Consider the following 57,671-nt stretch of genomic DNA (forward strand, 5'->3'; position numbering starts at 1 on the left):
CCGACAGTACCCGCCCCCTGAGCGGCAAGGGCGCGGTAGACCTGGCCGTCCGCTGGGGAGCGCCGCCCTTCGCCGAGGCCTACGCCCTGCCCCTGCTGCCCGGCATGGCGGTGCCGGTGTGTGCGCCGGGGTTGCGCGGCGCGCACCCTTGGCGGCAAGCCGCGGAGCTTGCGCAGCACCCGCTGATCTCCGACAGCCACAACAACTGGAAGCGCTGGTTCGACCATTACGCGTTGCCCGGCACACGCTTCAACGGTCCGGTGTTCTCGCAGACCATCCTCGCCATCGAGGCCGCCGAGCAAGGCATGGGCATCGCCCTGGTGCCCCGTCTGCTGGTAGAGAATGCGCTCAAGGCCGGGACCTTGGTGCTGGCGCTGGAAGGCCATGAATTGCACAGCGACGCCGGCTTCCATTTGCTGGCCAGCCATGCACCGCTGGCAGGCTCGGCCGCCGAGCAGGTGGTGCAGTGGTTGCAGATGCAAGCGAACAAGCAAGACTGAGCCTGTATCGCCCCACTCGACGGCACTTGGCCTGAGGGCGGCGCGGTCTATGGGAGCAGCTGTCTTGAGTTGCTTGTAATGGCCTCATCGCTGGCAAGCCAGCTCCCACAGGGATGGCGCTTGGGCTGAGGGCGGCGCGGTCGGTGTGGGAGCCGGCTTGCCGGCGATGGGCCGCAACGCGGCCCCGGCTTTGTAGCTTTCTGTGTATCAAGCACCCGCCGATACACACGAACGCCTACTGCCCCCATATCCGACACACCCCGGACACAGCCATCTCCTTAACTACACGCCATCCAGCCCACACCGATGGCTCGCCAAGGAGATGCACCATGTTCGCCACCGCCAACCGCCTCAACCGCCCAGCCCTGCTTGCCTGCGCCCTGCTGCCGCTGGCCCTGCTGGCCGCCGCTCCAGGCCAGGCCGAGGAAACCAGCACGCCTGCGGCATCCCGCCAGGCCTCCACCTTCGGCCCGCTCAAGCATGTCCAGGCTGGCGATCTGGACGTCGCCTACGTCGAACAGGGCCCTGCCAATGGGCCAGTGGTGATCCTCCTGCACGGCTGGCCTTACGACATTCACAGCTACGAGCAGGTGGCGCCGAAACTCGCCGCCCAGGGCTATCGCGTACTGGTGCCCTACGCCCGCGGCTACGGCGACACTCGCTTCCTCTCCGGGACAACCCCGCGCAACGGCCAGCCCGCCGCCCTGGCCAGCGACGTGATCGCCTTCATGGACGCGTTGCAGATCAAGCGCGCCGTGCTCGGCGGTTTCGACTGGGGCGCGCGTACCGCCGATATCGTCTCGGCGCTGTGGCCCGAGCGGGTCAAGGCGCTGGTGACGGTCAGCGGCTACCTGATCAGCAGCCAGGAAGCCGCCAAGGCCCCGCTGCCGCCCAGCGCCGAGTTGCAGTGGTGGTACCAGTACTATTTCGCCACCGAACGCGGCCGCGCCGGCTACGACAGCAACCGCCACGCCTTCGCCCGCCTGATCTGGCAGACCGCCTCACCGCAGTGGGCGTTCGACGACGCCACTTTCGAACGCAGCGCCAAGGCGCTGGACAACCCCGATCAGGTCGCCATCACCGTGCACAACTACCGTTGGCGGCTTGGTCTGGCTCAAGGCGAGACCCGCTACGACCCGCTGGAGGCCAGGCTGGCCAAGTTCCCCAGCATAGGCGTGCCGACCATTGCCCTCGAAGGCGATGCCAACGGTGCGCCGCATCCTCCGGCCGAGGCCTATGCCAAGCGCTTCACCGGCAAGTATGCCTATCGCCTGGTGAGCGGCGGGATCGGCCACAACCTGCCGCAGGAAGCGCCCGAGGCGTTCGTCAAGGCGGTGGTGGATGCGGACCATCTGTAACGGCAATTGCAACATATCGTTTCAGTGGCGCGTGTCGGGTGCCGGGATGCACGGATTACCGCTACGACCGGCCTTTTGCGCGGCAGGCCTTATACTTCGGGGCCTGCCGCAAAATGAGCGGAAGCATCCGGAAACAGTCACCCAAGCCACCCTGTAAGACGCCTCTTTTGTCGCTGTAGGACGTTTCTACGGGATTGTGAGCCGGTGTATGAATAATCAGTATTGGCGGGAGAATTGACCTGATACCGTCGAGCCTTTCTTACAACGGCACGGATGCCCACGACCAACGAGTACAGCATGGACAACTACGACAGCTCGGCACTTGGACTGCAAAAATGCCTGTTGAACCTGCGCAAGGATCATGCCCGGATGAAGGCGTCAGGAGAGCTGGAAAGAGCGGCGATACTGGCGCAGGTGATCGGGCGGATGGAACAGGGATTGAAGGAGGCTTCCCAGGGGAGGAAGCCCGAGACATTGCAGTGAAGTGATGCCCGGCAAATGGCGATGGGTATGCGGTGCTCCGCGCACCCCATCGCTCAGCCCCGAAGCAGGGTCAACAACCAGGCGGCATTGCCGAAGGCGCTCGCAGACCAACGTTCCAGTTCCAGGGCACGCCGCCCTCCTTGAAGCGACGGCACACCACCTCATCGTTCAACTCGAACATGCCCTGCGCCAGATGTCGGCCTGCTCGCGGAACGTCTTCAAAAGCAAGGTAGTTGCGGTCTTGCCCATAGGGCAGCCAGTGCGCCTGCCCCTCGGCCCGCGGCTGGCCCGTGCGGATGAACGAACCCCAGTATTGGCTCATGGCTTCGCTGAAGCGCGCTTCGCCAAGGGTCAGCGGAGGGCGCGGCCAAGCGGCCGGCGTGCGATCGAAGGTAGCGAAAATGTAGGGAATTTCTGCCGCATGGAACGCGTGAAGCTTGGCTTCGTTGGTCGCGCGGTAAGCGTGATCGAAGTAATAGAAGTAGGCAGGCTGGCCGAGTTCGGTCTGTTTGCGCACCAGCTTCTCGGCCGTCCAGCCGTACATGGCGTCTCGAACGGCGGTCTGGACACTTTCTGTCATCGCGGATGACGGATGCTGACGCAGGAACGCATCGGCAAGATCTCCATACCGTGCTCGGATGGTGGCTTCATACGCCTGCGCAGTGGCCGGAGCCGGCGGCGCCAGGAACGGCAACGAGCGGATTTCGCCGTCATTGAAACCCGCCAGCAGCGGTACCGGTGCCTGCTCGCCGCGGTTGAAGGTATCGACCAGTTGGCGCGGCAGAATCTTGCCATCGACAGTCCCCGATGGCATGAAGCGGATAGCCTCGGCAGCCCTGACCAGCGCCATTGCCTCCATCTTGCGCAGGCCCGCGATATCCAGCTTCAGGCGCTGCGCCAATCGCCGGCCGCTCTCCTGCGCCGGTACATCGCCATGGCTGGAGCGTTGCAACTCAGGCGTGGAGATCATGTAGGCGCTCTGCGCCACGGCCTTGTGAAACAGCCCTCGCGCCTGGGGCGAAGCCATCAGGTAGAGCACGCTGAGACCACCTGCGGACTCCCCCGCGATGCTTACATTGGATGGATCGCCGCCAAACGCCGCGATATTTTCACGCACCCATTTCAGCGCCTGGACCTGATCCAGCAAGCCATAGTTGCCCGAAATACCCTCAAGGTTCTCGGCGCTCAGTTCAGGGTGGGCCAGGTAGCCCAACACGCCGAGACGGTAGTTGATCGTCACCACAACCACGCCCTGGGCAGCCAGCGCCGCACCATCAAAGCGGCCGTCGCTGCCGGCACCCGTCATCAGGCTGCCGCCATGGATCCAGACCATGACCGGCGCCTTCTCGACCTTCGCCGGCGTCCAGATGTTGAGGTACAGGCAGTCCTCGGACATCTCGGGCAGCTCTGAGCTGTAGATGCTCGGGGAGGCCTGCCTTGGCTGGGGGCAAGCGGCGGCGAAATCGTCCGCGACACGCGTCTGCGTCCAGGCCGACAGCGCCACCGGCGCCCGCCAGCGCAGCGGACCGACCGGCGCCTGGGCGTAGGGCAAGCCCTTGTAGGCGGTCACGTTGTCGATGACGACACCCTGGACCGGTCCTGCCGGTGCCTGGACAACCGTCTGCGCGACGGACTCTGCCGAGCCCGCCAATAGAACACTCAGTGCCCCCAGGTGCAGCCTCTTGGTCATGGTCGATCTCATCCTGCGTTCTCCTTGCGAGACTCAAATGGTGCAACACACCAGCGGCCCGACCAGGGCTCGGACAGTTCGGGAAACTGCCCCACAGTCGAAACCGTGGGGCATCCCTGTCATGGATACCTCCCTGGCGGCAAGCGAGGCCCAGCGCGGCCTCGGCCTACTCGTTTCGTCCTTGGGCACACATGCCTTCCATGGGCGGCGGCCATCCTAGAACCCATTTTTTGCTGGATTATTTCAATCGAACGGATTGTTGCGACGCCGGGAGATCAGGCCCCTCCATTCGCTCATGCGCACGCGCCATGCCCGATTTCAGGGCGTTTTTCTAACCCAATGATCAGCTCAAACGCAGAATCGGCTTTTATTTCAACGACCTCGGGTGATTTGGTACAGACTATGCAAACGTTTGCTCAGAGCCATTGAGCGAACAATCGCTGCATCTCTCGACACATCGCCCCACCAGGGGCTTACCACCGCATGAACAAGGATTTTCAATGCACCGACCGTCTTTACCCGCAACGGCCCGCTTCTCCCTGCCTGCCAAACTGCTACTGGGCGCTGTTACGGGACTACTCAGCGTCACCACTCAGGCCCAGGACAATCCCCCCAGTGAGTCGGCCCAGGGCGAGACCTTGAGCCCGGCCGCAGCGCCGGCCAAATCGGGCCCCTACCTGTCGGACTGGTACAACCAGAACTTCACCCTGATCGGCACCAAGGACATCAGTTTCGGCCCCCGCCCGGTCGACGATATCTACCTCGAATACGAGTACTTCGGCCGCAAGGGGCCGTTCGAGCTGTACGGCTACATCGACATCCCGAAGATCCTCGACATCGGCAATAGCCATGACAAAGGCGCGTGGGACCACGGCTCACCGCTATTCATGGAACATGAGCCGCGGATCTCCATCGACTACCTGGCCGGACGCAGCCTGGCCGTCGGCCCGTTCAAGGAGTGGTACGTAGCCTTCGACTGGATCTACGACCACGGCAGCAACAGCGCCAACCGTGCCAATACCCTCTTCAGCGGCCTGGGCACCGACATCGACACCCATTCGCGGGTCAACCTGTCGGCCAACTTCTACGGTCGCTACCAGTGGGAAAACTATGGCGCCAGCAACGAGTATTCGTGGGACGGTTACCGGGCCCAGCTCAAGTACATCGTGCCCCTCGGCAAGTTCGACAACGGCGCCTCGCTGACCTATATCGGTTTCACCAACTTCGATTTCGGCTCTGACCTGCACAAGGACAACCCCAACCGCACAGCCAATGCCACGGTATCCACCAACGTGTTGCTGTACGCCTTCACCCACCTGCGCTTCACCCTGGTGGGCCGCCATTTCCACAATGGCGGCAACTGGCAGGACGGCAGCCAGCTGAATTTCGGCGACGGCGATTTCCGCGGTCGGTCCGATGGTTGGGGGTATTACGCTGGCGTTGGCTACCAGTTCTGATTATTTGGGCCATGGAGGCCGATGCCCTGCTACACGGAGCGATGCCGAGCAGGTTGGGTTTGCGCGGGCGTTGGAGAATTTTTGACTAGATGAGGTGAGCCATGTTGGATTTACCCTACGCATCGAGCATCGAAGGCAACACCGTCAGATGGGGAAAAATAGGCACAGGCGCGCCTCTGATCGCCATCCATGGCACCCCTTTCTCTTCGCAGGTCTGGAGGCGCGTCATACCGCACCTCGTTGATCGCAGAACCGTGTATTACTTCGACCTGGTTGGCTATGGCCTGTCTGAAATGCGGGAGGGCCAGGACGTTTCACTGGCGATTCAGAACAACGTCATGGCTGCGCTTTTCGAAGAGTGGGGCATCGAGCGCCCCGACGTCCTGGCCCATGATTTTGGCGGCGCTACAGCGCTGCGCGCGTGCTACCTGAACGGTCTGCGCTATGCGTCCCTCACCATTTTTGATGCCGTAGCCCTGGCACCGTGGGGCTCTCCTTTTGTTCAGCATGTCCGTCAACATGAGGCTGCCTTTTCCGGGATGCCCGACTACATGCACCGCGCGCTACTGGCCGCCTATCTGCAAACCTCTGCGGCCAATCCCCTCAGTGACGAAGCCCTGCAGGTTTACAGCGCACCATGGCTGGGGCCGATTGGCCAGGCGGCCTTTTACCGACAGATCGCACAGATGGATCAAGTCTATACCGAGGAAATTGAACCGCTTTACGGGAAGCTGGATTGCCCCGTGTCGGTACTCTGGGGCGCGGAGGACGCCTGGATTCCCTATTCCCAAGGGGAACGGCTTGCTGGGCTTATTTCCCAAGAGCCCTGCACCCGAGTGGAGAACTCGGGCCACCTGATGCAGGAAGACAGGCCGGAAGCGATTGTGGCGGCAGTCTTGAAACAGCTTGGCACCTGAGACCGGTTCGCTGGACTGTCTGTATGTCCAAATTCCCAGCGGTCTGTGCCTATCGGCAGAGCGATTTCATCGGTACGGTTCAGGCCTCACTGTTTCTACGAGGTTGTCATGGAACTGACAGCAATCCCGTTTGGCACCACGGACTGGTCAAAAATCGATCCCGTCGCTTATCCGGGCGAGGCCGGTACCGCGTACTGGCGTACCTGTCTGTTTGGGGAAGTTCGGGTTCGATGGGTTGAGTACACACCAGGATATGTGGCCGATCATTGGTGCCGGAAGGGACATATTCTGTTTTGCCTGGAAGGTCGGCTGGACACTGAACTGGAGGATGGTCGGACTTTCACCCTGCAGCCGGGCATGAGCTATCAAGTGGGGGACAATGCGGAGGCGCACCGGTCATCGACGTCTACCGGAGCCAAGCTCTTTATTGTGGACTGAACAAATGTCTCTGATCACACAACGTGTGGAACTGGCGAGTAACGGCGCTAACGACAAAGTAATCTGCAGAATGCAATCAGGCTGGGCGGTGATGGGCGATGTGCAGTTTCTTGAAGGCTATTGCCTCTTGCTGCCTGACCCTGTGGTACCCAGCCTGAACGATCTGGACTCAGAATCCAGGGCGGCTTACCTCCTCGACATGGCACGACTTGGAGATGCGCTGCTGCAGGTCACTGGAGCCCTGCGGATCAACTATGAAATCCTTGGAAACTCCGAGCCCGAGCTGCACTGCCACCTATTTCCTCGCTATGCGAACGAGCCGGATGAAAAACGCAGAATGCCCGCATGGTTTTACGACTGGGAATCAGCCCCACTCTATGCAGAGGAAAAGCATGGAAAAATCCGACACGAACTGGCTCTGGCGCTTCAAGGAAAGTGACTGGCTAGCAGATTAGGCACTAAACGAAAAGCAATGTCCTAGTGTGGTGTTTCAGAAATACCACTGAAAATCATTTGCCCAGCGCTCGCGCCGCGCGAGCGACTGAGGCAAGGATGTCCTCGGCCTTCTTGTGCCACCGAAATGGTTTCGGGTTTTGGTTGTAGGTTTCCAGGTAGTGCTCAATCGACGCCTCCAGATTCTTAACGCTGATATGTGCCTGCCGCTTGATCCACTTCTCGCTCAACGTTGAGAAAAATCGCTCAACCAGATTCAGCCAGGATGCCGAGGTAGGCGTGAAGTGGATGTGGTAGCGCGGTCGCACCGCAAGCCACGCCCTGACCTTGTCCGTCTTGTGAGTCGCATAGTTGTCCATGATCAGATGAATCGGCATATCGGTAGGCACTGACGCATCGATTTCTCTCAGAAAAGCCAGGAACTCAGTGCTGCGATGTTGGCGTTTGAGTCGGCCGATTACCTCACCGGTAGCCACATCCAGGGCAGCAAACAGCGAGGTCGTTCCATGCCGTTTGTAGTCATGTGTGCGGGTTGCAGGATTACCTGGGGAAAGCGGTAAGCCGGGCTGTGTGCGATTTAACGCTTGGATCTGACTCTTCTCATCAACGCACAGCACCAGGGCTCGTTCGGGTGGGTTCAAGTAGAGCCCAACGATGTCGTGCACCTTGTCGACAAACAATGGATCAGTGGAAAGCTTGAAGGTCTTTTCCAGGTGCGGCTTGATCCCGAATGCGTGCCAAATACGCATCACGCTCGCAGGAGATAGGCCCGTCTCACGACTCATCCGCCGCGTGCTCCAGTGACTGGAATCGTCAGGCTTACTTTGCAGCACTTGGTTTACCACTTGCTGAACTTGCTCATCGGAAATAGTGCGTGGCCGGCCAGAGCGCGACTCATCGTTCAGTCCCAGCAGCCCCAACTTAGAGAAGCGCTGACGCCACCGTGACACCACATTCTTACTGGTGCCCAAGCGCTGAGCAATGTCATTACCTGACTCGCCTGCTGCACAGGCAAGAATTATCTCCGCTCGCAGACGAGCATCCTGAGCGCCTTTGCGAAGCTTGATCCGGCGTAGCAGTTCCGCCTTTTCGGTTTCGGAAAGGGTAATGACGGTTGCTGGTCGACCCATGTCGATGCCCTTGGATAGTGAGCTTCTACAGAGCCTAGTTCAGATTTTCAGTGGTACTTCTGAAACACCACACTAGAGCGCCCACTTCTTCTTAATATATTTCGAGGCAGACTCAATCTCTGGAAACATCGACCTAGAATTGATGTTCAGAGAATCCAGATCACCTAAAATACTGGCCTTCCTGCTTGCAGGAATTCTGATTCTTTTAACTGTGAATCCAGCCGAACCTTCTGGATACTTATAATCTAAAAGCCCAGCGACAACGAATGCGCCAGACTGCGCGATGATCCTTCGATTACTTTTGGCAGGATACACAAAGAAATATTTAAAGAGATCCATCGGCTTTATCACATTCAAGAAATGCGGCTTCTCAGCCCGCACAAAATGAATTAGCCTTTCAACCTCATCGACTTTTCTAAAATCCTTGACCAAGTCCTCATCCCACTCAGAGCTTCTCTTGCGCTGAAGCTTAATAAGCTCTTGTTGAACATCTTTCAATCTGGCTAGATTACATATAATGCTCACAGCGTCGCTATCTGCATACTTAACTCGTGTTTTACGAAAATTAAATACCTTAACCTCACCATCCTCGCCCATGAAGGACTCATCCGAGCAAGCAAAAAAAAGCCCAACAAGAGGGTTCAGCGACACATCTAAAAGTCTGGTCGGCAGCCCGTAGTGCTGAGCCCTAACCAGCTTTTCGAACATTGTATTATCTGCACTGAAATCAGCAGGCGTTTCAAGCATTAACTCTCTGAAAATATTAGATTCTGCGTCAACCCTGAGGTCTCTCATCACAGAGGGCTTCAAAGACCACGCACAGTCAGCATGCCCCCTGTAGCAGCGGATGTTCCCGCGACCTTTCGGGGAATCTTTAAATATATGATCAAGAAAACCTTACACAGAACTTATAGTATTTAAATCTACAGACATGGCTCATCCTTTAACTCGACATAAAACTGGCAGACTTCCTTTACACCGACAACCAAAACCACACCCCGACACACGCAAAATATGTGCTCGACTATTTTCGACGCTTCTTTTCCTTCATCGCATTATCCAGCGCCACTGAAAGTTCGTTGATGCTTTTGAAATGTGGCGAAGTTGTTGGCTCCGGGACCCAAGGCTTGACCTCAAGAATATTGAGATTCTGGTAAGCAATGTGTTTTGCCATATTTCTTTGAAGACTAATTAGGATCTTATAAAAGGCAGCCAAAGATCTATCCAGATCGTCGATTGCCATCTCAGTATATTCATACAGGCGCAACAACCTAGTATGTCCATGTACTCTCACCAGATCGCCAAGACTAGGTGTGTAACGCGTTCTACGCATTCGGAAAAACTCATCCAGCTCCATGCGATACTTCGCAATCATTCTGTTTCGCTGCCATAAATTACTTATAGTTGCTACATACTTTCTCTCCGCCGTCATCAAAGCCGATATTTCTGACCCCATGCCAAACCGGATTAACAATTCATTTAAATAGTCTGATGCCATCAAGCTGTTTATCGGCATTTCGGGAAAGTCAGGCATTTTTAAAAAACGAAGCTCGTGCTTTTGAAATTTTTCTATCACCTGCCTTTTATAAACCCACAAATCTCGGTTTTTGGCTGACAAAATTTCCACCCCTCGATTGTAATTACTTACATCAGTGACTTTAGACTTATTATCCTCTACCAATGACTGCAATCGATAAGTAGCAAAGGCACCTGCGATGGCACCCCCGAAGCCCGCAGCAACTGGCCCTAAAATGTCCTTAAAAATATTATATGCGCCACTGACAAAAATACTACTTTGATCGCTAACAAATGCGAGAAGAGCAAAAAATCCAAACACGGAAAAGACCAGACCAACAATAAATCCAGCAATTACCTGAGGGTTAATCATGATCGACTATCCTTATTGCAACCCACCTACAAAAGCCGCAGCCAATGCTAGGATTCTCTCACTTCCTAGCCTACTCCTTATAAGCTTCAAGAATATGCAAAATGCTGCGTCGCTGCTTGCTGTTCAGATACCGCAACAAACTCATCACTTTGAGCCAGCCCCTAATGCATGAAATTCTTTTTTAAGCATATGCACTCCATTGCCGAACGCTCGGTGCCTTCATGGCGCCGGACTAAACTCTCGGGGGGCGCCCGGTCTGCGCACGACTTTTGTGTTGCCACCAAAGTGACGCGACTGATCACAGGCTGTTTTCCTTTTCCCACTCACGTGGAGACATGATTTCACCAGTGCCACAATCCGTAAGATCACCAACTATTCGATCAACCCTAAACGTACGCTGGGCTTGTCGAGTATGACACTTCCCTTTGATGTGCGTGTTTGTGATGGAGTGCACGGTTACCGTACGGTAGGAAACCTCCCCGATGGAGCCTTCATAGGTGAACGCAATTTCTCCCATGCTCCACCCGGTGCGAATGGCTCTGGTAAAAGGCATAGCGGCTCGTTGAGGCTTAGGGTCAGGCGCTAAATACTGTTGCTTCGCGGGAGCATTTGAGGGTGCCCGCTCCCTCAGCTTCAGGGCCTTGCGTTGAGCCTTGGTGAGCAATGTGGGCTTCTCATAGGGTTGTGGCACTGTGGTCCGGTCTTTCAGTTCACGTCCTTTAGCATTCGCGCGCCTGACCATCACAACAAAAACCGCAACAACTCCCGCAATCAGCAGTATGCCTACAAGCGTGTCCATGCCTATCCCTTTGGTTTGAATGTCGCCAATGCCTCGCTGACGCTCTCCAGTGTCACCCTCGCTTCAGCGGGCATATTTCGGTAGCGGTCTACAGTTGAGCTTCTTCAGCCGTGAAGCCTTCTCCCAACGCTGGAGGTCGTTGACCAGTCACCACATACAACACGTCAATGCCCTTTTCAGCCACTGCCGCCAAGTAGTCAGCATCGGGGCTGCGGTCCCCCTTTTCGTAATTGAACTGCGAAGTCTTCGCCACCCCACCGATGGCAGCCAGGTCCGCCTGATTGAGCCCCAAGCCCGCACGCTCTTCTTCTCTCAACCTTTCGCTGAATTTCAACAAAACGGAACTCCAGCCGTTGGCGAGTCAACATTCGCTGAATAATCTGATTCAGCAATCACGCAAAATTACACGAATTTGAACTATGCACGGCACCTACGCACCCGAGCAAGCTTGCCTTGCCGCCAAGCAACGCCGGAGTGGATCGCAGATCAGATGGGGCACACCTCGACGGCCATGATCTTCAGGCACTACGCGAAGTGGATCAGCCAGGACGGGCCGGATGTGGTGGGGTTGTTGAACCAGGCGCTCAAGTTGAGCTGAAACGCATAAAAAAAGGGGCCATGACGGCCCCTTCTTTTTGCCTTCGATTCCCAAAATGTTCCCAAAACGTTCCCTTTTGAGGGGTCGCCTAAGGCAAACACCAATGAAATCAGGCACTTAGATGGCGGAAGCGTAGTCATTCGAAGTGTGCATCCACTCCCGACCACTGGCATCCAAGACCAGACGCCCGGTCGCTCTAGAACGGCATATTTGAGGTAGTTTGAATGTAGCCGCAGTCTTCTAGTTTCCACCCAGTTCCGTCTGTTTCCAGGCTACGAGTGGGGGACCAAATGGGGGACCGGATTCAAAGATCGGAGGCCACTACCATGCCCAAGCTCACCGCGAAATTGATAGAAAACCTCAAGGACTATGGCAAATACGATGATGGCGATGGCCTGCGTCTTGTCATTCGAAAGTCTGGAAAAGCGTGGGTGCTGCGCTACCAGCTTGCAGGCAAGCGCAAGGAGATTGGCTTGGGACCCTACCCTCACTATGGGTTGAAGGAGGCGCGCTCCCGCGCCGACACTCACAGAGCATTGATTCGTGAGGGTATCGACCCTTTGACACATAAGGCTGATGCACTCCAGCAGGCTGAAGCTGTGCGGATTGCTCGGGAGAAGAACCTTGAAAACACCTTCCGCGCTTGTGCAGTGGACTACATCGAAGCCCATAGAGCTGGCTGGAAAAACGCAAAACACGCGCAACAATGGGTCAACACTCTCACTACATATGCATTCCCCTTTATCGGAGAGAAGCCAGTCGAGGAAGTTGAAACAGATGATATCCTGAAGATTCTGAATCCAATATGGACCGCTAAGCCTGAGACAGCGGCCAGGGTCAGAAACCGGTTGGAGCTCGTTCTCGATGCCGCCAAAGCACGCCGGCTTCGCACAGGTGAAAACTCTGCTCGCTGGCGTGGTCACCTAGACAAGCTGCTGCCTAGAAGAAAGCTGGCAGACCGCGGCAATCATTCCGCCCTACCTTGGCCGCAAATACCCGAATTCATGGCAGCACTTGAGCATTCCACAGACCTCAGTTCAGCTGCAGTGAAGCTAACCGTGTTGTGCGCTCTGCGCACAAACGAAGTGATAGGTGGGTACTGGGAAGAAATTGATCTGGACGAGGAAATTTGGACTATTCCGGCTACCAGAATGAAAGCAGGGCGCCAGCATCGAGTACCGTTATCTGAAGCTGCCCTTCATACGCTCAGGTGTCTTAAGGCGGAAAGCAAAAGCGGATTGCTTTTCCCGGGTCGGAGCATTGGCCGACCACTCTCAAACATGGCAATGCTACAAAAAATACGCGGCATGGATGAGAAGTCCTTAGCCAACGACGGACCAGGCTGGCGCAACGAAGCTGGCGAAGTCATCACCATGCATGGTTTCCGATCAAGCTTCAGAGACTGGGCCGCCGAGACAACTAACTTCGCCAACATCGTCCCTGAAATGGCCTTGGCGCATAAAATAAGTAATGCGACTGAAGCAGCGTACCGACGAGGCGATCTGCTGGAAAAACGCAAACAGCTTATGGAAGAGTGGGCTAACTATGCACTGTCAATTTGCAAAATAACCTGACGAAACCAAAGCCCTGGCTGAAATGAGCGACCTTGAGCAACCAGAAAAATCACACGTGTTCGACGGCCATCACGCCGGCTGATGGTGGCAGACAGAATTCGCCGGTTCAGCTCAACTTGCTCATCGTCACTGAGTACGATGTCTTGAGAATTCACCGCCACTCCGCACCTTTGTCTGAACAAAGATGCGCAGCTCAAACTGGATGCTTATTTATGAGACAAAACACTAGAACTACGTTCAAATGTTCTCCGGTCGTTTTTTGACATCAAAGCCGGCGCTGCACAGGCCTTCGACATCGAGCTCCATCATACGCAGGATAACGAATTGGATCATTAGCTTGAGCAGATCAGCATCTGCCCCTTTTTTCAAGCAGCTCGGCCAATGCGATAGTGGACTTGGTCACTGTGGTTTCTCTGGTGAAGGTTAAGTCCGCACACTCAACGTTAGCCAAGAACCACGATGACCATCCTCTTTAGCCCACTGGGCGCCTTCGATTGGCTCAGTCACTCCATTTCCTGGGACGCAATCCCACTGACATGCGAATAAATATTCAACTCATGGCCCTTCATAGCGACTCCAGAGGCTCCGGTTGCCCAGAGTTCCTATTACGACCTTCCCATTGCTGTAAGAGCATCAGAGCACTGGGCAAAACAGTCAATGTGATAATCGTTGCAACAGCGAGCCCCCCGATTACCGCATAAGCCATAGGCCCCCAGAAGATCTGCGGGGCAATCGGTATCATACCGAGGATTGCCGCACAAGCAGTCAATACGATTGGACGAGCCCTGTGAATGGCGGCATGCGTGATCGCTTCGCGTGGCGACTGGCCGTTATTTACATTAATGTCTACCTCTTCAATTAAGATAACCGCATTACGCACGATCATGCCAACAAGTGCAATAACACCAAGCTGTGCCACAAACCCCATGGGCGTCCCTGTCGGCAACATTGCCAAGACAACACCAATCAGACCAAAGGGAGCCATTGCAAGCGCCAAAAACATACGCGAGAAACTCCGTAACTGTACCATTAAGAGCACACACATCACTAACGCCGTAATAGGCAGAACGGCAACAAGTGACGCACTGCCCTTCGCCGCCTCCTCAACAGCCCCCCCTGTCGCAATCGTGTATCCTTTGGGCAACTGCGCAGCAAAATCTGCCACGGCTGGCGCAAGCGCCTGCACAACTGTTGCAGCCTCGAGACCTTCGCGAACATCACCTTGAACAGTCACAAGAGGAAGACGCTGCCGCCTCCAGATGATGGGCTCTTCGACGCCATAGCTGAGGGACGCAATTTGACTCAATGGAATAGCATGGTCTTGAGATGTGCGAATTTGTAGGTTTGCCAGGGTCGCAAGGTCAGTCCTCTCCCCCCTTTGCGCACGAACGATTACGTCCACAAGTCGATCTTTATCACGTACGCTGGTCACTGCCGCGCCAGAGAAAATCGTTGCCAAGGCACTGGCGACGTCCTCTGAGGATAGACCTAGGGTTCGCGCCTGAGTCTGATCGATTTTAACCAGCACGCTCCTTTGAGGTTCACCCGAAAGAAGATGAACCTCACGAGTATCGGAATTGGCGGATAAAATATTAGCAAGCCGCGACGCCACATCACGTACCTTGGCCTGATCAGGACCTGTAACACGGTACTTCAGTGGCCAGCCCACCGGTGGCCCCAGTTCCAGCGGTGTTGCACGGGCAATGAGACCAGCAAACTCTGTCTTAAACGTCTCGGCAAGTCGCGTTTGCAGCGCGTCTCGTTCTTTCACCCCTTTTGCGATGACCACAGTCTGGGTGATGTTTTCATTTTGCAGAAGCACTTCCATCGGCAGATAGAAACGGATCGCACCGGAGCCAATATAGGTTGAGAAGCGCTCGACATCAGGGTCCGCCTTGAGCAGTTTTTCAAGCTTTGTCGCTTCACGCTCCGTCGCATCTAGGGACGCATTTTGAGGCAGCGTTAAACTGACCAAAAGCTCTGGCCTGTCTGAGGGAGGGAAGAACTGCTGCTCAAGATAAGACGCAGCACCGAGCGAGACGATAAAAGCCATGATCGCAACGCAGAGCGTTATTACGCGATGCTCCAAGACCCAACCTAAAATTCGCTCATAAGCGCTCATCAGTTTGCCGTTGCCATGATCATGATGCGGTAAGGCGTTAGGGAGAATCAGCGTGCCTAGCAGAGGTGAGAACAAAACCGCTACCACCCAAGATGCCGACAACGATATCAAGACCACCATAAACATCGAGTAACAGTATTCCCCCGCACTTGAGGCCGCGAAACCAACTGGAATGAATCCAGCGATCATGACGAGCGTACCCGTCAGCATGGGAAACGCAGTTGACTCGTAGGCGAAACTCGCCGCCCGCGACAAACTCCAACCCCCTTCCAATTTTCCAACCATTGCCTCGACTGTAATCATCGCATCATCGACAAGCAGGCCCAGCGCAATGATCAGTGCACCCAATGAAATTCGCTGAAGCCCAATACCGACTAAGTCCATACCAATAAATGTTAGCGCCAAGACAAATGGAATCGAAATACTTACCACAAGCCCCGCTCTCACACCGAGTGATAGAAATGATACTGCAAGTACGATAGCAACCGCTTCAGCCAACACAGTCAAAAATCCGGTTACCGCCTGCTTCACAACCGTTGACTGATCGGCGACTTGAGTCATTTCAATGCCGTACGGAAGCGCCTCTTTGACGTCGTTCATACGTGCCCGCACTGTTTCTCCGAAATCCAGGAGATTACCGCCAGCAGCCATCGAGACAGCTAGGCCAAGCGCGTTTTCGCCATTCACCCGAAATAACGGCGCAGGCGGGTCAGCCGGAATTCTTCGAATATCAACAAGGTCGGTAAGCGGTACGAACTGGTTGTTTGCTCGTAACGTCAAACTGCGTAAGCTTTCTTCTGATGCAAATCCCCCGCTGACACGCAGGGCTATTTTGTCGTCAGGCAGACGCACCGTTCCAGATGGGATCACAGCGTTTTGCGCCTTGAGCGCCCGCAAAATCGCCTCTTCATCTAAGCCAAACGCTGCCAGCCTGCCGGGGGAAAACTCGACGACAATTTGTTCCTCTTGTACACCAAGGAGCTGTACCTTGCCAATGCTAGGAATACGAAGCAGCTCCGCACGCACCCCCTCAAGGTAGTCACGCAATTCACGATCCGAAAAACCTTCACCCGTGAAACCGAAAATCTGGCCATAGGTGTCACCAAACTCATCATCAAAAAATGGACCTTGGACGCCACTTGGCAGTGTCGCACCTATATCTGCCATCTTCTTGCGAACTTGATACCATGCATCCGGAACGATCCGAGACGGCGCATCATCGCGCAGGTTGACCATGATGACGGTTTCGCCTGGCCGCGTGTAGCTATCGAGACGGTCAAGATAGGGAATCTCTTCTAGTTTCTTTTCCAGTCGATCGGTGAGTAAATTTGTCGTATCTTCAATACCCGCGCCGGGCCAACGTGCAGCCACCACCATGGTTTTAATGGTGAACACAGGATCTTCGTTTCGACTCAAACGTTCATAGCTCACTATCCCGCCAACCAATGTAATGAGCATCAGGAAGAACATTAGAGGTTTTTGACCGATCGACCAAGCCGATAGATTGAAACCGGCCTGCTCTTTAGGGGGGAGTGGTTTCAAACTCATTTGCTCACCTGCTCTGTGGCGTACGAGACTTTTTGGCCGGGCCTGAGTTTGCTCACTCCTGCGATTACAACGGCATCGCCTTCCGCTAACCCGGATTCAATGATCGTTTGGCTGGCAGTGTAACGCGCCACTACGACCGGCTTGCGCACCAGTTCGTGTGTCGTGGGCTGAACCACATAGACAGCAGGCTTGCCCTCATCACTGGTCAATGTAGACGCTGGCAGTATCACAAGGGGCTTGCCACTCAAAGCAAGACGCCCTGTGACAGTAGCGCCCAGCGTCATGGTCGGCGGCGCGTCCGGCAAGGCAATACGAACCCGATAAGTACGCGTGGCTACATCAGCAGTAGGACTTGCATCGCGAATCGATCCAATGACCTTGATCGATGGATCGGAAACGAGGGCTACTTCGACTTTCACATCAGGCGGGACAGAGGTGTAAAGCCGTTCGGAGACGTTGAAGACGGCAACACGATCCTCAGTGGAAGCAAGCTTGATCGCTAATTGGCCAGCTTCGACGACTTGTCCAGTATTGATGGCTACAGCGCTAACGATTGCAGTGTCGGGAGCACGAAGCTCTGTGTAGGAAAGCTTGTCGCGAGCAGTAAGCAACCTGGTTTTCGCAACGTTCAAGCGGGCGTGCGCGGCCCGCCAATTGGCCTCAGCCTCATCGACACGGACGCGCGCCACAAACTGCTTGTCATAGAGTGTGCGCTGCTGGCTTAACTGAGATCTTGCAAGCTGTTCAGTAGCCTCGGCGCTCGTCAATTCAGCCTCGGCAACTCGGAGCTCGTTTTGCACATCGTTAGGCTCTAGTGTCGCCAATACCTGCCCTTTGACCACACTCATTCCGACTTCCACTGCTCGGGAGGCAACCCGTCCCCCGATGCGAAAACCGAGGTCGGTCATGACCCGAGCCTGCACCTCTCCCGTCTGGGCGACTTCCTCACCTATGGATGCAGCTTTGATGATCATCGTCCGAACGGGTCGTAACGGCTCCTGTGAACGCGCTTCCTCCCGACACCCGCCAAGGACAACACCCAAACCGCACACTAATACGCTTACCTGCACTGTGTTGAGCAGTGTCATGTCGAATGTCCTCTCCATACAATGGAAACAACTAATATGGGCCGGGTAGGCGATGCAAAATCTGGCTTGGCTGCGAGACAACAAATGCAGTCTAGACCTTTGCCTCCTCCTGCTCTTAGGATTAGCATAGCTACCGTTACAGTAAATGCAGATCGATCTTGCCGAGTCAATGACTCATTGATCTGGAGCGCTGTAGTTCATGTCTTGTGATGCGCTACCCGAGCCCCTAAAACTTACTGTTGAAGGATTGCCCTATGCTGCTGCGCAAACTCTCACTGGCGATTGCCGTGTCTTGTGCGTCCAACGGAGTGGTCTGGGCAGCGGATACGCCCACGACGGTGAAGACCGACCTGGTCAGCGTCTACCAGGAAGCGGTCGACAACAACGCCGACCTGGCCGCCGCCCGCGCCGACTACGGCGCACGCCGTGAAGTTGTGCCCCAGGCCCGCGCCGGCCTGCTGCCCAACCTCTCGGCCGGCGCCGAGATGATGAACACCCGCACCAAGCTCGACGAACCGTCGGTCACCTCCAACCGCAGCGGCAATGCCTGGAGCGCCACCCTGGCGCAACCAATCTTCCGCGCCGACCGCTGGTTCCAGTTGCAAGCCGCCGAAGCGGTCAACGAACAAGCCGCGCTGGAGCTGTCGGCCACCGAGCAGAACCTGATCCTGCAGACCGCCGAGAACTACTTCGCCGTGCTCCGCGCCCAGGACAACCTGGCTTCGACCAAGGCCGAGGAAGCCGCGTTCAAGCGCCAGCTGGACCAGTCCAACGAGCGCTTCGACGTCGGCCTCTCGGACAAGACCGACGTGCTGCAATCGCAAGCCAGCTACGACACTGCCCGGGCCAACCGGATCATCGCCGAGCGCCAGGTGCAGGATGCCTTCGAGGCCCTGATTACCCTGACCAACCGCCAGTACAGCGCGATCCAGGGCGTGGTCCACAGCCTGCCGGTGCAAGTGCCGACGCCCAACGACGCCAAGGCCTGGGTCGAGACCGCCGGGCGGCAGAACCTCAACCTGCTGGCCACCAACCACGCCGTGGCCGCGGCCGAAGAAACCGTGCGCCAGCGCAAGGCCGGCCATGCGCCGACCCTGGACGCGGTGGCCAAGTACCAGAAAGGCGACAACGACAACCTGGGCTTCACCAACCCCTCGCAGAACGGCGTACGCTATGGCGGTGACGTCGAGCAGACCAGCGTCGGCCTGCAACTGAACATCCCGATCTACAGCGGTGGCCTGACAAGCTCCCAGGTGCGCGAAGCCTATTCGCGCCTGACCCAGAGCGAACAGCAGCGCGAGAGCCTGCGCCGCCAGGTGGTGGAGAACACCCGAAACCTGCACCGCGCGGTGAACACCGACGTGGAGCAAGTTCAGGCGCGCAAGCAGTCGATCATCTCCAACCAGAGCGCGTTGGAAGCCACCGAGATCGGCTACCAGGTCGGCACCCGCAACATCGTCGACGTGCTCGACGCGCAGCGCCAGCTGTACACCTCGGTGCGCGACTACAACAACAGCCGCTACGACTACATCCTCGATAACCTGCGGCTCAAGCAGGCCGCCGGCACCCTCAGCCCGCAAGACCTGCAGGACCTGGGGCGGTACCTGAAGGCCGACTACAACCCGGACAAGGATTTCCTGCCGCCGGACCTGGCGGTCGCGGCGGCGAAGAATTTCGAACGCAGACCGTAACGCGAAATGTCGAGCCCCTGCAGTAGTGCGCTATGACAATGGCGCTGGGGACAGCAAACCTGCTGGATGATTTGACCAATCGACGCGTGCCAAAGGATTGAGGCAAAGAGCACAGACCTCTCTGTGCTCTACATGAAAACCTTGAAATCCCCTTGCACTCCCTCAAACCTCAGCTAGGTATTAAATTTGTTGAATCATAATGCAGAAAATGGCCACCCACGCCATGGCGAAAGTTTAATTCTGAGCACATATAATTCCACTCGAACAATATGACCGCGCGAAGACGAAAGTGTGATCCGCACGCAACACCAAAACATCAGATCATGCCGAGGAATTTAAAATGCAAAACCTCCCACCTCATGACGAACGCCGACTTACATTCGAGGCACGTCGATTAACCATTGAGATACTGGTTAAAGTCTACTTAGAGCAAGTCGCCGCTTCGAGAGATAGAGCAACAATCTACCTTCGGTTAATGTTCACCCTATCCCTGGGCGCCTTGGCTGGCGCGATAACATTGTATGCCACAATGCTGAGACTAAGCCCAATGGAAATCTTCAACCTCATCACAGCGCAAGCAGCAATCGTCGCTATTTCAGCACTAGGTACCTTGATGGCATCGGCTTTACTCTCCGCTCGAGCTTTACAGCAAAGTGTGCTTGACGCGGCCCCCCTTTTGCACAATCCATTCCCGAGTGCCGATACGATTATTGACGACATCTTCAACGATGAGGGGCTCAACGAAAAGCAAATACTCGGAAAGCTTTACTTCACCATCAGCAAGCATATTGAGGACCAACCAGCGCTCAGAGTCCAGGCGCGCACGATCACAGCGCTACTCACTGCAGGACTTCTTTTGACTGGCTTATCTTTTTTAATGTAATAACCCTCCCCTTTAAGGTTACCGAACCAACGCCTGCTCGCCCCCAGGCAGGGCGCGATTTGATGTTTCGCGCCACGGCAACACGTCGGGCATCTAAAGGATGATCGGCGCACAGGCACCTAGTGTCCTGTCTCGGAAATAAGCTGTTCACTTTTGGCGGCGTCTTGGGCGCCCGGCCGGCGTTGCCACTCCTCGCCATAGCCCTGCTATTACTCGTCGCGGCGCCTTGCCCGAACACCCAAGCGAACGTATTTCCGAGACAGGACACTAGCGCTTACCGTACGCCGTTTCGGTGGATTGGTCATTGTAGTCTCATGGAGAGACACTGCCGCATGCCCCCTGAGAGCTTCGATCTAGATCTTTCCAATGTTTCAGCCAAAGGGTGTCAATAGCAGGATAAATCCTGCAAAATCTCTTAAGTGTATCAATACGAGATTTCCAGCATGACCCCTTCCGTAACCGATGAGCGATTGCTCAAGGCGTTGGCCAGCTCTTTCGTTATCCACCCTCGCGCCACGCTGAAAGAATTGGCCGAAACAGCAGGCGTGAGCAAAGCAACATTGCATCGCTTCTGTGGAACACGCGAAAACCTCGTAAAAATGCTTAACGCCCACGGCGAACTCATTCTAAAACAAACTGTCTCAGCGGCTCAGCTTGAGCATGCCGAACCATTGGCGGCACTGCACGAACTAATTGTAGAGCATCTCAAACACAGAGAAATGCTTGTATTCCTCATATTCCAGTATCGCCCAGACACCTTCAGCGACGCCGAGGAAAACCGCCACTGGCGTGAATATGCCGAAGCACTGGACGCATTCTTCCTGCGGGGCCAACAAAACCTCGTTTTCCGAATAGATATCAGTGCAGCTGTCTTTACCGAGATGTTCATAAGCATGATTTATGGCATCGTCGACGCTGAGCGTCGCGGACGCGCTGCCAGCGCAACATCAATTCAGGCACTCGAACAACTCTTCCTTCACGGAGCGATCACGCAGGCTCCGTAAGCTAGCCAAAAAAAAGCCCCAAGGCACTAGTCCGAGGGGCTGAACGGCTGGAGTACCCAACCAAAGGAGGGAGTTTCAGCCCTTGTCCGACCACCCACCGCCCAGGGCGCGGAACAGATCGACTAGGGCCAGTTGACGTTGGGTGCTGGCCTCGATGAAGGCCGCCTCATTCACATAGCTGCTGCGCTGCGCGTCCAGGTAACGCAGGTGGTTGTCCACCCCACCCTCATAACGCGCCTTGGCCAGTTCCAAAGTCGCCCGGCTGGTATCGGCCAGGGCCCGGCGTGCCGCTTCCTCGCGGCGCAGGGTGTCGGTGGCGGCCAGGGCGTCGGCGACTTCGCGGAAGGCGGTCTGGATCGTGCCTTCGTAAGCCGCCACCGCCGAATCCTTGCGCGCCTCGGCCAGGCTCAGCCCAGCCTTGTTACGCCCGGCGTCGAACAGCGGCAGCGACAGCTGCGGCATGAAGCTCCAGCTGCGTGAACCACCGTCGAACAACCCGGACATCTGCGCGCTGGAGGTACCGAAGCTGCCGGTCAGGCTGATCCGCGGGAAAAACGCCGCCCGCGCCGCTCCGATATCGGCGTTGCGCGCCCGCAGCCGGTGCTCGGCGGCAAGAATGTCTGGTCGGCGTTCAATCAGCGCCGATGGCGCGCCCGGGGTAATGTCCTGCAGCACCATCGGCTCGGCCAGACGTTCGCCCGGAATCGCCTTGGCCGCGTCCGCACTGCCCAGCAGCAAGACCAAGGAGTTGTAGGCCTGGCGCTGCTGACGCAGGGTGGCTTCGAGCTCGGCGCGAGACTGCTCGACCAGCCCCAGCGCCTCCTGGTGATCCAGCGCCGTGGCCGTGCCGGCGCCACGCCGCTGGCCGACCAGGGCCAGCGAATCCTCACGGCTGGCCAGGGTCTGGCGGGTCAATGCCAGGCGCCGTTCGGCACCGTCCAGGGTCAGGTAGGCCTGGCTGACCTCGGCAATCAAGGCAATATGCGCGGCGCGGCCAACTTCCTCGGTGGCCAGGTACTGCTCCAGGGCCGCGTCGCTCAGGCTTTTCACCCGGCCAAACAGGTCAACTTCGTATTCGGGCAGCGACAGGCCCACCTGGTAGGTGCTGCTCACCCCTTCGCGGCCATCGCTCGACAAGTCGGCCGGCAAGTGCTGGCGGTTGCCGGAAGCCCCGGCATTCAAGCCCGGCACCCGGTCGGCACGCTGGATGCGGTACTGCGCGCGGGCCTGCTCGATATCCAGCAGGGTCTGGCGCAGCGAGCGGTTGTTGTCCAGCGCGGTGCCCACCAGCTGGCGCAGGGACGGGTCGACGATGAACGCCTGCCAGTCCAGCTGCTCCACCGCCTTGCCGTGATGGCCGGCGGCATCCCCCCACGCGGACGCCACCGGCGCCTCGGGGCGCTGGTAGGTCGGCGCCAGGGAACAGCCGACCAGCGTGACGGCCAGCGCGAACGGGATTGCAAGATTGCGCATGAGCATCACTGGGTTACCTCGACAGCGTGTTGCACGGGGGCCGGCTTGCGCTTGAGCAGCTTCAGCACGAATACGAAACAGATCGGCACGAACACCACGCCCAGCAAGGTGGCGCTGAGCATGCCGCCGATCACCCCGGTACCGATGGCGCGCTGACTGGCCGCGCCGGCGCCGGTGGCGATGGCCAGCGGCACCACGCCGAGGATGAAGGCCATGGAGGTCATCACGATCGGGCGGAAGCGCAGGCGCGCGGCCTCAATGGCGGCATCGCTCAAGCTGTAGCCCTTCTCCCAGAGTTCCTTGGCGAACTCGACGATCAGGATCGCGTTCTTCGCCGCAAGGCCAATGATGGTGATCAGACCGACCTTGAAGTACACATCGTTGGGCAGGCCGGTGAGCAGCACCGCCCACACCGCGCCCAGGGCGCCGATCGGCACGATCAGCATCACCGTCAGCGGGATCGCCCAGCTTTCGTACAGCGCCACCAGCAGCAGGAACACCACCAGGATGGCCAGGGCGAACAAGGCCGTGGCCTGGCCGCTGGAGACCTTCTCCTGGTACGACAGGCCGGTCCAGGCGTAGCCGATGCCAGGCGGCAGCTCGCTGACCAGGCGTTCCATCTCGGCCATGGCCTGGCCGGTGCTGTGGCCGGGCGCGGCGTCACCGGCGATGCGGATCGACGGGTAGCCGTTGTAGCGCACCAACTGCACCGGGCCCTCTTCCCATTTCGTGGTGACGAAGGCGCTGAACGGCACCTGCTCGCCCTGGGCGTTCGGCGCATAGAGGCGCAGCACGCTTTCCGGGGTCATGCGCTCGCCCTGCTCGGCCTGCACCACCACCCGCTGCTGGCGCCCGGCGTTGGTGAAGTCGTTGATCACCGCCGAACCGAAAGCGGTGGCCAGGGTATTGTTGATCGCCTCAAAGTTTACGCCCAGGGCGCGGGCCTTCTCGCGGTCGATCTGCACGCGCAGCTGCGGTGCCTCGGCCAGGCCTTCCATCATCGCGTAGAGGATCACCGGGTTGCCGTTGGCGCGGGCCAGCAGCTGGTCGCGGGCCGCCAGCAGCGCTTCGCGGCCCAGGCCGCCACGGTCCATCAGGCGCAGGGCGAAACCGCCGGAGTTGCCCAGGCCGTCGATCGGCGGCGGCATGACCGCGGTGATGGCGCCGTCGCCGTTGGCGGCGAACTGTTCATTGACCACACCTGTTTCAGCAGCAGCGGATTGCTCCTTGCCACGCAACGACCAGTCTTTATAGGTGGGGAACGCCAGCGCGGCGTTCTCGCCCTGGCCCGAGAAGCTGAAACCAGTCACGACAATGGTGTTGGCCACAGCCTCGCGGGACATCAGGAATTGCTCCAACGCTTGAGCGGTGTGGTCGGTACGCACCCGGCTGGCACCCGGCGGCAACTGCACATCGACGATGCCGTAGCCCAGGTCCTCGGCGGGTACAAAAGCCTCCGGCACTCGGACATAGGAGTAACCAAGGACCACCAGGATGCCCACATAGGCCAGCATCCAACGCCCGGCACGGGCCACCAGGGCACTGTTCATTACCGAGTAACGTTCGGTCATGCGGGCGAAGGCGCGGTTGAACGCCCCAAAGAAACCGCCCTTTTCATGATGCCCATGTGCGATTGGTTTGAGCAGCGTGGCACACAACGCCGGAGTGAAGGTCAGGGCCAGGAAGCCGGAGAACAGGATCGACACCGCCAGCGACACCGAGAACTGCTGGTAGATCACCCCCACCGAGCCAGACATGAACGCCAACGGCAGGAACACCGCCGCCAACACCATGGTGATGCCGATGATCGCCCCGGACACCTGCCCCATCGCCTTGATGGTCGCGTCCACCGGCGACAGGCCCTCCTCGGCCATCAACCGCTCGACGTTCTCCACCACCACGATGGCGTCGTCCACCAGGATGCCGATGGCCAGCACCATGCCGAACATGGTCATCATGTTCACCGAGAAACCGAGCAGCTTCATGATCATCAGCGTGCCCAGCAGGCACACCGGCACCACGATCGACGGGATCAGGGTGTAGCGCACGTTCTGCAGGAACAGGAACATCACCAGGAACACCAGCACCATGGCTTCGATCAGGGTGTGGATCACCTTCTCAATGGCCACGTCGACGAAGCGCGAGGTGTCGTAGGGCACCGAGTACTCGACGCCCTCGGGGAAGAACTGCGACAGCTCCGCCAGGCGCTCCTTGACCAGCGTCGCGGTCTGGATAGCGTTGGCCCCAGGTGCCAATTGCACTGCAGCGACCACTGCCGGTTTACCATCCAATCGCGCAGACAGGTTGTAATTCTCGCTGCCAATGGTCATGCGCGCGACATCGCCCAGGCGCACGCTGGAACCGTCCGGGTTGGCGCGCAGGACAATACCGGCGAACGCCTCGGGGGTATCCAGGGTACCTTGCACGGCCAGAGTCGCGGTCAGTTCCTGCTCGCTGGCGCCCGGCGTGCTGCCGAAGCTGCCGGCCGGCACCTGGACGTTCTGGCCACGGATAGCGTTGCTGATGTCGTCGATGGAAAGGCCATAACCCACCAGTTTCTGCGGATCGACCCAGACCCGCATCGCCGCTTCGGAGGCGAAGAACTGCAGCTTGCCCACGCCGGGTACGCGCAGCAGTTCGTTGTTGATGTTACGCGCCGCATAGTCTGCCAACGCCGTTACATTGTCGCGCCCACCTGTGGCACTGGTCAGGGCATACATCAGCAGGAAACCCGAACTGGCCTGCTCGACCTTCAGGCCCTGGGTCAGCACGGCCTGAGGCATACGCGCCTCGGCCTTCTTCAGGCGGTTCTGCACATCGACCTGCGCCATGTCCGGCAGGGTACCCGGCTGAAAAGTCACCATCACCTCGGCAACGCCGTTGGAGTTGTTGGTGGACTCGTAATACAGCAGGCCCTTGGCGCCGTTGAGCGACTCCTCGATGATGCTGGTCACCGACTCCACCATCACTTTGGCGGACGCGCCCGGATAGGAGGCGGTGATGGAAATTTGTGGCGGTGCCACGCTGGGGTACTGAGCCACCGGCAACGCCGGGATCACCAGCAGGCCGGCCAGGGAAATGAACAGCGCCACGACCCAGGCGAAGTTCGGCCGATTGATGAAGAACTTGGACATCTCGCTACCCTCGCCTTATTGCACCGCTACCGGCTTTGCCTGCGACGGTGCCACAGGCATGCCGGAGGCCAGGCCAGCCGGGCTGCCGACGATGACTTGATCGCCGATGTGCAAACCGTCGAGGATCTGCCAACGCGAGCCTTGCATCACACCGGTGCGCACGCTGCGCGCCTCGGCCAGGCTGCCGGTGCCGACCACCATCACCCGCGCCGTGCCGTCGCTGCCGCGCTGCACCGCCCGTTGTGGTACCAGGATGGCCTGCTGATCGGTACCCTGCGGGGTACGCACGCGCACATACATGCCCGGCAGGAGAATGCCGTCGCGGTTGTCGAAGCGACCACGCAAGGTGACCTGGCCGGTGCCACGGTCGACCGCCACGTCGGTGAACATCAGCGCGCCCTGGCGCTGGTAGTCGGTGCCTTCCACCTGGGCGGTCAGCGCCTTGTCGTCGCCGCCACCCAGGGCGCCGTCCTTCAAAGCCTGGCGCAGGCGCAGGGCGTCGGCGGCGGACTGAGTGAAGTCGACGTAGATCGGATCGAGTTGTTGGATGCGCGCCATCAGCGTGGCATCGCCCTGCCCGACCAGCGCGCCTTCGGTGGCCAGAGCCCGGCCGATGCGCCCGGAGATCGGCGCGGTGACTGTGGCGTAACCCAGGTTCAGGCGTGCGCTCTGCACGTCGGCCTGGCCGGAGCGTACCGCCGCCTGGGCGCTGCGCAACTCGGCGGTAGCACTGTCGAAATCCTGCTGGCTGACTGCTTCGATCTTCACTAGCGGTTCGTAGCGCTTGACCCGGGCTTGGGCCTCCTGCTGCACAGCCTGAGCCCGGGCCAGGTCGGCCTCAGCGCGAGCCAGGGCCGCCTTGAACGGCGCCGGGTCGATCTGGAACAGCACATCGCCAGCCTTGACGTCGGCACCCTCTTCGAAACGTTTGTGCAGGACGATGCCAGCCACACGGGCACGCACCTCCGCCACCCGCATTGGCTCGACCCGCCCCGGCAGGGTCGAGCTCAAAGCCAACCGCTCACTTGCCACCGTGACGATCTCTACGGGAGATGCCGCTTGTTCAGCATTCTGCTGCTCCTGCGTTGCATCGCATCCAGCCAAGACAATGGCGGCAGACAGCGCACCGATCATCCCTATTGCACGTATGTTGCTCATCATTCACCCGAGCCTTGATTGAAAACGAGCCGAATGCTACCTTTTCGATCCCGATGAGTCAAATTTGCCTCACAAGATAATTTTGGGTCTCACAATGGATTCTACAGTCTTGGGACGCGAGCACTGCCCCGCCCCCATTCCGGCCAAGCTGCTCACTAGCCTTTGCTCAGCAGTGGCCAGTCATCCGCGGGCGTCCATGCAGGAACTGGCCAAGCGCATAGGTATCAGCCGAGCCACTTTGCATAGGCTTTGCGGAACCCGGGAAAACTTGGATCGCCTGCTTGAGCAGCACACCAAGGATTCACTCCGGCGAATTCTGCAACGGGCGACCCCGCAAACAACTCATCCCTTGTCCGCTTTGCAGCAGCTCATACACGACCACTTGGCTCAGGGAGAGTTAATTGTTTTTTTAGCTTCCCGATACCACCCACACTTGAGAATTAGTCGCGACCCAGAGGCTGACTGGAGTTTCTATCAAGATGAACTGGACGCGTTTTTTCTACGCAGCCAGCAATTAGGTATCTTCCGCATCGATTTAACAGCCCCCCTGCTAACAGAAGTGTTTGTATCCATTCTTTATGGCGCCATCGACTCGCGAAACCGGGGTCGAATACCCGGAGACTGCTACAAACTGATTGCAACATTTTTTCTGCAAGGCGCCGCCTGCCACCCTGCTGACGCCTTTGCCCCTAGAACCGGACGCACAACATGAGAAATATATTGAAAGGAGACGTGGTCAGACTAAAAAGTGGAGGCCCACTGATGACCGTAGGCAATCTAAAAGATCAGCGGGCAGTCCTTGGCTTTTCAGCATCGACATTTGCATTCTGCCAATGGTTTGAGAACGAACAGCTTATGGAAAGATGGTTTGACTCGGCTGCTTTACAGCCCGCAGACCATGATACTCAAGAAACGCCTCGCCTTTGACAATAAACATCGACAACCATTAACAACTTCAAAACCTCTCGAAAACCCCATCCACTCGCACAAAATCTGCTTCCGCAGCTCAATTACCAAGGAGTCACCCATGCTTAAAAAACTTACGATTACCCTACTCGCCACAATCAGCCTCCCCCTGCTAGCCTCTCAACAGGACATTCCCTCTGGCAAGGAGGTCATGAGACAAAACCAGGCCCAGATCCAGAATAACTTTGCCGACGTTGACTATAAACGAAAAAAAATCCTAGAAACTAACATGGGACTGGAAGGCCAGGAGAATGAAAAATTCTGGCCCATTTACAACACTTATCGAACAGAGGCTGACCGCCTCAACAAAAGGACATTGGAAGCAATGATCGATTACGGTCAAGCCTATAACCAAGGCTATGTGACCGACGAACTAGCCACCGACCTGTTGCATCGATTCTATAGCCTTCAGGACGATCATATAAAACTGCGCGAGCGATATACACGCCGTATCGCTGAAAAAGTCTCACCTAAGCGCGCCCTGCGTTTTCTACAAATCGAAACACAACTGGATGCCATGGTTGAGCTAGACATAGCGCGAAAACTTCCCCTCGCAGAGTAATTCGCTACGAGTTCGCAGGCAGGTATAGCTACCTTGCCTGCTAGACGCGCTTGCGTTCAGGCACGGATTCGTTTTTAGCCCGTAGAAAGGCAACATCGTTTTCAGTGGATGCCGCCTCAGGCTCCAAATCGGGCTTCGGCCCGCCACCGTCCCTGCAGCCCTTCGCCCCCCCCCTGCAGCCTGAGGCTCCCACTCCTCGCGCCCGCAGCGCGTCAAATTGACGCAGGCTACAACTCATGATTTAAAATAATATCCGTTATCTAAAAACAACACCACGAGAGTATGACCATGAAACGCGCCTTCTATCTGATTTTTTCCATCTGTCTGTGGCAGATTCCCTTGGCCAAGGCGGCACAGTCTCCAGAGAGCGTATTCAATCGCAGCTGCCAAATGTGCCATAACGGCCAACTGCCTACGGCCCCAAAAAAAGGTGACGCCCAAGCCTGGAAGCCACGGCTTGCCCAAGGCAGAGACGTCCTGGTAAAGCACGTAACGGAAGGTTTCAACGCCATGCCTCCTCGCGGCCTGTGCATGGACTGCACAGCGGATGACTACTCAGCAGTGATCGACTGGATGGCCAAGCCTTGAGCTGACGATCATCCTCCGCGAATATTTTACATAACTCACGTTGTCATATATTCGGCTGGTTGCTAGTCTCCCGGATACTCACAAAAAAGACGTTCCGGGAGGACGCCATGCTAGACCCGATAAGCCGTGCTTTTCATGCCGATGGTGCAGTGCTGGTCAAAGGACTCCTGAGCGAGGAGCAACTGGCGCGCTGTCGTGAAGCGTATGACTGGGCCGTGGAAAACCATGGCCCCCACGCAACCCGCATGTTCGCAGGCACAACACAGCAGTCGCATGTGGACAATGCCAACCCCGTGGCCAAACAGCGGCTCGAAACGCTCGTTGAATCCTTACCGCTGGGCAACCTGTTCGCCCGAATCTGGGGTTCGCGGAACGTCTGGTATTTCGCTGAAGAGGTCTTTCTCAAAGCCGGTGGCCAAGGTTCCCGTACGCTCTGGCATCAGGACACCTCCTACCTGCCCTGGGCAGGCGAGCATTGGGGCAATGCATGGATCAGCTTCGAATCAATCCCGCAACGTAACGCGTTGGAGATCATTCGAGGTTCGCATCGCGGGCCACGCTACGATGGCACCACATTCACCGATCCTGACGATCCGACACAACCGCTGCATGACAACGGCACCCTTCCTCGCCTGCCCGATATCGAGGCCGAACGCAAACTGAATCCACGTGCTTACGATGTGCTGTCGTGGGCCACCGAACCAGGCGACGTGATCCTGCTGCACCCGGCATCCTTGCATGGTGGTGCTCCGGTCGATAGCGACTTCCCTAGCCGCCACACCTTCGTTTTCCGCTTCTTCGGCGACGACGCCACCTTCAAGCCGCTGCCGCAGAACAGCAAAGCGGGATTCCCACCACAAGGTGTGCTGTTCACCGAGGAGCTCAAGCATCTTTCGGCCGGCGCAGCTTTTCGCCATCCCACCTTTCGCCAGATTGTCTGAACAGGAGGTTCCATGAACATCCCCCCCTTGAAGCGGCAATCAATCAATCCGCCACCAACCCAGGTGTTCTACGATCAGTTTCATTACTCCCAGGCCACCCGCGTAGGCGACCTCATCTGGGTATCGGGGCAGGTCGGCATCGACAGCAACATGAAACCTGAAAGCGATGTGGCAGCTCAGACGCACCTGGCATTCCAATCGCTGGCCAAGGTGCTGCAAGCGGCTGGTGCAGGCCTGGAAGATGTGGTCGAGCTGACCACCTTCCACACCCGGCTACAGACTGACATGCCCATATTTGCCAGTATCAAAGATGAATATTTCCCCTCACGCTATCCCTCCTGGACCGCAGTCGGCATCACAGAGCTAGCCCTGCCTGAACTGGTAGTGGAGATTCGTGCCGTGGCTGTGGCAGGAAGCGGTAGCACCTAACCCGTCGGTGACTGGCAAGAACCCGGCTGCCGCCTTTGAATCGACGTGGAGAATCATTCCTGTTCCGACAGGTGTAATCCACGCTCGACTTCTCTATGCTGGGCCAACTGTGGAAGCCAGCCACTTGATCCAGAAACGTTTTCGCACTGAAATCCTGAGACCCCATGCCTGATTCCAAATCCCCCTCCACAACCGCCGCCACTTCGGCCGATACAATTGCACCTCGCCGCGCGGCGCGCAGGGGACGGCCGGTGGGCGACCGCGATGCCAAACGTGCAGAACTGCTGGAGGCAGCCATTACCGTGATCGCGCGTGATGGCTACGCCGGGGCGTCGATGCGCAATGTCGCAAAACACGCAGGTTGCACCACAGGCGCAGTAACCTATTACTTCGCCAACAAGGAAGAGATGATCACCGAGGTCGCCCAGAGCTTGTTCGACCAGGTCGACACTATGCTGGCAGCGAATCAGTCGGAGATGAATATTCCCTCATTGCTCCGGCAGTGGATGGAGTGGGTCAACGACGGCGAGTCGACGCTCTGGCTTTCCTGGTTGCAATTGCTGACTCATGCCCGACATGAGCAGGCGTTCGCGCATGTCATCAAGCAGCGGTATGCCAGGTTCCGCCAAGTGTTTACCAGGGTTATCGAAGCAGAGCAGCACCAAGGCAAAGTCCGTGACGACATACCGCCCGATGTGCTGGCCGACCAAATCAGCACCATCTGTGACGGCTGGCTGATGATGATGCCGATCGAGCCCGAGCGCTTCAGCGCCGAGCGCGGGAATACCCTGCTCGATGCGCTCATCACGCTGATAGCGCCCCCTGCCAAGAACAGTCGCTCGCGCAAAGCCTGATCAAAGTAGAACTATAAGGCGTAGGCCGGACGGGTATTCGTCCGGCCCTGGCTGATCTCGCCCCGCCTTTGGTCGGTGAAGCCTTTTACTTGGATGCGTTCTTGTACACGCTCAGTGCCCTGTTGGCTGCGGCCAAGCAACCTTTCCCATCGCCTTTTTCCCGAGCTTCCTTGGCCTGCGCAATCAATTTGCGAATATCCGTGGCCACTCCACCGTGTTGGCCGGCGCCCTCGGAACGCTCGATGGAGTCGAGCTGGTTGATCTTGGCCGTGCAGTGGTCGGTATCGGTTTTGCCCCCGGCGTACACAACTGGTGCGCAGATGATCGATGCAACGGCTATCGCTCTCAACATATTCATGGGTAACTCCTTGGGTTGTTTGTAGCAGATTTAGATAACACCAACTACTAAATATAGGGCGAGTAGCGTCCAGCGTCGTATTTTTGTGCCTGAAGCGATGATTGGACGCCTGTTGCCCCTTTGCACGATGATCGCCTTACGCTATTTTACATAACTACGGTTATCCAAATAAAACAATAGCGTACCGAGGCAAAAATGAACACTGAAGACATGGCGTCGCCGGCATGCCGCCGGCGCCTGCTTGTGCAGGCGCTCGCTGGCGTGGCGCTGGTAGGTGGTACGGGACTCGCCGGGCGAGTCCTGGCCCAGACAGTCGAGCCATCCCCGCAAGGTGTGCTGGATGTGGTTGTCATCGGCGCCGGGCTTGCCGGCCTCACTGCGGCCAGAGATCTGGATCGCGCTGGCTGCACCTCATTCGCCGTACTGGAGGCCCGGGATCGAGTTGGCGGACGAACCGTCAACCATCCGCTCGGTGACGGCCTGATCGCGGAGGCCGGAGGGCAATGGGCAGGTCCCGGACAGACGGCCATCTTCGACCTGGCGCGCGAACTGGAGGTGGAGACCTTCCCGAGCTACTACCAGGGCCGCAATGTCTATCTGGCAGGAGATGCCCGCTACGAAGAAGACCTCAGCGCCGCCCACGGAAACCCTGTCACTGCAAAGCTCAATCAACTCTCGCGACAGGTTCCGAGCAAGGAACCCTGGAATGCAACTGATGCGCCTGAAATCGACAAGCTATCGGTAGCCCAATGGCTTAAGAACCAAGGCATCGACAATGCCAGCCGGTTCAGCTTCGACACCTCCATAGGTCTGACCACAGGTACGCCGCCAGCCAGCCTGGCCCTGCTCCACTACCTTTCGCTGATCAATTCCGCCGACTGCAGCATGGAAAAGCTGGAAGGCTTCAATGGCGGCGCCCAGGAGACCCGCTTCGTGGGCGGTTCCCAAGTGTTGAGCACGCGAATGGCGGACTCGTTGGGCGATCGCATGAGGCTGTCCAGCCCGGTACGCAAGATCGTCAACTGGGACAGCGATATCGTCGATATCTACACAGACCGGGGGGTGGTCCGCGCCCGACAGGTGATCGTTGCGCTTCATCCCGCGCTATGCCACCAGATCATCTTCGAGCCGCCTTTGCCCGAGGGGCGCGCGCAACTGCAGCGGCTTTGGCCCGCCCATGCACCGATGCGCAAGACGGTGCATGTCTACGATCGGCCATTCTGGCGAGACAAGGGGCTCAATGGGCAGATCAGCCAAGCCGATGGGCCTTTGATCTTCTCATGCGACAACTCGCCCGCCGATGGCAGCGTCGGCATCCTTTCGGCGTTTGTACGCAGCGCCCAGCTAACACATGATGCCGAACGGGCAAGCCAGACGCTTGCCGGCATTTTTTCCCAAGCCCTAGGTGATGAAGCATTGCAGTTCCGGCAGTACCACGACCACGACTGGGCCAAGGTCGACACCTGGACCTTGACCTGCGTCGGCGCCATCCCTCCCGGCTTTCTCACCCGCTGGGGCCGCTACCTGAAACCTGCCGTTGGTCGACTGATCTGGTCGGGCACCGAAACCGCTGACATCTGGGCCAGCAGCATGGACGGGGCAGTGCGCTCCGGCCACCGGGCCGCCCTGGAAGCACTGCAGGCACTGGTTGCCAATCAGAGGAACGCATGATGAAACGCGCCTTGTCGATAGGTGTTGCGGTCGGCGTTGCCGGGTTTGTGCTAGCGGCAATCTTTACGGGTCCGCAACTGCTGGCGGGCTATCAATTCATGAACGTTTTGGACAGCCACTACACCCGCTACGACGCCGACGTCGGAACCTGGCCACAACCCCAGGATACCTGCAGCACCTGCCATGGTTCCTCCGGGCAGTCGCAGAACGAGCAGTACCCATCCCTCGCCGGGCAACAGGCCAACTACCTGCAGGCACAACTTCAGGCATTTGCCGAGGGCAAACGGCACAGTGCGCAGATGGAGCCGCTGGCCGCCTCATTGACCAAAGAACAGATCGTGTCACTGGCGCAGTATTTTTCCCGGCAAACGCCACACAGCACCGACACCCCAACGGCTAATGAGCAGTTGTCGGCCACAGGCCAGGCGAGTGCAGCAGCACGGGGCTGTAGCGCCTGTCACGGCAACGATTTCATGGGAGGAGCCGCTGGCCCACGCCTCGCGGGCCAGGGAAAAGCCTACCTGCTAAGCCAACTCCAGGCGTTCAAGCAGGGCACGCGAACGGATCCAAGTGGCGCCATGAACGCGACCGCGAGTCTGCTTTCTCCAACTGAAGTGCAAGCGCTGGCGCACTACCTCGCCGGCCTCACCCCCACCAAGCGCTGATCCGTTGAAGGGCGGATGCACAGCCACCGCCCCATTTCCCATGGTTGGACCAAGCGGCTTTGCCCGGCTGTCAAATGGTTTCACATTTAAACATAACAGGCGTTGCGCTAAAGTCGGTAGCGGATTACATTGCAGTAAAACAACAACAATCACCGGAGCTCATCGTATGCACGACTCCATTGCCCCCTCCGCTGCCGGCCACGCTCCTCCGGGCCTCAGCACCGTCGTCTCGCGGCTGCCTAACGACTGCCGCGTAATCGCTTGCTCGCTGATACCCACCGTTCAAACAACCCGTTGGTCAGACCCCGTAGGCGCGGAGACTCCATGAGCAACCTTCACTTCGATACCTTGATCATCGGTGCCGGCTTGTCCGGCATCGGCACGGCTTGCCACCTGATGGGCGAGTTTCCCAACCGCAATCTCGCCATTTTGGAACGGCGTGAGTGCATGGGCGGAACCTGGGACCTGTTTCGCTATCCAGGTATCCGCTCCGACTCCGACATGCTGAGCTACGGCTACAAGTTCCGTCTGTGGGACAACCCCAAGGTGCTGGCCGACGGCGCCTCGATCCGGCGCTATATCCAGGACACGGCAAAGCAGTATGGCCTTGCCGACAAGATCCACTACGGCCTCAAGACCCTCAGTGCGAACTGGTGCAGCCAGCAGCGCCTGTGGCAATTGATGGTGCGACACGAAGCCAGCGGGGATATCCGGCATTACACTTGCCGATTTCTTCTCTGCTGCACCGGTTACTACAACCACGACGAGGGTTTCCTCCCCACTTTCCCGGGGGAGGACGACTTCAAAGGCGTACAGATCCATCCACAGCATTGGCCCGAGGATCTGGACTACCGTGACAAGAATGTCGTGGTCATTGGCAGCGGCGCCACCGCTGCCACGCTGATCCCGGCGATGGCAGACAAGACCCGCCATATCACCATGCTACAGCGCTCCCCCTCATATATTTACTCGCTGCCTTCGACCGACAAGCTCACGACCCTGCTCTCTCGCATCATGCCCGAGAGTTGGGCCCTCGGTCTGGCGCGCAAACGCAATATCGTGCTGTACCGTGCCGCTTACATTGCCTGCCGCCAATGGCCACGCCTGATGCGCAGAATCCTCCTGGCGCACGTACGCCGCCAGGTAGGCCCGAATGCCGACATGCGCCACTTCACCCCGAGTTACATGCCTTGGGACGAGCGCCTGTGCGCAGTACCCGACGGCGACCTCTTCAAGGCCATTCGCAACGGCCAGGCGTCGGTGGAGACGGACCATATCGAGCGTTTCACCGAGCACGGCATTCGCTTGAAGTCAGGCAAGGAACTGCCGGCCGACATCATCATCACTGCCACCGGGCTGCGCTTGCAGTTGCTGGGGGGCATGACCGTCTCGGTCGATGGTACGCCGTTCCCGATCGGTGAGCAGATGACCTACAAGGGTGTACTGCTGGAGAACCTGCCGAACATGGCATGGATCTTCGGTTACACCAACGTGTCGTGGACGCTGAAGGTTGGCCTGGCCGCCACTTACCTGTGCCGCCTGTTCCGCTACATGGAGCAGCGCAACTTGGATGTCGTGACCCCTCACGACAACGCCAACAACGCATTGAGCGACGGGATCCTGAACTCGATGAAGTCCGGCTACATCCAGCGTGACCAGCACTTCCTGCCTCGGCAGGGCCGGTCGCATCCCTGGTTCGTCTTCATGCACTACGGGCGCGACAAGAAAATGTTGCTGAAGGACCCGATCGAAGACCACCACCTGGAGTTCCAGCGCACCCAGCAACAAGCACTCACCCAGCGGCCCGCCAAGATCACGGGTTGAACCAAGACGCCCACGGCCCCGCCGACGGTGCGTGAATAACAAGAAAGGTAAAAGGCTGAAAATCATGCTAGGTCAAATGATGACGCTTCCCCTGACCATTCCTTCACTGCTGGAGCATGCGCAGCGGTATCACGGCGGTACCGAAATCGTTTCGTACCTGCCTGGCGGCGCCGTGCACCGCTACACCTATGCCGACGCTCACCAGCGAGCTAGACAAGCGGCCAACGCCCTGAGCCGCCTAGGCGTCAAGCCTGGCGACCGTGTGGGTACTCTGGCCTGGAATAGCTACCGACATTTCGAACTCTATTACGCAATTTCGGGCATGGGGGCAATCACCCACACCATCAACCCGCGCCTGTTCCCGGAGCAGGTGGCGTGGATCATCCGGCACGCCGAAGACGAGGTGATTTGCTTCGACGAGAGTTTCGCCCCGCTTGTCGCCGAGATCGCGGCACAATGCCCAAGCGTAAAGCATTGGGTCGCCTTGTCGGATGCTGAGCAGATGCCATCCGCGGGCGAGACCCGTTTGTTGTGCTACGAGGCGCTGCTGGCTGCCGAACACGCGACATTCATCTGGCCTTCAATCGATGAGCATGCGGCAGCAGCGCTTTGCTACACCTCCGGCACCACCGGCAACCCCAAAGGGGTGCTCTACTCCCACCGCGCCACGCTGCTGCACGCGCTGTCCAGTGCTCTGCCGGACTCACTGTCGCTATCGGCCCGCGAGGTTGTCGCGCCGATCGTGCCCATGTTCCATGTCAATGCCTGGGGGCTGCCGTACTCGGCGGCCATGGTAGGTGCCAAGCTGGTGCTGCCCGGTGCAGGCCTGGATGGTCAAAGCGTCTTCAGGCTGTTCGAACAGGAAGGTGTCACCTTCTCGGCCGGCGTTCCTACCGTATGGCTGAGCCTTCAGCAGTACATGCAGCAAACCGGCAAGCGTCTGCCCAGCCTGAAACGCCTGGTGGTCGGCGGCGCAGCCTGTCCGCCTGCACTGATGCGCAGCTTCGAACACGCGTTCGGGATCCGTATTCAGCACGCCTGGGGCATGACCGAAATGTCACCGACGGGCACCGTCAACACGCTTAAAGCGTCGCATCTGGGCCTGGATGAAGAGGCGCGCTTCGCCATCAGCATCAAGCAAGGCCGACCACCGTTCGGCATTGACCTGAAAACTGTGGACGATGACGGCAACGAGGTAGCGCGTGACGGCAAGACCTCGGGCGCGCTGATCGTGCGTGGGCACTGGGTGGTTGATCGCTATTACCGCAGCGATGAAAGCCCGCTGGAGAACGGCTGGTTCCCAACCGGTGACGTCGCCAGCCTCGACCAGGATGGCTTCATGCAGATCACCGACCGGGCCAAGGATGTCATCAAGTCGGGGGGCGAGTGGATAAGTTCGATCGAGCTGGAGAACATCGCCATGGGCCATCCGGCCGTCGCTGAAGCAGCCGCGCTGGGGATTGCACACCCTAAATGGGATGAACGCCCACTGTTGGTAGTGGCCGCAAAACCCGGAGAAGCACCGACCCGTGAGGCGATTCTCGCGCTCTATACCGGCAAGGTCGCACGCTTCTGCATCCCTGACGACGTCGTGTTCGTCGAGACCCTGCCGCACACCGCCACCGGCAAGGTCAGCAAACTCCAGTTGCGCCAGGATCTGCGTGACTACCGATGGCCGGGCTCGCCGCCGTGCGAGGTGGCGTCATGAACGCTCCGGCCAGAGGGCGGGCCGATACCCGTGTCATCGACCCGAGCGAAGGGCGCTGGAAGCGCAGGCTGCTCAATCTGTTGCTGCGCCTGTCGGTGAAGTCCCGCCACGGCATGTCTATCGATATCCAGCACCTGCGCAAGCAGTTCGCGCAACTGGATCGCCAAGGCCTGGCGTTACCAACGGACGTGCTTCGCACGAGAGCGTTGTGCAACGGTACCCCTGCGCACTGGCTGTCACCTGCCAGTTGCAGGCCGGAGCGCGTACTGCTGTACATTCACGGTGGTGCCTTCGTGGCCTACACCCCGCAGATTTATGCCGCGATGGTAGCGAACTGGTGCAAGCCGCTTAAAGCCAGGGCGCTAATGGTGGACTACAGCCTCGCGCCCGAATGCCCCTTCCCTACAGCGCTTGACCAGGTCCATGCTGCCTACCGTTGGCTACTCGAACAGGGGACCAAGGCAGACCACATCGTGATCGCTGGCGACTCCGCCGGCGGCAACCTAGCGCTGGCGCTGCTGCAGCGGCTCAGGGACCAGGGAGCGCAACTGCCAAGCTGCGCCGTGCTGCTGTCACCGTTCCTCGATTTCACCCTCAGTGGTGCGAGCGCGCTGGGCAACGCCCGTCGCGACCCGATCTTCACCCTGCCTTTCGCGGTCGCTATCCGCGGCTTCTACGCACCCGCCGAGAAGCACACGTCACCTGAAGTATCTCCATTGTTCGGCTCCTTCACCGACTTGCCACCGTTGCTGTTGCAGGTGGGCAGTAGCGAAATGCTCCTCGACGATTCGGTCCGTGCTGCGGCCAGCGCAGCGGCGGCCGGTGTGCCGGTTCGCCTGGAAATCTGGCAGCAGCTGCCACACGTGTTCCAGATGATCGCAGCTCTTCCACAGGCCCGACAGGCACAGCGCCATATCCTGGAGTTCGTCAATGACCATACGAACTGGGATGGCTAGCGCAGACCTGTTTCTATCCAGACTCCCAATAATTCCCTCGAGAACAACAACATGGAATTTGATTACCTGATCGTGGGTGCCGGCTCTGCCGGCTGTGTCCTCGCCAACCGCCTCAGTGCCGATCCCAGTGTCACCGTCTGCCTGCTCGAAGCGGGCCCGGAAGATCGATCACCGCTTATCCATACCCCGCTGGGTCTGGCTGCCATCCTGCCGACACGCCATGTCAACTGGGCATTCAAAACCACCCCTCAGTCGGGCCTGGGCGGGCGGGTCGGCTACCAGCCCCGGGGCAAGGTGCTCGGCGGCAGCAGTTCGATCAACGGCATGATCTACATTCGCGGCCATCATGAGGATTTCAATGACTGGCAGGCGCTGGGGAACGAAGGTTGGGGCTTCGACGATGTTCTGCCGTACTTTCGCAAAAGCGAAATGCACCACGGCGGCAGCAGCGAGTATCACGGAGGCGACGGCGAGCTCTACGTCAGCCCGGCCAATCGCCACGCGGCCAGCGAAGCCTTCGTGGAATCCGCGCTGCGTGCCGGGCACCGCTATAACCCGGACTTCAACGGCGCTACCCAGGAAGGTGCCGGCTATTACGATGTGACCATTCGCGACGGCCGCCGCTGGAGCACCGCGACAGCTTTCCTCAAGCCGGTCCGCCATCGCAGCAACCTTACCGTGCTCACCCATACCCATGTTGAAAATATCGTTCTGCAGGGCAAGCAGGCGACCGGGGTACAGGCGCTGATCAAGGGTTCGCGCGTACACCTGAGGGCGCGCAAGGAGGTCATAGTGTCAGCGGGCTCCTTTGGCAGCCCACACTTGCTGATGCTCTCAGGCATCGGTTCATCAGCCGAGCTCGAGCCCCAAGGCATCGCCCTGCGCCATGAGCTCCCAGGCGTTGGCCAGAACCTGCGGGACCACGCCGACGTGGTGCTGTGCTACAAGAGCAACGACACCTCGCTGCTGGGCTTCTCCCTGAGTGGCGGCGTGAAGATGGGCAAGGCCATGTTCGACTATGTGCGCCATCGCAATGGCCCGGTCGCGAGCAACTGCGCCGAGGCCGGCGCGTTTCTCAAGACCGATCCAGGCCTAGAGCGCCCGGACATCCAATTGCACTCGGTGATCGGCACAGTGGATGACCATAACCGCAAGCTTCACTGGGGCCATGGTTTCAGTTGCCATGTGTGCGTGCTACGCCCCAAGAGCATCGGCAGTGTCGGCCTGGCATCACCAGACCCACGCAAGGCGCCGCGTATCGACCCTAACTTCCTTGCCCACGACGATGATGTCGCAACATTGCTCAAAGGCTATCGCATCACCCGTGACATCATTGCCCAGACGCCCATGGCCAGCTTCGGGCTTAGGGATATGTATAGCGCCGGCCTGCACAACGACGAGCAGTTGATCGAGCTGCTGCGCAAACGCACCGACACCATCTACCACCCGATCGGCACCTGCAAGATGGGGCAGGACGAGATGGCCGTGGTGGACGGCCAGTTAAGGGTCCATGGCATCCAGGGGTTACGCGTCGTCGATGCCTCGATCATGCCGACATTGGTCGGAGGCAATACCAATGCGGCCGCGATCATGATCGCGGAACGCGCCGCGGAGTGGATTGCCCACGCCTGAGATGCTCCTGCGAGAAACCGCCCTGTATTGTGCCAGGTAGGGGCGGTTTCCGGCTTCAAAGTCTTCCCTCCTCATAACCTCTCCTGCCAGTCACCTACTCTGTGCCCATAAAAAAAAGCGCCCCGAAGGGCGCTAAAAAGGGCATGACGATCGTAGCGTCAACTCGATGTAGCCTCGTCAGCCCTGCTCAGCAAACCATGCCTCAACGCAGCATCAGGCGCAGAAGGCCCTGGGTGAGACGGCCATAAGGCGGCTTGAGCAAGAAGCTGCCATTGAATTTCGCCTGGTAGAAAACCGGCCGCATCTTGCTGAACGTCTGAAACCCTTCCTCGGCGTGATAGTGCCCGAGCCCTGAATTGCCCACACCACCGAACGGTAGGTTTTCCTGCAGCACATGCAGCATCACGCTGTTGACCGAGACACCTCCGGACAATGTCTGGCGCAGCACAGTCTCGACACGGCCAGCGTCTTCGTCGAACAGGTAAAGCGCCAAGGGCCGCTCATGGGCATTGATGTAGTCGATCGCGTCCTCGAGCTTGCGATAAGTCAATACCGGCAACACGGGCCCGAAGATTTCCTCCTGCATGACCAGCATGTCGTCGCGCACATCGAACACCAGGTGCGGTGTCAGCTTGCCCGCTCGTCGCGCGCCATCCACATCCGCCAGCGCGACCACGCGCGCGCCCTTGTCCCGAGCATCCGTCAGCAACGCCTCAACGCGCGCCAGCTGGCGCGCATTGATCATGCAGGTGTAGTCAGGGTTGTCAGCCAACGGCTGCGGGTAATTCCGGGACACTGCCGCCCTGGCATGCTCCAGGAATTCCTCCTCGCTGCCGGCAGGTAGAAACAGGTAGTCAGGAGCGACGCAGGTCTGTCCGGCATTCAGGCATTTGCCCCACAGAACGGTCTCGGCAGCCTGCTTCAATGGGTAATCCGGGGCGACGACGGTGGGCGACTTGCCACCGAGTTCCAGGGTCACAGGCGTGAGATTCTCGCTGCAATTACGCATGATCTGCCGGCCTACCGCAGGCGAGCCGGTGAAGATCAGGTGATCGAAGGGTAGCCGGGAGAAACCGTCGTTGATACCTGGACCTGGCTGTATCACCGCTACCAGATCCTGGTCGAAGCGCTTGCCCAGCAAGTCGGCGAGCAAGCGACCATAATTGCTGGAGTCGCTGGCCACCTTGATCATGGCCCGGTTACCGGCAGCCAGGGCGCCGCATAGCGGGCCCAACGTCAAGTAAAGCGGGTAGTTCCACGGCGCGGCGATACCGATAACCCCGAGCGGCTGGGCCAGCACCGCAGCGCGCGCGGGCTTGAACCAGATCCCGACACCGCGCTTGCGCGGTTTCATCCAGCGTTTCAAGCAGCGGACGGCGTGGTTGATTTCGCTGACCAGGCCGAAGATATCGAGCATCTTGGTCTCGTGCTCCGACCGGTGGCCGAAATCATTGGATATGGCGGCTGCGATCCGCTCGGCGTTCTCCAGCACCAGCGCCTTGAGCGCCAGCAGGTTGGCCCGCCGGGTCTGATAGGACGGGTAGCGTTCCTCGGCGAATGCCTGGCGCTGAAGCGCGAAAACTTCACGCATCCGCTCGACTGCCGGCGCGACTTGCTCGATCGACATTATGTAAGTACTCCTGGTGGATCTCTTGGATCACTGCGACTGCAAAACTGTGGCCGCTCGAGCGGCCACAGCATGGAAACCAAGGCGTGTCAGCGCGCTGGCACCGCTTGATGCTTTGCCCGCACCAGGGCGAAGTACGCGTAGTACAGCTGGATCATCATGAAGGACCAGCTGGCCAGCGCTATCGACATGAATATGGCCTTTGTGTCGTCCCCGGGTATGGGGTAGAAGTCATAGATGCAAGCCACCAGCAGCCCCAGCATCGCCGCCACCGTGACCCCGAAGGCGTGCAGATACTCGCCGACCAGCGCCAGGCGGCTGATGAAATACGCCAGGTAGACCGTGTAGCCAGCCCACATGACGACGTAGAAGTACGGAAGCGGCTTGATCATGAAATCGGCCTTGATCATCACGAATGTACAGACAAAGGTGATGGCGAAGATCAATGCGTCCTTGCCCACCGAAGGTCGGAAGCCATGGGTCACCGCCATCAAACCGAGCACGGTGACGATAGGGATGCCGAAGCCGCGGGAAAACGCATCGCAGAAATACGAAATGCCGTAGGAGACTTGCGACTGGGTCAGCAGGTAGATGAGGAAGTTGGTCCCGGAAAACGCCACGATCAACCATTCCAGGCCCAGCAGGAAGTTGCCTCTGCGCAGGAACTTGATGCCGTAGGTACTCCCGGAAACCACCAGGAGGACGCAAGTGAGCAACGCAAGAACATCTCTGGTTTCCATAGCTCAGGTCTCTTTCTTGTAGGTCTGAAGGCTTTATTTCGGGGTGGCCGCCAAGGCGGCAAGGTAATGCGCCAGCGCTTTGCGGTCTTGTGCCGAGAGGGTCTGGGTAACTGCTTTCATCGAGCCGGTAGGATCGACCCGACTGCCCAGGGCAAAGGCGTCCAGTTGTACCAACAGGTAGTCGGCACCTTGGCCTGCCAGTCGCGGAAATGCGCCCTGGCCCATCAGGGTCTCGCCATGGCATGCAGCACACGCGCCCGTCTTGACCAGTTTCTCGCCTTGTTGGCGCAGGCCGGGATCAGGCTGGAAGCTGTGGTTATCCATGGGCGTCTGGCGAGCGTAATAGTTGGCCAGCTTGTCAATTTCAGCGTCACTCAGGCTCATTGCCAGTGGCTGCATGTTCGGAAAATGACGGGTGCCATTGGCAAAGCCGTGCAACTGCGCCTTCAGGTAATCGGCGGGCTGCCCTGCCAGGCTGGGATAACGCTGGTGCTGCGAACTCCCGCGCTGCCCATGGCAGCCGTAGCAGGTATCAGCCGTCTGGGGCCAAGGTCCGTCCGCTTCATAGGCCTGGGTAGTGCTGTCGATATAGGTGACGAGGTGGTAGAAGCCCAGCAGGTCACGGCCGAACAACGCCAGCAGAGCCACCATCAACACCGCGGTGCCCCACAAAATTTTCTTTTTCATCGTTGTCCCCTATGCCCGATGCAGCGAGGCAAGTGCCTGCAGCGCACTTTGATGACCTGAGCGCACAGCGCCATCCATGTACCCTGCCCAGATATCGGCGGTTTCAGTACCCGACCAGATGAGGTTGCCGCAGGGTGGACGCAACGACTCGCCATGCACGCTCCAGAAACCGGGCGGGATCGCGGACACACAGGTGAGGCTCCAGGGATCAGCCAATCCCCAGTCATGATCGTGGTAGGCGACCGGCTGCAAGGCTTCCTCGCCCAAGGAACGGGCGTAAATTTCTGTCAGCACTTGCTGCGCGGCCTGGTGCTCGGAAGGCAACATGGCATTGACGACAAATGCGTTGATCACACCGATTTCGCCATTGGGTGGGGAGTTGTCCCAAGCCCATAGCAGCGGCCCTTTAACCTGCATGGTGTGGCCATTCAAGCCCTTTTCGCGCCAGAACGGTCGCTTGTAGACCATGGCCGTCTTGCGCGCGGGGCTATGTGCCGGCCAGGCACGCTGCAACGCCGCGCGCCCTTGCGGCAGCGCGGGTTCGAAGCGTACCTGGTTGCACAGCGCCGGATGGATCGCGACAATGACCCGGCGGGCGCGTATCAACCCTTGGTCAGTGTGCAGCGTGACGATCTCGCGGTCCCACTCGCTAATCGCACGCACCGGGCAGGCTAGACGCAGGCGGTCGCCCAACTGCTCGGCCATACGGGTGCACAGTATCTGCGAGCCGCCAACGAAGCGCGTGCCCTGGGCGCTATCCTTGATCGAGTCCAGCTTCATGTAGTCGCAGCTTGCCGAATTGATCATCGACAGAAAGTGCAGCAGACTCATCTTCGCCGGGGCCACACCACAGGTGAGCATCAAGCTGGTATCCCAGCCAGACCTGTCCTCAGGCTTGATATCTTGTTGCGCGAGCCAGTCGCCTGCCGAGAGCTTGTCCAGTTCGTCGACCTTGGAGGAAGTCCATGGTTTACCGGACGGCACCAACCTGGAGAGCTCGCTGAGCTTGGCGCCGATACGCTCATCGGTGCCAAAGGTGCCTTGCAAGTCGATCTCCAGTCGCCCTTCCCCTCCAAGGACCACGGTCTTCCCCTGGTAGTAGGTGGGGAACGTCTCTACCTGAAGCTCACGGGCCAGATCGGCGACCGCTGTCTGGCCTGGCCCGATCCACTGCCCCCCCACCTCGGAGATGTAGCCCGAGCCCAGGTCGTAATTGAGCACCCGACCGCCGACCCGCTCACGGGCTTCCAGCACCTGGAATGAGTGGCACCCCGCGTTCAGCAGGTCGCGGGCCGCCGTGAGTCCAGCCATGCCGGCGCCAATGATGGCGACATCCAGGATGCCCTCATCGTCGCCATGCGCAGCCGCCACAGGTTCTGCAGCTCTGGTCAGCCCGACATGCAGACCGAGGCCACTAACGGCCGCGGTGGCGCCAGCGAACTTCAGCAACTGCCGGCGCTTGAGATCCAATGAATTGGAGGTAGGCTTTTCAGCCATAAAAGGAGCCTCACGCTATTGTTATTCGATTGTGCTGCGCCACTGCGTGGCGCTTCAGGTCCAGCAAGCAAGGGATGGAGCGTTGTCGTTCAGGCGCCCAGTGGCAGGCGCAGTGCACGGCGTCGTAACTGCAACCCGAACAACACCATCCAGAACGGGAAGATCAGCACCACGAGTACCAGCAAGGCATTGGTCAATGGATCCAGGGCTGCAAAAAAGCCGGAAATGAAATACAAGCCGAAGCACCAGCCCACCACCTTCAGCGGCAGCAGGACCGAGCTGCCCCACCCGGCATTCTTCAAGTGCCGCCCCACGACGACTCCCCAGAACAGGACCACGGGGCCTTCGCACCACCACAGCCCGCGCTGGCTACCCACAGCGATAGTCGTCCATGCTGCCTCGGCGCCAGCTCGCAGGGCCTCGCTGCCCGCCAAGTGCAATTGGGCCAGCGGGTTGAGCACCGAAAGCTGCAGACTTGCACCTGTCACGCCAAGCACCACATAGGTGGTGATGGCCAGCAGGGCCATGTCCCCGAGCGCTCCCGCCTCATCGCGAAATTCACGCCAGAAATAAGCCCCCAGCGCCAACAGTGGCAGATAGAACCCCAGGATGTCGGCGAACATCGACAACCTGAAGTACTGCCTGGCCTCAGCCGGCAGGGTCAGCATGGTCGCTCCCTGCAATGTCACGGCCATGTCACCCTGAGTGACCATGAGCATGAAACCGACATTGAGGTAGGCGAACAGTCCGCCGATGATCGAAGCCCACGCGGTGAAACGCACGGCCTCATTCGTATAGTTGTTCATTGCATCTCCGGGGTGGACAGATTGATCGGCCTGGCGCTGCGCCACGAGGGGACAGCGCCTTAGCACAGTTACGACGCTCGCGCCCGACGGTTCAGGGCGTTGTCGAGCAGGTTTACACCCGCCAGGGCGGCCTTCACCGCGCACCACTGCAAAGGTTCGGGAAGCGTCGAGGGGGTCTTGTGGCGCAGCGCCGTGAGCAAGGGTTGCTCGATGCCCCCAATGCGCTCCGCCAGCAGGAAGCCGATCAGCGATTGGGTGCCAACGCCATGTCCCGAGCAACCCGCCGTGTAGTAGATATTGCTGTGCGGCCCGGTTTCGCCCACCACCGGCAAGGCGTCGTAAGCCAGGCTGATATAGCCGCTCCAGCACTTGTCGATCGTCACCTCGCGCAATGACGGGAAACGGTCGTCCAGGGCTTGCCTCAAAGCGGCGTAGGCCGCCCGATCCGGTTCGTTCGGGGTCTGCGATCCATAGGCGTATCCCAATTGCTTAGTGGTTATCAGGAGGGTGTTGCGCGCGGTCAGGCGGTGACTCTCCATGGTCCAGTGAGGTGTCACGATGCCTTCCCGCCCCTGCCAACCCAAGGACTTCAGTTGTGCAGCGGACAGCGGCTGCGTCTCGATGGCCGAGACCCGCAGCGGCGTGACCTTGTCGCGCAGCAAACCCAGTTGCGGGGTGTAGGCATTGGTGGCCAGGACCATGATCGGCGCGCTCGCCGAACCTTTCTCGGTTCGGCAGGTAATGCGTGGGCCGTCACTGTAAGACAGCAGCTTGGTCTGTTCGAACAAGCGAACACCCGCCTGCAAAGCGGCCCGACGCAAGCCCATTACATATTTACCGGGATCGAGCGTGCCACCGTGCTGAACACAACCGAAAAGGAACGCAGGCGGGATACCGCGAGCGCGCATTTCGTCTTGATCCACGAAGCGTGTGACCGAACCCAGCTCCTGGCCCAGCGCCATGCTGTGGCGTAGCCTTTTTTCCTGGGAGGGGTGGATCACCGCACGGATAACACCGCTGGGGAGATAATCGCAATCAATGGCCAGTTCATCCAGCCGTCGTTCTACGTAAGCCACACCTTCATCGTAGAAGGACACGACCTTCCTCGCCTGATCCACGCCGAGGCGCTTGTGGAACAGTTCGAACTCGACACCCATGCTGCCGGCAAGGTAGCCGGCATTGCGACCGCTGGCGCCGAACCCTGCAAATGCCTGTTCGAGGACCACCACGCTGGCTCCGAGCGCGGTGAGTTCCAAAGCAGTGGACAGCCCGGCGAAACCCGCGCCGATGATGATCACATCGGCATTGATGTCTCCCTCAAGTTCCGGCTGCAAGTCGTCCGGTTGTTCAACCCAACCGCCGAGAAGGCGGAACTTGTCAACATTGGTGCGGGGCTCGGACATGGTTTGCCTCCGAAATTTGTTGTTGTTTTGTCAGACTCTACTGCTGTGCCCAATTTAACGCAACAACTGTTATGTTGTTTTTTAAACGCTTTCATCATCAACTATGGAACGGTATCTGCAGGCTTGGATAAGCGCGGCCGCACCCTTGAGGACGGTGCGACCGGGTAGGCTCAGCGAGGGTTTTGATCTGAGGGCGGCGCGCTCACGCCATGGCGGGAAAACAATAACGGCTGGCCGTCACCCCGCATGAGTGCAGCGGTCAGCGAAACACCATCGCCGCTGCGCCTCTCGTCGAAGGTAGCGCCGCCGTCCTGGCTGTTCACCAGTAGGCCGTCAAGGCCTGCCACCAGTACGTGTTTGCCCTCTGCCTGTATGGCGGTAATCGAGCTACGGCTGTTCAGCGGTATGCGCTGCCATTCACGTGCGTCCGGCGTGCCGCGCAACAAGGTACCCCGTTGCCCGCCTACCAGCAGACTACCATCCGGCAGCACGGCACCACTCCACAGCGAGCCCTGGTAGCCGGTGTCCAGGTAACGCCAGGTCTTGCCCCGGTCATCCGAGCGCAGCAACTTGCCATGCTCGGCGGTGGCATAGACGACCCCCTGCCCATCGCTGAACAGGCTCAACAAGTTGAGGTCGGCGCGACTAGCACCAGGCTGGGGTTGCAAGGTGCGTTCAGTCCAGGTGCGCCCGCCGTCGTCGGTTGTGAGTATCAGCGACCACAACCCTACCGCCACGCCTTGTTGGCGATCAAAGAAATGCACAGCGAACAGCGGGCGGTCGACATTGCTGTCGATACGCTGCACCGTCCAGGTTTCTCCGCCATCTTCGCTGGCCAGGATCGCACCCCAGTGGCCAACGGCCCAACCGTTGCTGACATCGACGAAGCTGACACTGGTCAACATGCTCGACAAGGGTACGCCGTGGGCCTGCCGGTAACTGCGCCCCTGGTCGTCGGAAAGCAGCACGATGCCATGATCACCAACGGCCACCACCCGCTCCCCCGCTTTGCCCGCAGCCAGCATCATGGCCTGCGCGGCATTATTGGCTGGTGCCACCGGCACTGCTTCCAGTCCCGCGGCCCAAGGTGCGACCACTGGCATGGCCGTAAGCAGCGCGATGCCCATGACCCGTTTCAGGTAGTGCATGTCATTCTCCTCAATGGGTCAGCGCGCCGACCATGCGCACCGGGCGCTTGCGTGGGAACACCCGTTCCAGCCAGACGGCGAACGCAGGCAGCACCGTCATGGCCATGACCATGTTGACCATGAACATAAAGGCCAGCAGCTTGCCCATGTCAGCCTGGAACTTGAGTTCGGAAAACGACCAGGTGGCAACGCCGACCGCGAGCGTGAGCGCGGTGAAGATGGTCGCGATCCCAACTTCGCGCAGGGCGCAGGCTACCGCGGTGGCGATGGGCTGGCCGTGGGCCTGGTGCAACTGGATGCGGTTGTAGATATAGAACGCGTAGTCGACACCGATGCCCACCGCCAGAACCATCACCGGCAGAGTGGCGATGGTCAGGCCGATCTGCAGCTCCTTCATGAACCAGTAACCGATGAAGGTGCCGAGGGTCAGCGGCAAACAGCACACCAGCACGGCCCTGAGGTCGCGGTAGACGATGAACACCAAGAAGGCGATCGCGGCATAGACATAGAGCAGCATCGGCGTCTCACTCTTCTCGACCTCCTCATTGACCGCTGCGATCACCCCGGCATTACCTGACGCCAGCCGCACGGCAATGCCTTCCTGTGGGTAGGCGGTGCGGAAAGTTTTCACGGCATCGATCACCCGAGAAATGGTGGTGGCCTTGTGGTCAGCCAGGTACAGGTGTACCGCGGTCATGCTGCAATCGGTGCGCATCAGGCCGGGCAGGCGCCCGACTTCGGCGGCCAGCGACGAATAGTTCATCGGGTCGATGGGCACCGCGCTCATTTTCGGATTACCTTCGTTGTAGCCCTCGTTGAACTGGCGCATCGCCGATGAGAACGACGCCACCGAGAGCACCCCAGGTACCCCTTCCATGGCCCAGACGAAGCGGTCCTGGTATTGCCCCAGCGCGATATCCTCGCAAGCGTTGTCGCTGCCATCAGAACCAGGCCGAACCTCGAAGACCACGCTCAACCAGTCAAGGCCGATATCATAGTTGCCGGCGATGGCCACCGCATCGCGATTGAAGCGTGAATCCTCCCGCAGCTCGGGCGCCCCAGCCTGAAGCGAACCGACCACACGGTCATGGCTTTGCCACACGGCCATGATGAACACGGCCACAGCCACCACCAGCACCCAGCGGGCATTGCGCCAGTCCGCCAGCCTCGCCAAACCCTCCAGCCAGCGCGACCGCCTTTGGCGCGACACTTCCTCGGCGGCGGCATAGCGTGCATCGACTTTCAGCATCGAAGCCACCAACGGCAGCATCACCAGGTTGGTGACGATCTTGTAGGCGACGCCGAGAGAGGCGGTGATGGCCAGTTCCCGGACCATCGGGATCGGGATCAGCAGCAGGGTGACGAAGGACACCAAGGCGGTAACCAGTGCCAAGGTGCCGGGTACCAGCAGCCCGCGGAAGCTGGAGCGGGCTGCCTGCGCAGCGGGCTTGCCATCGGCGATCTCACGGACGATATAGTTGATCTGCTGCACACCATGGGAAACGCCAATGGCGAACACCAGGAACGGCACCAACACCGCCAGCGGATCGAGACCGTAGCCCAGCAGGCGCAAACTACCGAACTGCCAGACCAGCGAGGTCAACGAGCAACCCAGCGCCAGCAGCGTGAAGCGCAGCGAGTGGCAGTACCAGTACACCGCCGCCGCAGTCAGCAACAAGGCCAGCACGCAGAACTCCAGCACCGCCGCCGCGCCATCGGCGATATCGCCAATCTGCTTGGCGAAACCGATCAGCTGGATCTCGAAATCAGCATCCTCGAACGGCTGTCGTAACTGTTGCTCCAGCACCCGGTTGTAGGCCACATAGTCCAGGCGTTGCCCATTGGCATCGTACTCGTTGAGCTCGGCAGAGATCATCGCGCTGGTCTGGTCTCTGGAAACCAGAGTGCCGATGAACCCACCCTGGGCGGTGGAGTCAGCGATGCGGCCAATGATGTTGGCATCCAGCCGCTCGGGGGTCACCGTTCCTGGCACCAACGGATCGGCACGAAAGCCCTCCTCCGTGATTTCGTTGACGAAGGCGTTCGGCGTCCAGAGGGAGCGCACACTGCTGCGCGAAACGCTGGGCAGGAACGTGACTGCCTGGGTCACATCGGCCAACCGCCGTAAGCCCGCTTCGCTCCAAATGGTGCCGTTGCGCGCCTTGACCACGATGGTGAGACGGTTCGCGCCGAGCAGGTCGCTGCGGTATTGCTTGAATGTCTCGACGTATTCATGACCGATCGGCAACTGCTTCTCGAAGCCAGCGTCCATGCGCAGTTGCACGGCGAACCACGCCATGCCCAGGGTGAACAACGCGAGCATCGCCAGCACCCAGCCACGATGCCCGAACAACCAGGCTTCGCCGCTTGCCAACAGGCCACGCGGCGGTGTTTCCTTGATCTTGATAGACATGTTCACGGCAGGCCTCACAGAGTGCGCGAAACGACGACACCTACGTAGTCGCGATCACGGAACAGCTGGTCATAGGGCGTGTCGCCTCCCATGAACTTGGCGTAGTTGAACGACACCTGCCAACTGGCCGGGTTACGCACGAAGTTGAGGTAGAGGTTCATGCTGCTGGCGTCTTCGGTGAATGTCGCCGAGAGGTTGGGCGTTCGTCCACCGAGGGAACGCGAATAGAAGATCCCTGGCGTCACCTGCCAGCCTGGAACCAATGTGCCATCGTAGGTAAGGCTGAAGTCCAGGTTGATCCCCGATGAGGTCTTGTCACCCCGAGCCTTTGGCGCCGTCGCAGGGTCCAGCTGCCAGGTATTGCCGCCGGCGGCGATAATCTCGCCGTCATAGCTGCGGTGCAGCCCCGGGTACTTGATGACCACCAGCTCGGTCAGCAACGTGCCGGTGCTGGCGCCGGTGAAATCGAGCAGCGTGGGCGAATTGGACGGCGTCATGCTGTAAAGCCCGGTGAGGTGCCACTGGAACTTCTTCTCGTCCTTCCAGCACTTACCGCCATTGTTGCTGCACAAATCCAGCACCGGGTTGAGCGGCACCGCGTCCTTGGGCCGGTAGGACAACTCGGTACCCACCGCCCAGTCGCCGATCGGCATGTTCGCGCTGATACCGTACAGCATACGGTCTTCCGGATACTCCCACTTCTGCGCCAAGGCGAAGGTGTCCGGATCCAGCAGGCGCATCGTCAATGAGGGTAGCTTGTCGTGGTAGCGCAGCACGTACAGGCCGACGTTCAGGTCGCTGTCCTGTGGCTGCCAACGTAGCGAAACGCCCCATTGCCCGCTGTCGCGGGCGTCCTTGTCGTCGAACCCGTAGCTCTTCATCCCACTGCCAAGCGCCGAGGTATAGGACCAGTAGCTGCCGACCGGTGGCACCTCGCTTTTGTTCCAGGCGAACTGGTAATAGGCCTCGATGTTGAACCCGTTACCGAGGCCCGATGCAAGGCTCAGCATTGGTGCTGGGAGCACCGCTTCCTTCAGTTGCACGCCGGGGCGCGAGAGCGCCTGAATGTCGTAGGCGTTGGTGTTGTTGATACCGCCTTGCACGAACAGGCTCTCGCCCCAGTTGATCACCTGGTTACCCAAGCGGGCGCGGACCCGCTGCTCGCCGACATCAAAGCCTTTGCTCACCCACAGGTCGAGCAGGCGCGCCTTGAATACCAGGTCATCACGGGCGGCGCTGGTCAACCCGTCCTTGCCTACACCATCAGGGGTGTAGAACGACATTGCGCCGCTGGTGTCGGTAGCTGCGAAATCGCGGATCCAGCTGCCACGAGCCATGAAGGTGAAATCTTCTGGCAGCTTCAGCAGCAGTTCATGGGTACCCTTGAGGTAATGAGTGAATAGGTCACCTTTATCGTAGTTTAGGTCCCCCTGGTCGCCGATGCCTGAGCTCTGCGCCAGGCAGCCGCTAGGCGGGTGATGCCCGCTCGCGCCCTGGTTGATCAGATTGCATCCCTGGGACTCGGTGCGGATACCCATGCCGTAGGAAATCGTCGAATCGAATGAGCCCCTGATGGACTCGGTCTCGAAAGTGAACCCCATTGCCAGGGGAGTCATGCACGCAATAGCAAGGCCTGAAGCTTTTGTGATTGTTGTTTTCATGGCGGCGCTCGAAGTGGGTAAGTTCAACGTTCGCTGATGGCACGCAGGTTGTCCGAGGTGTAGAAGTCACGCTTCAGACGGGGGTTGCCGGCATCCTCGGTGAGCCAGCGATGGTCTTTCTTGCCGACGCCGATGGAGGTCATGTCGTAGAGGTAGCGACCGTCCGCCAGGTTGTACTGGACCTGAGCTTCCATGTCGCAGGTGCCGGTCTCGTAGACAGGGATGGCGTAGCCCTCGCGGACCTTCCAGATTTGCCCTTGCTTGTCATAGTCAACCGCAACCAGGCCGTTCCAGCTGTCCTCGTCGATATAGAACACACGCTTGGGTGCCTGGTGGCGCATACCCTGGCGCACGGTCGCCTCAACGACCCAGACCCGGTGCAGCTCATAGCGGCGATACTGCGGCGCAAAGGCGTTCTGCTGCGCAACATCCTCGATACGGGCGGATGCGTCATAAGCACCGAACGAGTTGTAGGGCACCAGAAGCTCCTGCTTGCCGACCAGCTTCCAGTCGAAGCGGTCCATCGGGCCGAAGAAAATGTTCGACTCGTCGATGGTGTACTGGTTGTCCAGACCGATCTGCGGCGAGTCATAGGAATAGGACGGCATGCGACGCACCCGACGCTGGCCGGGGAAGTAGTAGAAGGTGCTCGCCTGCTCGCCTGCCTTGGTCGTGACCACTCCGGCCTGGCCAGCCAGTGCAGCTGGCTCGTTGTAGGAGAAGTAGGTGGCCACCTCGAGCCGATCGAACGAGGAGAACAGCGCACTGCCCTTCTGCCCCCACGGCGTGTACATGAACCAGTCGGTTGAGGTCTGCAACCAGCTCCCGCCACCGGGACGCGGTGAAATGCCGGACACCGTCTTGGCCATGTCGAAGCCTACGCCGCGATAGCGCATCTTCATGTTCCACATGACCTCGGCGCCTGTGGTCGGCATGGGGAACGGAATGCCTGGAACATGAGCGTCCTGCAGCGCGAGCCCGTCGGCGTCGAGCGTGGCGAAACCGACATTCTTGCGCGTATTGTCGACGACGAAGTCCGGTGCACCACAGGTGCGTCGGGTCGGGTAGACATCCATGCGGTAATCGGGAACTTTCTTGAACAGCTCCAACTGCCCTGGAGAAAGCTGCTTGGCGTACTGCGCCACGTTGGCTGCGGTGATGCTATAGAGTGGCTTGTCGTCCTTGAACTTCCAGGACTGCCCACGCACCTGCCCATAACTCCAGCCTGTGTCCTGCTTGCCCGGCGTCGCCCAGGCGGGAATCACGCCATCGGCGCTGGCGGCAACTTCAGCGCCCAAGGGCGTCAGTTTCGTTCCCAATTGCGAAGCATCGTTCTGCGCAGCCTGCACTGCGCCGCAGGCGGCCAGTGCCGCAAGCACCAGGGCCAATGACCGCCCTCTGCTGCCAATGGAGGTTGCAACATCAAGGCGCTGAATCACTTCTTTCATGCGAGGTTCCTCACGAGCTCTTGGCGACCGTTCGACCTGCCTCGTTCGAGGCGGGACTTACGACTGGGTTTGTTTCAAAAGCATGGTCAGATGGCGACCACGCAATGACAGTCAGCAATTTGCCTGCCATTATTTTTTTATGTTTATTTTCAATGTGTTACTATTTTTATAACAATTGATATGTGCTACCTGACGACTCAAATGCCCTCCCCTGGCGCACGCATAACAGCGATATGTGCAATTACGGAACACTCGTTACCTTAATTCGACGGACGATGCTTCCGCCCCCATCTGCCCCGAGTCGAGACCGACTGAGGCAGGCAGGCGTTATTGAGGAAAGGAGCAAGGCGGATGCCGCAATGGGCGCTGAATGACGCAGACAGGCTTTGGTCAAGGCAACATTCAATGAACCTGTTGCGCTAATGCCGAAAAATATCGCCGATTCCGGCAACGGGGTGAATGTGAGGAGTAATGGCCGGGCTCGCAGAAGCGCGCACACTCGACAGGTAGACACTCCCTGCACCCAGCACAACGAACACAATGGCGATAAGCACTCGAGACATGACGATCTCCGTAATCGGCTTTTTGCCGCAGCAGAGTTTGTTTTTGTTTGTACGTCCTCTCCGAGTCTGACGGGCAATATGCTTGAGCGCTTCACATATCGCGCCACTAAACAGGCTTTTCATGACACCCTGGAAAGCCATGTTCCTGAGTGGTGGACAGCTGTTACGATGAGCCATCACTACCTCAGGCACTGCATGCGCACTGTCAGACCAGAACCTTCGACATGACTTCTTTCGTCCTCGACATCGCCCTGCTCGGTTTTGACGAGTTCTCGACCCGCCAGGGAATGGACGCCCGCGCACTGCTTGAAGAGGCAGGCGTGATGGAAGGCCGGACAGACCTGCCGCTCAGCGGCGAGCGCTTTGCCGCACTCCTGGAACTGGCGTCGCGCAGATCCGGCAATGCGCTGTTCGGCTTAGAGCTTGGCTTGCAACAAGGGCTTTCGGCGCTGGGCACGCTGCACTATGTGATAAGCAGCGCCCACACAGTCGGCGATGCGTTGCAGGCATTGGTCCGCTACTTCCCTACCCACAGCAACGGCGCAGAGCTAAGGCTCGAGCAACGGGGTAATCAAGCCTGGTTGCTCTATGACGTGATAGATGCAAATGTGTCGGTCACCCGACAGACCGTCGAGCTTGCCATGGCGCTTGGCACCAAGATCATGGAGAGCCTTCTGGGACGGGCCTGGAAACCTCAGGAACTTTTGCTTCGCCATGCCGCCGGCGCCCGTCTGAACACTTACCGAGCCTTGTTGGATATCACTCCGCGCTTCGATAGCGCGGTCAATGCCTGGGTATTCGATCATGTCCTGCTGACCCATGCGCTCGGTGAGCGTGATGCTGGCCTGCAGGTGTTGATGAAAAACCACTATGACGAACTTGCGTACCTCACCCTGCGCGAGCTACCCGCCCATGTTCAAAGGCTAATGAGGCACGACCTTTGCGATGGGCAGGCCAGCCTTGAACAGATAGCCGGGCAGCTTGCCCTCAGCCCGCGGACTCTGCAGCGTTACCTGCAAGCCGAAGGTACCCACTACCAGGCTTTGCTGGATGATACCCGGCAGGCCATGGCCAAGCGTTATCTCTGTGACTCCACCGTGAACCTGACACAGCTTTCCGCGTTGCTTGGCTACACCAGCCTTGGCGCCTTTTCTCGCGCGTTTACCCGCTGGAACGGCATCAGCCCGCAGAAATGGCGGCAACATCATCGGACAGGGCAACTGGCCGCACCGCAAACCCACGAGGTGCCACCACCATGAAAGCAGCATCCGCCGCGGCCAGCGAGCGCAGCACGACCACTGGCTCATTCATCCGTGCGCTGGCGCTCAGCAAATTTACCGAATTCGCCAGCGATGAAGGACTCAGGCCGACGGCAATGCTCCGGCTGGTGGCTTTGCCTGTGGACGTGGAACAATTCCCCCAGCAGATCCTTGCCTACCAACGCTACTGCGGGTTGCTGGATCTGTGCGCACAACATACCGAGCAGGCGCTGTTCGGTTTACGGTTCGGGATGCACCAAGGGCTAGCGGTATTCGGTGACATGCTCTACCTGGTCGGCAGCACCCAATCGGTAGGCGAAGCACTGCTGGAGCTCAAGGACAACTATGCAGTCTTCAATGGTGCGGTCAGCATGCAGCTCCTACCTGCACGTGATCAGGTCTGCCTTGAGTTTTCAACGCCCCGGCAGTACGGCCCCGGGCAGTTCCAGGCCGCAGAGCTGATGTGCGCCGTGGCCCTGAAACTGTTGCGTGCGATGATCGGTGACGAATGGCAACCTGATCATGTGGCCTTTACCCATGCACCACTTGGCAGCGAGCTGGACTACAGAAGCATCCTTGGCTCACCTCCGATGTTTTCCTCGTCGTTTACAGGGCTGGTCTTTCCACGAGATGTCCTGTCGTTACCACTGAATGCCAAGGACACAACATTGCACCAGCTGCTGGAAACACACATAGGCCGGATGGAGCGGTTGTCCAGCGCGGCACTCCCTGGATCCATCAAGCAACTGCTCCGCCATCTGCTTCCCAGCGGCCGTGCGACAGTGGACAAGGCCGCCAGTTGGATGGTCCTGAATCCACGGTCGCTGCAACGCCTACTCTTCGCCGAGGGCACTTCATTCCAGCAGCTTCTTGACGAAGTGCGCCAGGAATCAGCCCAGCACTACCTGAAGGATCCCGCCATCAGCATGAGCAGGCTGGCGAAGCTTCTGGGATATGCAGACTCGAGCGGCTTCAGTCGCGCCTTTCATCGCTGGTTTGGCCTCACCCCGCTCCAATGGCAACGAAAAACCGGGCTGGCCAGGCAACCGCGTTTACTCCGAGGTCGAAAAAACTACAACGGCCCTGCCGAGTAATGCTGCCTGGCAACATTACTCAGAACTGCGTGCTTTCCAGAAGATACAGCGACTCACTCCCGGCTTTCACGGCGGCTGTCAATGAATGGATCCGAGGCAGCAGGCGAGCAAAGTAGAAGCGCGCGGTGCCCAGTTTGCTTGCGTAGAAGTCGTCTTGACCTGCTTTGGGCAGCGCCCTATGTGCCATTCGCGCCCACATGTAGGCATAGACGGTGTATCCAAAGACATGCAGATACTCGACCGAGGCTGCACCCACTTCGTTAGGATCGCCCTTGGCGCGGTCCAGGATCCAGGCCGTCAATTCCTCAAGATTGAGTACCGAAGCTTTCAATGGCGCAGTAAATTCGGCCAGCGTCGGTGGCGCCGAGTGGATGAAATCTAGCACCTCGTCAATCAAGGTTTGCGCGGCGGCGCCACCCGTTCCCAGAATCTTGCGGCCGAGCAGATCCAGCGCCTGAATACCATTCGTACCCTCATAGATCTGGGTGATACGGCAGTCACGCACCAATTGTTCCTGACCCCATTCACGAATATAACCATGCCCGCCAAACACCTGTTGGCCGTGTAACGTGGCTTCCAACCCCATATCGGTCAGGAATGCCTTGGCGACTGGCGTCAGCAATGCGACGAGTTCTTCTGCGCGCTTGCGTACGTCGGCGTCTTCGCTGTACTTGGACGTGTCCAGTTGCATCGCGACATAGCTGGAGAAAGCGCGCCCACCTTCGTTCAAGGCTTTCATGGTGAGCAGCATGCGACGTACATCGGCGTGAACGATAATCGGATCA

The 57,671-nt window shown here is 59.0% G+C and carries 49 protein-coding genes and 3 pseudogenes (2 of these 52 only partly in view); 27 read left to right on the forward strand and 25 right to left on the reverse strand.

Annotation, left to right across the window (positions count from 1 at the left end; all coding sequences use genetic code 11):
• The 3 genes from CCOS191_RS16125 to CCOS191_RS16135 all read left to right on the forward strand — a co-directional run.
• Window positions 1-500: the 3' portion of a LysR substrate-binding domain-containing protein gene (locus tag CCOS191_RS16125; RefSeq protein WP_046856081.1), read on the forward strand. It extends 412 nt beyond the left edge of the window; 500 of the gene's 912 nt are visible here — the last part of the coding sequence; its start codon lies off the left edge, out of view; it ends in the stop codon at window positions 498-500.
• 329 nt (window positions 501-829) lie between these two features.
• Window positions 830-1,858, forward strand: a complete 1,029-nt coding sequence (locus tag CCOS191_RS16130; protein ID WP_046856082.1) for an alpha/beta fold hydrolase — start codon at window positions 830-832, stop codon at window positions 1,856-1,858.
• A gap of 297 nt (window positions 1,859-2,155) precedes the next feature.
• The gene (locus CCOS191_RS16135; RefSeq protein WP_046856083.1) at window positions 2,156-2,341 is read left to right on the forward strand and encodes a hypothetical protein; all 186 of its coding nucleotides are present in this window, start codon (window positions 2,156-2,158) and stop codon (window positions 2,339-2,341) included.
• 70 nt (window positions 2,342-2,411) lie between these two features.
• Here CCOS191_RS16135 and CCOS191_RS16140 read toward each other — a convergent pair whose 3' ends face one another.
• A complete protein-coding gene (locus CCOS191_RS16140) occupies window positions 2,412-4,031 on the reverse strand; it encodes a carboxylesterase/lipase family protein (RefSeq protein ID WP_082120439.1) in 1,620 nt (539 codons plus the stop codon).
• 500 nt (window positions 4,032-4,531) lie between these two features.
• Between CCOS191_RS16140 and CCOS191_RS16145 the strand changes: the two genes are divergently transcribed.
• The 4 genes from CCOS191_RS16145 (at window position 4,532) to CCOS191_RS16160 (ending at window position 7,282) form a co-directional block, all read left to right on the forward strand.
• On the forward strand, window positions 4,532-5,488 hold the full coding sequence (locus CCOS191_RS16145; RefSeq protein WP_046856085.1) for a nucleoside-specific channel-forming protein Tsx: 957 nt from the start codon (window positions 4,532-4,534) through the stop codon (window positions 5,486-5,488).
• Window positions 5,489-5,589: 101 nt separating this feature from the next.
• Entirely contained in the window at window positions 5,590-6,405 is an 816-nt protein-coding gene (locus CCOS191_RS16150) for an alpha/beta fold hydrolase (protein ID WP_046856086.1), read from the forward strand.
• Window positions 6,406-6,513: 108 nt separating this feature from the next.
• A complete protein-coding gene (locus CCOS191_RS16155; protein ID WP_046856087.1) occupies window positions 6,514-6,843 on the forward strand; it encodes a DHCW motif cupin fold protein in 330 nt (109 codons plus the stop codon).
• 4 nt (window positions 6,844-6,847) lie between these two features.
• A complete protein-coding gene (locus CCOS191_RS16160; RefSeq protein WP_046856088.1) occupies window positions 6,848-7,282 on the forward strand; it encodes an HIT family protein in 435 nt (144 codons plus the stop codon).
• Window positions 7,283-7,352: 70 nt separating this feature from the next.
• On the opposite strand, the gene CCOS191_RS16165 is transcribed toward CCOS191_RS16160, so the two are convergent.
• The 5 genes from CCOS191_RS16165 to CCOS191_RS16180 all read right to left on the reverse strand — a co-directional run bounded on the left by CCOS191_RS16165 (window position 7,353) and on the right by CCOS191_RS16180 (window position 11,447).
• Window positions 7,353-8,426 carry an IS630 family transposase gene (locus CCOS191_RS16165; protein ID WP_046856089.1) on the reverse strand — a complete coding sequence of 358 codons (1,074 nt, stop codon included), beginning with the start codon at window positions 8,424-8,426 and terminating at the stop codon, window positions 7,353-7,355.
• Between the two features lie 72 nt (window positions 8,427-8,498).
• Complete coding sequence (locus tag CCOS191_RS16170; protein WP_331711977.1) at window positions 8,499-9,308, reverse strand: FRG domain-containing protein; 810 nt, start codon at window positions 9,306-9,308, stop codon at window positions 8,499-8,501.
• A 142-nt stretch (window positions 9,309-9,450) separates the two neighbouring features.
• A complete protein-coding gene (locus CCOS191_RS16175) occupies window positions 9,451-10,314 on the reverse strand; it encodes a hypothetical protein (RefSeq protein ID WP_046856090.1) in 864 nt (287 codons plus the stop codon).
• A gap of 298 nt (window positions 10,315-10,612) precedes the next feature.
• Window positions 10,613-11,113 (reverse strand): hypothetical protein, encoded by a 501-nt coding sequence (locus CCOS191_RS28000; protein ID WP_156177613.1) that lies wholly within the window; start codon window positions 11,111-11,113, stop codon window positions 10,613-10,615.
• Between the two features lie 88 nt (window positions 11,114-11,201).
• Window positions 11,202-11,447 (reverse strand): helix-turn-helix domain-containing protein, encoded by a 246-nt coding sequence (locus tag CCOS191_RS16180; RefSeq protein ID WP_046857828.1) that lies wholly within the window; start codon window positions 11,445-11,447, stop codon window positions 11,202-11,204.
• 135 nt (window positions 11,448-11,582) lie between these two features.
• Here CCOS191_RS16180 and CCOS191_RS28450 point away from each other — a divergent pair.
• Together CCOS191_RS28450 and CCOS191_RS16190 are read left to right on the forward strand one after the other, a co-directional pair.
• Window positions 11,583-11,711, forward strand: a pseudogene (locus CCOS191_RS28450) (site-specific integrase); the annotation flags it as partial.
• 326 nt (window positions 11,712-12,037) lie between these two features.
• Window positions 12,038-13,285 carry a tyrosine-type recombinase/integrase gene (locus CCOS191_RS16190; RefSeq protein ID WP_046857829.1) on the forward strand — a complete coding sequence of 416 codons (1,248 nt, stop codon included), beginning with the start codon at window positions 12,038-12,040 and terminating at the stop codon, window positions 13,283-13,285.
• Window positions 13,286-13,308: 23 nt separating this feature from the next.
• On the opposite strand, the pseudogene CCOS191_RS27485 reads toward CCOS191_RS16190, so the two are convergent.
• From CCOS191_RS27485 to CCOS191_RS16200, 4 genes and pseudogenes are all read right to left on the reverse strand, one after another.
• Window positions 13,309-13,440: pseudogene (locus CCOS191_RS27485) on the reverse strand (IS630 family transposase); the annotation flags it as partial.
• 103 nt (window positions 13,441-13,543) lie between these two features.
• Window positions 13,544-13,688: pseudogene (locus CCOS191_RS28765) on the reverse strand (IS256 family transposase); the annotation flags it as partial.
• Between the two features lie 162 nt (window positions 13,689-13,850).
• Window positions 13,851-16,955, reverse strand: a complete 3,105-nt coding sequence (locus tag CCOS191_RS16195) for an efflux RND transporter permease subunit (RefSeq protein WP_046856092.1) — start codon at window positions 16,953-16,955, stop codon at window positions 13,851-13,853.
• On the reverse strand, window positions 16,952-18,043 hold the full coding sequence (locus CCOS191_RS16200) for an efflux RND transporter periplasmic adaptor subunit (protein ID WP_231867440.1): 1,092 nt from the start codon (window positions 18,041-18,043) through the stop codon (window positions 16,952-16,954). The genes CCOS191_RS16195 and CCOS191_RS16200 overlap by 4 nt, the downstream gene beginning before the upstream one ends.
• Before the next feature lie 257 nt (window positions 18,044-18,300).
• Here CCOS191_RS16200 and CCOS191_RS16205 point away from each other — a divergent pair, with 257 nt between their 5' ends.
• The 3 genes from CCOS191_RS16205 to CCOS191_RS16215 all read left to right on the forward strand — a co-directional run bounded on the left by CCOS191_RS16205 (window position 18,301) and on the right by CCOS191_RS16215 (window position 21,621).
• Complete coding sequence (locus tag CCOS191_RS16205) at window positions 18,301-19,734, forward strand: TolC family outer membrane protein (RefSeq protein ID WP_046857830.1); 1,434 nt, start codon at window positions 18,301-18,303, stop codon at window positions 19,732-19,734.
• A 340-nt stretch (window positions 19,735-20,074) separates the two neighbouring features.
• Window positions 20,075-20,617, forward strand: coding sequence for a hypothetical protein (locus CCOS191_RS16210; protein WP_046856094.1), 543 nt, complete (start codon window positions 20,075-20,077; stop codon window positions 20,615-20,617).
• Between the two features lie 443 nt (window positions 20,618-21,060).
• Complete coding sequence (locus CCOS191_RS16215) at window positions 21,061-21,621, forward strand: TetR/AcrR family transcriptional regulator (protein ID WP_046857831.1); 561 nt, start codon at window positions 21,061-21,063, stop codon at window positions 21,619-21,621.
• A gap of 75 nt (window positions 21,622-21,696) precedes the next feature.
• Here the strand turns inward: CCOS191_RS16215 and CCOS191_RS16220 are convergent, their stop codons facing one another.
• From CCOS191_RS16220 to CCOS191_RS16230, 3 genes are read right to left on the reverse strand one after another with little or no spacing between them, the layout of a single operon-like run.
• Window positions 21,697-23,100: an efflux transporter outer membrane subunit gene (locus CCOS191_RS16220; protein WP_156177617.1), complete on the reverse strand. Its 1,404-nt coding sequence runs from the start codon at window positions 23,098-23,100 to the stop codon at window positions 21,697-21,699.
• A complete protein-coding gene (locus CCOS191_RS16225; RefSeq protein ID WP_046856095.1) occupies window positions 23,100-26,228 on the reverse strand; it encodes an efflux RND transporter permease subunit in 3,129 nt (1,042 codons plus the stop codon). Before CCOS191_RS16225 ends, CCOS191_RS16220 begins: the two co-directional genes overlap by 1 nt.
• A 15-nt stretch (window positions 26,229-26,243) precedes the next feature.
• Window positions 26,244-27,386, reverse strand: a complete 1,143-nt coding sequence (locus CCOS191_RS16230) for a MexC family multidrug efflux RND transporter periplasmic adaptor subunit (protein WP_046857833.1) — start codon at window positions 27,384-27,386, stop codon at window positions 26,244-26,246.
• 94 nt (window positions 27,387-27,480) lie between these two features.
• Here CCOS191_RS16230 and CCOS191_RS27490 point away from each other — a divergent pair, with 94 nt between their 5' ends.
• From CCOS191_RS27490 to CCOS191_RS16260, 7 genes are all read left to right on the forward strand, one after another.
• Window positions 27,481-28,098: a TetR/AcrR family transcriptional regulator gene (locus CCOS191_RS27490; protein ID WP_156177621.1), complete on the forward strand. Its 618-nt coding sequence runs from the start codon at window positions 27,481-27,483 to the stop codon at window positions 28,096-28,098.
• The gene (locus tag CCOS191_RS27495; protein WP_046856096.1) at window positions 28,095-28,313 is read left to right on the forward strand and encodes a YodC family protein; all 219 of its coding nucleotides are present in this window, start codon (window positions 28,095-28,097) and stop codon (window positions 28,311-28,313) included. The genes CCOS191_RS27490 and CCOS191_RS27495 overlap by 4 nt, the downstream gene beginning before the upstream one ends.
• A 100-nt stretch (window positions 28,314-28,413) precedes the next feature.
• On the forward strand, window positions 28,414-28,914 hold the full coding sequence (locus tag CCOS191_RS16240; protein WP_046856097.1) for a hypothetical protein: 501 nt from the start codon (window positions 28,414-28,416) through the stop codon (window positions 28,912-28,914).
• A 288-nt stretch (window positions 28,915-29,202) separates the two neighbouring features.
• Complete coding sequence (locus CCOS191_RS16245; protein WP_046856098.1) at window positions 29,203-29,502, forward strand: c-type cytochrome; 300 nt, start codon at window positions 29,203-29,205, stop codon at window positions 29,500-29,502.
• A 107-nt stretch (window positions 29,503-29,609) separates the two neighbouring features.
• Complete coding sequence (locus CCOS191_RS16250) at window positions 29,610-30,443, forward strand: phytanoyl-CoA dioxygenase family protein (RefSeq protein ID WP_046856099.1); 834 nt, start codon at window positions 29,610-29,612, stop codon at window positions 30,441-30,443.
• 12 nt (window positions 30,444-30,455) lie between these two features.
• Window positions 30,456-30,872, forward strand: a complete 417-nt coding sequence (locus tag CCOS191_RS16255; protein WP_046856100.1) for a RidA family protein — start codon at window positions 30,456-30,458, stop codon at window positions 30,870-30,872.
• A gap of 164 nt (window positions 30,873-31,036) precedes the next feature.
• Window positions 31,037-31,726: a TetR/AcrR family transcriptional regulator gene (locus CCOS191_RS16260; RefSeq protein WP_046856101.1), complete on the forward strand. Its 690-nt coding sequence runs from the start codon at window positions 31,037-31,039 to the stop codon at window positions 31,724-31,726.
• 85 nt (window positions 31,727-31,811) lie between these two features.
• Here the strand turns inward: CCOS191_RS16260 and CCOS191_RS16265 are convergent, their stop codons facing one another.
• Window positions 31,812-32,084, reverse strand: a complete 273-nt coding sequence (locus CCOS191_RS16265; RefSeq protein ID WP_052752625.1) for a hypothetical protein — start codon at window positions 32,082-32,084, stop codon at window positions 31,812-31,814.
• A gap of 195 nt (window positions 32,085-32,279) precedes the next feature.
• Here CCOS191_RS16265 and CCOS191_RS16270 point away from each other — a divergent pair, with 195 nt between their 5' ends.
• The 6 genes from CCOS191_RS16270 to CCOS191_RS16295 all read left to right on the forward strand — a co-directional run bounded on the left by CCOS191_RS16270 (window position 32,280) and on the right by CCOS191_RS16295 (window position 40,540).
• Entirely contained in the window at window positions 32,280-33,755 is a 1,476-nt protein-coding gene (locus tag CCOS191_RS16270; protein ID WP_046856102.1) for a flavin monoamine oxidase family protein, read from the forward strand.
• Window positions 33,752-34,420 (forward strand): c-type cytochrome, encoded by a 669-nt coding sequence (locus CCOS191_RS16275; protein WP_231867441.1) that lies wholly within the window; start codon window positions 33,752-33,754, stop codon window positions 34,418-34,420. The genes CCOS191_RS16270 and CCOS191_RS16275 overlap by 4 nt, the downstream gene beginning before the upstream one ends.
• A gap of 324 nt (window positions 34,421-34,744) precedes the next feature.
• Window positions 34,745-36,244 carry a flavin-containing monooxygenase gene (locus CCOS191_RS16280; RefSeq protein WP_046856104.1) on the forward strand — a complete coding sequence of 500 codons (1,500 nt, stop codon included), beginning with the start codon at window positions 34,745-34,747 and terminating at the stop codon, window positions 36,242-36,244.
• Window positions 36,245-36,308: 64 nt separating this feature from the next.
• Window positions 36,309-37,952 (forward strand): 3-(methylthio)propionyl-CoA ligase, encoded by a 1,644-nt coding sequence (locus CCOS191_RS16285; RefSeq protein WP_046856105.1) that lies wholly within the window; start codon window positions 36,309-36,311, stop codon window positions 37,950-37,952.
• Window positions 37,949-38,908, forward strand: a complete 960-nt coding sequence (locus CCOS191_RS16290) for an alpha/beta hydrolase (RefSeq protein ID WP_231867442.1) — start codon at window positions 37,949-37,951, stop codon at window positions 38,906-38,908. Before CCOS191_RS16285 ends, CCOS191_RS16290 begins: the two co-directional genes overlap by 4 nt.
• Before the next feature lie 51 nt (window positions 38,909-38,959).
• Window positions 38,960-40,540: a GMC family oxidoreductase gene (locus CCOS191_RS16295; protein ID WP_046856107.1), complete on the forward strand. Its 1,581-nt coding sequence runs from the start codon at window positions 38,960-38,962 to the stop codon at window positions 40,538-40,540.
• A 202-nt stretch (window positions 40,541-40,742) separates the two neighbouring features.
• On the opposite strand, the gene CCOS191_RS16300 is transcribed toward CCOS191_RS16295, so the two are convergent.
• The 10 genes from CCOS191_RS16300 to CCOS191_RS16345 all read right to left on the reverse strand — a co-directional run bounded on the left by CCOS191_RS16300 (window position 40,743) and on the right by CCOS191_RS16345 (window position 53,970).
• Window positions 40,743-42,167 carry a coniferyl aldehyde dehydrogenase gene (locus CCOS191_RS16300; RefSeq protein WP_082120443.1) on the reverse strand — a complete coding sequence of 475 codons (1,425 nt, stop codon included), beginning with the start codon at window positions 42,165-42,167 and terminating at the stop codon, window positions 40,743-40,745.
• 89 nt (window positions 42,168-42,256) lie between these two features.
• Entirely contained in the window at window positions 42,257-42,907 is a 651-nt protein-coding gene (locus tag CCOS191_RS16305) for a hypothetical protein (protein WP_046856108.1), read from the reverse strand.
• Window positions 42,908-42,940: 33 nt separating this feature from the next.
• Window positions 42,941-43,594 (reverse strand): c-type cytochrome, encoded by a 654-nt coding sequence (locus tag CCOS191_RS16310; protein ID WP_046856109.1) that lies wholly within the window; start codon window positions 43,592-43,594, stop codon window positions 42,941-42,943.
• 9 nt (window positions 43,595-43,603) lie between these two features.
• Complete coding sequence (locus CCOS191_RS16315; RefSeq protein ID WP_046856110.1) at window positions 43,604-45,091, reverse strand: flavin monoamine oxidase family protein; 1,488 nt, start codon at window positions 45,089-45,091, stop codon at window positions 43,604-43,606.
• An 89-nt stretch (window positions 45,092-45,180) separates the two neighbouring features.
• Complete coding sequence (locus tag CCOS191_RS16320) at window positions 45,181-45,942, reverse strand: hypothetical protein (RefSeq protein WP_231867443.1); 762 nt, start codon at window positions 45,940-45,942, stop codon at window positions 45,181-45,183.
• A gap of 23 nt (window positions 45,943-45,965) precedes the next feature.
• Window positions 45,966-47,300 carry an NAD(P)/FAD-dependent oxidoreductase gene (locus tag CCOS191_RS16325; RefSeq protein ID WP_046856112.1) on the reverse strand — a complete coding sequence of 445 codons (1,335 nt, stop codon included), beginning with the start codon at window positions 47,298-47,300 and terminating at the stop codon, window positions 45,966-45,968.
• A gap of 170 nt (window positions 47,301-47,470) precedes the next feature.
• Window positions 47,471-48,448 carry a WD40/YVTN/BNR-like repeat-containing protein gene (locus tag CCOS191_RS16330; protein WP_046856113.1) on the reverse strand — a complete coding sequence of 326 codons (978 nt, stop codon included), beginning with the start codon at window positions 48,446-48,448 and terminating at the stop codon, window positions 47,471-47,473.
• Window positions 48,449-48,458: 10 nt separating this feature from the next.
• A complete protein-coding gene (locus tag CCOS191_RS16335) occupies window positions 48,459-50,861 on the reverse strand; it encodes an efflux RND transporter permease subunit (RefSeq protein ID WP_231867444.1) in 2,403 nt (800 codons plus the stop codon).
• A 14-nt stretch (window positions 50,862-50,875) separates the two neighbouring features.
• On the reverse strand, window positions 50,876-52,522 hold the full coding sequence (locus tag CCOS191_RS16340) for a DUF1302 domain-containing protein (RefSeq protein WP_331711938.1): 1,647 nt from the start codon (window positions 52,520-52,522) through the stop codon (window positions 50,876-50,878).
• A gap of 23 nt (window positions 52,523-52,545) precedes the next feature.
• Window positions 52,546-53,970, reverse strand: a complete 1,425-nt coding sequence (locus CCOS191_RS16345; protein ID WP_046856116.1) for a DUF1329 domain-containing protein — start codon at window positions 53,968-53,970, stop codon at window positions 52,546-52,548.
• A 787-nt stretch (window positions 53,971-54,757) separates the two neighbouring features.
• On the opposite strand from CCOS191_RS16345, the gene CCOS191_RS16350 reads away from it, so the two are divergent.
• Both CCOS191_RS16350 and CCOS191_RS16355 read left to right on the forward strand, forming a co-directional pair.
• A complete protein-coding gene (locus tag CCOS191_RS16350; protein WP_046856117.1) occupies window positions 54,758-55,792 on the forward strand; it encodes an AraC family transcriptional regulator in 1,035 nt (344 codons plus the stop codon).
• Complete coding sequence (locus tag CCOS191_RS16355) at window positions 55,789-56,886, forward strand: AraC family transcriptional regulator (protein WP_046856118.1); 1,098 nt, start codon at window positions 55,789-55,791, stop codon at window positions 56,884-56,886. The genes CCOS191_RS16350 and CCOS191_RS16355 overlap by 4 nt, the downstream gene beginning before the upstream one ends.
• Window positions 56,887-56,905: 19 nt before the next feature.
• Here CCOS191_RS16355 and CCOS191_RS16360 read toward each other — a convergent pair whose 3' ends face one another.
• A protein-coding gene (locus CCOS191_RS16360; RefSeq protein ID WP_046856119.1) for an acyl-CoA dehydrogenase C-terminal domain-containing protein crosses the window boundary here: on the reverse strand, window positions 56,906-57,671 show its 3' portion. The gene runs 1,013 nt beyond the window's last position; 766 of the gene's 1,779 nt are visible here — the last part of the coding sequence; its start codon lies off the right edge, out of view — the gene reads right to left on this strand; its stop codon occupies window positions 56,906-56,908.

Source organism: Pseudomonas sp. CCOS 191, from assembly GCF_001007005.1.
Taxonomy (GTDB): domain Bacteria; phylum Pseudomonadota; class Gammaproteobacteria; order Pseudomonadales; family Pseudomonadaceae; genus Aquipseudomonas; species Aquipseudomonas soli.

Excerpts from the sequence above, each read along its gene's own strand:
- CCOS191_RS16300 (WP_082120443.1), bottom strand. The coding sequence starts at position 42,167 with ATGTCGATCGAGCAAGTCGCGCCGGCAGTCGAGCGGATGCGTGAAGTT.
- CCOS191_RS16290 (WP_231867442.1), top strand. The coding sequence starts at position 37,949 with ATGAACGCTCCGGCCAGAGGGCGGGCCGATACCCGTGTCATCGACCCG.
- CCOS191_RS16240 (WP_046856097.1), top strand. The coding sequence starts at position 28,414 with ATGCTTAAAAAACTTACGATTACCCTACTCGCCACAATCAGCCTCCCC.
- CCOS191_RS16150 (WP_046856086.1), top strand. The coding sequence starts at position 5,590 with ATGTTGGATTTACCCTACGCATCGAGCATCGAAGGCAACACCGTCAGA.
- CCOS191_RS16210 (WP_046856094.1), top strand. The coding sequence starts at position 20,075 with ATGCAAAACCTCCCACCTCATGACGAACGCCGACTTACATTCGAGGCA.
- CCOS191_RS16245 (WP_046856098.1), top strand. The coding sequence starts at position 29,203 with ATGAAACGCGCCTTCTATCTGATTTTTTCCATCTGTCTGTGGCAGATT.
- CCOS191_RS16345 (WP_046856116.1), bottom strand. The coding sequence starts at position 53,970 with ATGAAAGAAGTGATTCAGCGCCTTGATGTTGCAACCTCCATTGGCAGC.
- CCOS191_RS27490 (WP_156177621.1), top strand. The coding sequence starts at position 27,481 with ATGGATTCTACAGTCTTGGGACGCGAGCACTGCCCCGCCCCCATTCCG.
- CCOS191_RS16220 (WP_156177617.1), bottom strand. The coding sequence starts at position 23,100 with ATGCTCATGCGCAATCTTGCAATCCCGTTCGCGCTGGCCGTCACGCTG.
- CCOS191_RS16175 (WP_046856090.1), bottom strand. The coding sequence starts at position 10,314 with ATGATTAACCCTCAGGTAATTGCTGGATTTATTGTTGGTCTGGTCTTT.
- CCOS191_RS16250 (WP_046856099.1), top strand. The coding sequence starts at position 29,610 with ATGCTAGACCCGATAAGCCGTGCTTTTCATGCCGATGGTGCAGTGCTG.
- CCOS191_RS16350 (WP_046856117.1), top strand. The coding sequence starts at position 54,758 with ATGACTTCTTTCGTCCTCGACATCGCCCTGCTCGGTTTTGACGAGTTC.
- CCOS191_RS16255 (WP_046856100.1), top strand. The coding sequence starts at position 30,456 with ATGAACATCCCCCCCTTGAAGCGGCAATCAATCAATCCGCCACCAACC.
- CCOS191_RS16270 (WP_046856102.1), top strand. The coding sequence starts at position 32,280 with ATGAACACTGAAGACATGGCGTCGCCGGCATGCCGCCGGCGCCTGCTT.
- CCOS191_RS16230 (WP_046857833.1), bottom strand. The coding sequence starts at position 27,386 with ATGAGCAACATACGTGCAATAGGGATGATCGGTGCGCTGTCTGCCGCC.
- CCOS191_RS16285 (WP_046856105.1), top strand. The coding sequence starts at position 36,309 with ATGCTAGGTCAAATGATGACGCTTCCCCTGACCATTCCTTCACTGCTG.
- CCOS191_RS16160 (WP_046856088.1), top strand. The coding sequence starts at position 6,848 with ATGTCTCTGATCACACAACGTGTGGAACTGGCGAGTAACGGCGCTAAC.
- CCOS191_RS16225 (WP_046856095.1), bottom strand. The coding sequence starts at position 26,228 with ATGTCCAAGTTCTTCATCAATCGGCCGAACTTCGCCTGGGTCGTGGCG.
- CCOS191_RS16340 (WP_331711938.1), bottom strand. The coding sequence starts at position 52,522 with ATGAAAACAACAATCACAAAAGCTTCAGGCCTTGCTATTGCGTGCATG.
- CCOS191_RS16215 (WP_046857831.1), top strand. The coding sequence starts at position 21,061 with ATGACCCCTTCCGTAACCGATGAGCGATTGCTCAAGGCGTTGGCCAGC.
- CCOS191_RS28000 (WP_156177613.1), bottom strand. The coding sequence starts at position 11,113 with ATGGACACGCTTGTAGGCATACTGCTGATTGCGGGAGTTGTTGCGGTT.
- CCOS191_RS16155 (WP_046856087.1), top strand. The coding sequence starts at position 6,514 with ATGGAACTGACAGCAATCCCGTTTGGCACCACGGACTGGTCAAAAATC.
- CCOS191_RS16195 (WP_046856092.1), bottom strand. The coding sequence starts at position 16,955 with ATGAGTTTGAAACCACTCCCCCCTAAAGAGCAGGCCGGTTTCAATCTA.
- CCOS191_RS16310 (WP_046856109.1), bottom strand. The coding sequence starts at position 43,594 with ATGAAAAAGAAAATTTTGTGGGGCACCGCGGTGTTGATGGTGGCTCTG.
- CCOS191_RS16200 (WP_231867440.1), bottom strand. The coding sequence starts at position 18,043 with ATGACACTGCTCAACACAGTGCAGGTAAGCGTATTAGTGTGCGGTTTG.
- CCOS191_RS16135 (WP_046856083.1), top strand. The coding sequence starts at position 2,156 with ATGGACAACTACGACAGCTCGGCACTTGGACTGCAAAAATGCCTGTTG.
- CCOS191_RS16190 (WP_046857829.1), top strand. The coding sequence starts at position 12,038 with ATGCCCAAGCTCACCGCGAAATTGATAGAAAACCTCAAGGACTATGGC.
- CCOS191_RS16325 (WP_046856112.1), bottom strand. The coding sequence starts at position 47,300 with ATGTCCGAGCCCCGCACCAATGTTGACAAGTTCCGCCTTCTCGGCGGT.
- CCOS191_RS16335 (WP_231867444.1), bottom strand. The coding sequence starts at position 50,861 with ATGTCTATCAAGATCAAGGAAACACCGCCGCGTGGCCTGTTGGCAAGC.
- CCOS191_RS16355 (WP_046856118.1), top strand. The coding sequence starts at position 55,789 with ATGAAAGCAGCATCCGCCGCGGCCAGCGAGCGCAGCACGACCACTGGC.
- CCOS191_RS16315 (WP_046856110.1), bottom strand. The coding sequence starts at position 45,091 with ATGGCTGAAAAGCCTACCTCCAATTCATTGGATCTCAAGCGCCGGCAG.
- CCOS191_RS16260 (WP_046856101.1), top strand. The coding sequence starts at position 31,037 with ATGCCTGATTCCAAATCCCCCTCCACAACCGCCGCCACTTCGGCCGAT.
- CCOS191_RS16145 (WP_046856085.1), top strand. The coding sequence starts at position 4,532 with ATGCACCGACCGTCTTTACCCGCAACGGCCCGCTTCTCCCTGCCTGCC.
- CCOS191_RS16265 (WP_052752625.1), bottom strand. The coding sequence starts at position 32,084 with ATGAATATGTTGAGAGCGATAGCCGTTGCATCGATCATCTGCGCACCA.
- CCOS191_RS16305 (WP_046856108.1), bottom strand. The coding sequence starts at position 42,907 with ATGGAAACCAGAGATGTTCTTGCGTTGCTCACTTGCGTCCTCCTGGTG.
- CCOS191_RS16165 (WP_046856089.1), bottom strand. The coding sequence starts at position 8,426 with ATGGGTCGACCAGCAACCGTCATTACCCTTTCCGAAACCGAAAAGGCG.
- CCOS191_RS27495 (WP_046856096.1), top strand. The coding sequence starts at position 28,095 with ATGAGAAATATATTGAAAGGAGACGTGGTCAGACTAAAAAGTGGAGGC.
- CCOS191_RS16130 (WP_046856082.1), top strand. The coding sequence starts at position 830 with ATGTTCGCCACCGCCAACCGCCTCAACCGCCCAGCCCTGCTTGCCTGC.
- CCOS191_RS16295 (WP_046856107.1), top strand. The coding sequence starts at position 38,960 with ATGGAATTTGATTACCTGATCGTGGGTGCCGGCTCTGCCGGCTGTGTC.
- CCOS191_RS16280 (WP_046856104.1), top strand. The coding sequence starts at position 34,745 with ATGAGCAACCTTCACTTCGATACCTTGATCATCGGTGCCGGCTTGTCC.
- CCOS191_RS16140 (WP_082120439.1), bottom strand. The coding sequence starts at position 4,031 with ATGACCAAGAGGCTGCACCTGGGGGCACTGAGTGTTCTATTGGCGGGC.
- CCOS191_RS16330 (WP_046856113.1), bottom strand. The coding sequence starts at position 48,448 with ATGCACTACCTGAAACGGGTCATGGGCATCGCGCTGCTTACGGCCATG.
- CCOS191_RS16275 (WP_231867441.1), top strand. The coding sequence starts at position 33,752 with ATGATGAAACGCGCCTTGTCGATAGGTGTTGCGGTCGGCGTTGCCGGG.